The organism is Microbispora sp. H10830, from assembly GCF_014161375.1.
GTDB lineage: Bacteria > Actinomycetota > Actinomycetes > Streptosporangiales > Streptosporangiaceae > Microbispora > Microbispora catharanthi.
In genome coordinates this window covers 114,850-170,868 of record NZ_JABBWX010000019.1, presented here as the reverse complement: position 1 = coordinate 170,868, position 56,019 = coordinate 114,850, and the positions used below count along the sequence as shown (strand labels likewise).

The 56,019-nt window shown below is 71.6% G+C and carries 47 protein-coding genes and 1 pseudogene (1 of these 48 only partly in view); 32 read left to right on the top strand and 16 right to left on the bottom strand.

What is annotated here, in order from left to right:
- From HHX35_RS44080 to HHX35_RS36195, 4 genes and pseudogenes are all read right to left on the bottom strand, one after another.
- Nucleotides 1-379, bottom strand: a pseudogene (locus tag HHX35_RS44080) (hypothetical protein); the annotation flags it as partial.
- A gap of 320 nt (nucleotides 380-699) precedes the next feature.
- Nucleotides 700-1,158, bottom strand: a complete 459-nt coding sequence (locus HHX35_RS36205; protein WP_205826240.1) for a VOC family protein — start codon at nucleotides 1,156-1,158, stop codon at nucleotides 700-702.
- A gap of 190 nt (nucleotides 1,159-1,348) precedes the next feature.
- Nucleotides 1,349-2,206: a hypothetical protein gene (locus tag HHX35_RS36200; RefSeq protein ID WP_182903123.1), complete on the bottom strand. Its 858-nt coding sequence runs from the start codon at nucleotides 2,204-2,206 to the stop codon at nucleotides 1,349-1,351.
- A gap of 144 nt (nucleotides 2,207-2,350) precedes the next feature.
- A complete protein-coding gene (locus tag HHX35_RS36195; protein WP_259405700.1) occupies nucleotides 2,351-2,923 on the bottom strand; it encodes a TetR/AcrR family transcriptional regulator in 573 nt (190 codons plus the stop codon).
- 122 nt (nucleotides 2,924-3,045) lie between these two features.
- Between HHX35_RS36195 and HHX35_RS36190 the strand changes: the two genes are divergently transcribed.
- Entirely contained in the window at nucleotides 3,046-3,603 is a 558-nt protein-coding gene (locus HHX35_RS36190; protein WP_182903121.1) for a hypothetical protein, read from the top strand.
- Nucleotides 3,604-3,705: 102 nt separating this feature from the next.
- Here HHX35_RS36190 and HHX35_RS36185 read toward each other — a convergent pair whose 3' ends face one another.
- Entirely contained in the window at nucleotides 3,706-4,020 is a 315-nt protein-coding gene (locus tag HHX35_RS36185; RefSeq protein ID WP_182903120.1) for a hypothetical protein, read from the bottom strand.
- Nucleotides 4,021-4,359: 339 nt separating this feature from the next.
- Between HHX35_RS36185 and HHX35_RS36180 the strand changes: the two genes are divergently transcribed.
- Genes HHX35_RS36180 through narI form a run of 5 tightly spaced genes read left to right on the top strand, consistent with a single transcriptional unit; the run spans nucleotide 4,360 to nucleotide 11,603 of the window.
- Complete coding sequence (locus HHX35_RS36180) at nucleotides 4,360-4,848, top strand: MFS transporter (protein ID WP_182903119.1); 489 nt, start codon at nucleotides 4,360-4,362, stop codon at nucleotides 4,846-4,848.
- Nucleotides 4,848-8,513, top strand: a complete 3,666-nt coding sequence (locus HHX35_RS36175; protein ID WP_182903118.1) for a nitrate reductase subunit alpha — start codon at nucleotides 4,848-4,850, stop codon at nucleotides 8,511-8,513. Before HHX35_RS36180 ends, HHX35_RS36175 begins: the two co-directional genes overlap by 1 nt.
- A complete protein-coding gene (narH, locus tag HHX35_RS36170) occupies nucleotides 8,513-10,168 on the top strand; it encodes a nitrate reductase subunit beta (protein ID WP_182903117.1) in 1,656 nt (551 codons plus the stop codon). Before HHX35_RS36175 ends, narH begins: the two co-directional genes overlap by 1 nt.
- Nucleotides 10,165-10,872 carry a nitrate reductase molybdenum cofactor assembly chaperone gene (gene narJ / locus HHX35_RS36165; RefSeq protein ID WP_182903116.1) on the top strand — a complete coding sequence of 236 codons (708 nt, stop codon included), beginning with the start codon at nucleotides 10,165-10,167 and terminating at the stop codon, nucleotides 10,870-10,872. Before narH ends, narJ begins: the two co-directional genes overlap by 4 nt.
- Nucleotides 10,869-11,603 carry a respiratory nitrate reductase subunit gamma gene (gene narI, locus HHX35_RS36160; RefSeq protein ID WP_182903115.1) on the top strand — a complete coding sequence of 245 codons (735 nt, stop codon included), beginning with the start codon at nucleotides 10,869-10,871 and terminating at the stop codon, nucleotides 11,601-11,603. The genes narJ and narI overlap by 4 nt, the downstream gene beginning before the upstream one ends.
- A 4-nt stretch (nucleotides 11,604-11,607) precedes the next feature.
- On the opposite strand, the gene HHX35_RS36155 is transcribed toward narI, so the two are convergent.
- From HHX35_RS36155 to HHX35_RS36140, 4 genes are all read right to left on the bottom strand, one after another.
- Entirely contained in the window at nucleotides 11,608-12,354 is a 747-nt protein-coding gene (locus HHX35_RS36155; RefSeq protein WP_182903114.1) for a slipin family protein, read from the bottom strand.
- A complete protein-coding gene (locus tag HHX35_RS36150; RefSeq protein ID WP_182903113.1) occupies nucleotides 12,354-12,941 on the bottom strand; it encodes a hypothetical protein in 588 nt (195 codons plus the stop codon). The genes HHX35_RS36155 and HHX35_RS36150 overlap by 1 nt, the downstream gene beginning before the upstream one ends.
- On the bottom strand, nucleotides 12,938-15,241 hold the full coding sequence (locus HHX35_RS36145; protein ID WP_182903112.1) for a nitric-oxide reductase large subunit: 2,304 nt from the start codon (nucleotides 15,239-15,241) through the stop codon (nucleotides 12,938-12,940). Before HHX35_RS36145 ends, HHX35_RS36150 begins: the two co-directional genes overlap by 4 nt.
- 211 nt (nucleotides 15,242-15,452) lie before the next feature.
- Nucleotides 15,453-18,806 (bottom strand): BTAD domain-containing putative transcriptional regulator, encoded by a 3,354-nt coding sequence (locus HHX35_RS36140; RefSeq protein ID WP_182903111.1) that lies wholly within the window; start codon nucleotides 18,804-18,806, stop codon nucleotides 15,453-15,455.
- A 514-nt stretch (nucleotides 18,807-19,320) separates the two neighbouring features.
- Between HHX35_RS36140 and HHX35_RS36135 the strand changes: the two genes are divergently transcribed.
- The 4 genes from HHX35_RS36135 to HHX35_RS36120 all read left to right on the top strand — a co-directional run bounded on the left by HHX35_RS36135 (nucleotide 19,321) and on the right by HHX35_RS36120 (nucleotide 25,713).
- Complete coding sequence (locus HHX35_RS36135; RefSeq protein WP_182903110.1) at nucleotides 19,321-20,466, top strand: DUF3103 family protein; 1,146 nt, start codon at nucleotides 19,321-19,323, stop codon at nucleotides 20,464-20,466.
- Between the two features lie 161 nt (nucleotides 20,467-20,627).
- Nucleotides 20,628-24,185, top strand: a complete 3,558-nt coding sequence (locus tag HHX35_RS36130) for a WD40 repeat domain-containing serine/threonine protein kinase (protein WP_182903109.1) — start codon at nucleotides 20,628-20,630, stop codon at nucleotides 24,183-24,185.
- Between the two features lie 5 nt (nucleotides 24,186-24,190).
- The gene (locus HHX35_RS36125) at nucleotides 24,191-25,279 is read left to right on the top strand and encodes a hypothetical protein (RefSeq protein WP_182903108.1); all 1,089 of its coding nucleotides are present in this window, start codon (nucleotides 24,191-24,193) and stop codon (nucleotides 25,277-25,279) included.
- Between the two features lie 83 nt (nucleotides 25,280-25,362).
- Nucleotides 25,363-25,713 (top strand): hypothetical protein, encoded by a 351-nt coding sequence (locus HHX35_RS36120; RefSeq protein ID WP_182903107.1) that lies wholly within the window; start codon nucleotides 25,363-25,365, stop codon nucleotides 25,711-25,713.
- A gap of 25 nt (nucleotides 25,714-25,738) precedes the next feature.
- Here HHX35_RS36120 and HHX35_RS36115 read toward each other — a convergent pair whose 3' ends face one another.
- Together HHX35_RS36115 and HHX35_RS36110 are read right to left on the bottom strand one after the other, a co-directional pair.
- Complete coding sequence (locus HHX35_RS36115) at nucleotides 25,739-26,635, bottom strand: aminoglycoside phosphotransferase family protein (RefSeq protein WP_182903136.1); 897 nt, start codon at nucleotides 26,633-26,635, stop codon at nucleotides 25,739-25,741.
- 107 nt (nucleotides 26,636-26,742) lie between these two features.
- The gene (locus HHX35_RS36110; RefSeq protein ID WP_182903106.1) at nucleotides 26,743-27,378 is read right to left on the bottom strand and encodes a TetR/AcrR family transcriptional regulator; all 636 of its coding nucleotides are present in this window, start codon (nucleotides 27,376-27,378) and stop codon (nucleotides 26,743-26,745) included.
- Nucleotides 27,379-27,572: 194 nt separating this feature from the next.
- On the opposite strand from HHX35_RS36110, the gene HHX35_RS36105 reads away from it, so the two are divergent.
- From HHX35_RS36105 to HHX35_RS36055, 11 genes are all read left to right on the top strand, one after another.
- On the top strand, nucleotides 27,573-27,935 hold the full coding sequence (locus tag HHX35_RS36105) for a (2Fe-2S)-binding protein (RefSeq protein ID WP_182903105.1): 363 nt from the start codon (nucleotides 27,573-27,575) through the stop codon (nucleotides 27,933-27,935).
- Nucleotides 27,936-27,937: 2 nt separating this feature from the next.
- Complete coding sequence (locus HHX35_RS36100; RefSeq protein ID WP_182903104.1) at nucleotides 27,938-29,134, top strand: FAD-dependent oxidoreductase; 1,197 nt, start codon at nucleotides 27,938-27,940, stop codon at nucleotides 29,132-29,134.
- Nucleotides 29,131-30,648, top strand: a complete 1,518-nt coding sequence (locus tag HHX35_RS36095) for an FAD-dependent oxidoreductase (protein ID WP_182903103.1) — start codon at nucleotides 29,131-29,133, stop codon at nucleotides 30,646-30,648. Before HHX35_RS36100 ends, HHX35_RS36095 begins: the two co-directional genes overlap by 4 nt.
- Nucleotides 30,641-31,732, top strand: coding sequence for an ABC transporter substrate-binding protein (locus HHX35_RS36090; protein WP_182903102.1), 1,092 nt, complete (start codon nucleotides 30,641-30,643; stop codon nucleotides 31,730-31,732). Before HHX35_RS36095 ends, HHX35_RS36090 begins: the two co-directional genes overlap by 8 nt.
- A complete protein-coding gene (locus tag HHX35_RS44875; protein WP_220506276.1) occupies nucleotides 31,717-32,628 on the top strand; it encodes an ABC transporter permease in 912 nt (303 codons plus the stop codon). Before HHX35_RS36090 ends, HHX35_RS44875 begins: the two co-directional genes overlap by 16 nt.
- The gene (locus tag HHX35_RS36080) at nucleotides 32,625-33,419 is read left to right on the top strand and encodes an ABC transporter permease (protein ID WP_182903101.1); all 795 of its coding nucleotides are present in this window, start codon (nucleotides 32,625-32,627) and stop codon (nucleotides 33,417-33,419) included. The genes HHX35_RS44875 and HHX35_RS36080 overlap by 4 nt, the downstream gene beginning before the upstream one ends.
- Complete coding sequence (locus HHX35_RS36075; RefSeq protein WP_220506275.1) at nucleotides 33,409-34,545, top strand: ABC transporter ATP-binding protein; 1,137 nt, start codon at nucleotides 33,409-33,411, stop codon at nucleotides 34,543-34,545. The genes HHX35_RS36080 and HHX35_RS36075 overlap by 11 nt, the downstream gene beginning before the upstream one ends.
- Complete coding sequence (locus HHX35_RS36070) at nucleotides 34,542-35,918, top strand: FAD-binding oxidoreductase (protein ID WP_182903100.1); 1,377 nt, start codon at nucleotides 34,542-34,544, stop codon at nucleotides 35,916-35,918. Before HHX35_RS36075 ends, HHX35_RS36070 begins: the two co-directional genes overlap by 4 nt.
- A gap of 70 nt (nucleotides 35,919-35,988) precedes the next feature.
- Complete coding sequence (locus tag HHX35_RS36065; protein WP_182903099.1) at nucleotides 35,989-36,339, top strand: cupin domain-containing protein; 351 nt, start codon at nucleotides 35,989-35,991, stop codon at nucleotides 36,337-36,339.
- A gap of 75 nt (nucleotides 36,340-36,414) precedes the next feature.
- Nucleotides 36,415-37,848, top strand: coding sequence for a gamma-aminobutyraldehyde dehydrogenase (locus HHX35_RS36060; protein WP_182903098.1), 1,434 nt, complete (start codon nucleotides 36,415-36,417; stop codon nucleotides 37,846-37,848).
- A gap of 278 nt (nucleotides 37,849-38,126) precedes the next feature.
- Nucleotides 38,127-39,479, top strand: coding sequence for a family 43 glycosylhydrolase (locus tag HHX35_RS36055; protein ID WP_182903097.1), 1,353 nt, complete (start codon nucleotides 38,127-38,129; stop codon nucleotides 39,477-39,479).
- 92 nt (nucleotides 39,480-39,571) lie between these two features.
- On the opposite strand, the gene HHX35_RS36050 is transcribed toward HHX35_RS36055, so the two are convergent.
- Nucleotides 39,572-40,360, bottom strand: a complete 789-nt coding sequence (locus HHX35_RS36050; RefSeq protein WP_182903096.1) for an MBL fold metallo-hydrolase — start codon at nucleotides 40,358-40,360, stop codon at nucleotides 39,572-39,574.
- 62 nt (nucleotides 40,361-40,422) lie between these two features.
- On the bottom strand, nucleotides 40,423-41,007 hold the full coding sequence (locus HHX35_RS36045; RefSeq protein WP_182903095.1) for a dihydrofolate reductase family protein: 585 nt from the start codon (nucleotides 41,005-41,007) through the stop codon (nucleotides 40,423-40,425).
- An 815-nt stretch (nucleotides 41,008-41,822) separates the two neighbouring features.
- Between HHX35_RS36045 and HHX35_RS36040 the strand changes: the two genes are divergently transcribed.
- Nucleotides 41,823-42,110, top strand: a complete 288-nt coding sequence (locus HHX35_RS36040; protein ID WP_182903094.1) for a YciI family protein — start codon at nucleotides 41,823-41,825, stop codon at nucleotides 42,108-42,110.
- On the opposite strand, the gene HHX35_RS36035 is transcribed toward HHX35_RS36040, so the two are convergent.
- Nucleotides 42,072-42,449 carry a hypothetical protein gene (locus HHX35_RS36035; RefSeq protein ID WP_182903093.1) on the bottom strand — a complete coding sequence of 126 codons (378 nt, stop codon included), beginning with the start codon at nucleotides 42,447-42,449 and terminating at the stop codon, nucleotides 42,072-42,074. The genes HHX35_RS36040 and HHX35_RS36035 overlap by 39 nt on opposite strands.
- A 246-nt stretch (nucleotides 42,450-42,695) precedes the next feature.
- A complete protein-coding gene (locus HHX35_RS36030) occupies nucleotides 42,696-43,643 on the bottom strand; it encodes a GlxA family transcriptional regulator (protein ID WP_182903092.1) in 948 nt (315 codons plus the stop codon).
- 71 nt (nucleotides 43,644-43,714) lie between these two features.
- On the opposite strand from HHX35_RS36030, the gene HHX35_RS36025 reads away from it, so the two are divergent.
- The 3 genes from HHX35_RS36025 (at nucleotide 43,715) to HHX35_RS36015 (ending at nucleotide 46,934) form a co-directional block, all read left to right on the top strand.
- Nucleotides 43,715-44,347 carry an HD domain-containing protein gene (locus tag HHX35_RS36025; protein WP_182903091.1) on the top strand — a complete coding sequence of 211 codons (633 nt, stop codon included), beginning with the start codon at nucleotides 43,715-43,717 and terminating at the stop codon, nucleotides 44,345-44,347.
- Nucleotides 44,348-44,565: 218 nt separating this feature from the next.
- The gene (locus tag HHX35_RS36020; RefSeq protein WP_220506274.1) at nucleotides 44,566-45,006 is read left to right on the top strand and encodes a hypothetical protein; all 441 of its coding nucleotides are present in this window, start codon (nucleotides 44,566-44,568) and stop codon (nucleotides 45,004-45,006) included.
- Nucleotides 45,007-45,275: 269 nt separating this feature from the next.
- Nucleotides 45,276-46,934 carry a TIGR03767 family metallophosphoesterase gene (locus HHX35_RS36015; protein ID WP_182903089.1) on the top strand — a complete coding sequence of 553 codons (1,659 nt, stop codon included), beginning with the start codon at nucleotides 45,276-45,278 and terminating at the stop codon, nucleotides 46,932-46,934.
- Between the two features lie 115 nt (nucleotides 46,935-47,049).
- On the opposite strand, the gene HHX35_RS36010 is transcribed toward HHX35_RS36015, so the two are convergent.
- Nucleotides 47,050-49,248 carry a glycoside hydrolase family 3 C-terminal domain-containing protein gene (locus tag HHX35_RS36010; RefSeq protein ID WP_182903088.1) on the bottom strand — a complete coding sequence of 733 codons (2,199 nt, stop codon included), beginning with the start codon at nucleotides 49,246-49,248 and terminating at the stop codon, nucleotides 47,050-47,052.
- Nucleotides 49,249-49,358: 110 nt separating this feature from the next.
- Here HHX35_RS36010 and HHX35_RS36005 point away from each other — a divergent pair, with 110 nt between their 5' ends.
- From HHX35_RS36005 to HHX35_RS35975, 7 genes are all read left to right on the top strand, one after another.
- Nucleotides 49,359-49,934: a TetR/AcrR family transcriptional regulator gene (locus HHX35_RS36005; protein ID WP_182903087.1), complete on the top strand. Its 576-nt coding sequence runs from the start codon at nucleotides 49,359-49,361 to the stop codon at nucleotides 49,932-49,934.
- A gap of 129 nt (nucleotides 49,935-50,063) precedes the next feature.
- Nucleotides 50,064-50,813: a GntR family transcriptional regulator gene (locus HHX35_RS36000; RefSeq protein ID WP_182903086.1), complete on the top strand. Its 750-nt coding sequence runs from the start codon at nucleotides 50,064-50,066 to the stop codon at nucleotides 50,811-50,813.
- Nucleotides 50,797-51,024 carry a 4Fe-4S dicluster domain-containing protein gene (locus tag HHX35_RS35995; protein ID WP_079312946.1) on the top strand — a complete coding sequence of 76 codons (228 nt, stop codon included), beginning with the start codon at nucleotides 50,797-50,799 and terminating at the stop codon, nucleotides 51,022-51,024. The genes HHX35_RS36000 and HHX35_RS35995 overlap by 17 nt, the downstream gene beginning before the upstream one ends.
- Nucleotides 51,025-51,036: 12 nt before the next feature.
- Nucleotides 51,037-52,449 (top strand): ABC transporter substrate-binding protein, encoded by a 1,413-nt coding sequence (locus HHX35_RS35990; RefSeq protein WP_182903085.1) that lies wholly within the window; start codon nucleotides 51,037-51,039, stop codon nucleotides 52,447-52,449.
- Nucleotides 52,446-53,333 carry an ABC transporter permease gene (locus HHX35_RS35985; protein ID WP_182903084.1) on the top strand — a complete coding sequence of 296 codons (888 nt, stop codon included), beginning with the start codon at nucleotides 52,446-52,448 and terminating at the stop codon, nucleotides 53,331-53,333. Before HHX35_RS35990 ends, HHX35_RS35985 begins: the two co-directional genes overlap by 4 nt.
- Nucleotides 53,330-54,079 (top strand): ABC transporter ATP-binding protein, encoded by a 750-nt coding sequence (locus HHX35_RS35980; RefSeq protein ID WP_182903083.1) that lies wholly within the window; start codon nucleotides 53,330-53,332, stop codon nucleotides 54,077-54,079. The genes HHX35_RS35985 and HHX35_RS35980 overlap by 4 nt, the downstream gene beginning before the upstream one ends.
- A protein-coding gene (locus tag HHX35_RS35975) for a fumarate reductase/succinate dehydrogenase flavoprotein subunit (protein WP_182903082.1) crosses the window boundary here: on the top strand, nucleotides 54,080-56,019 show its 5' portion. The gene runs 898 nt beyond the window's last position; 1,940 of the gene's 2,838 nt are visible here — the first part of the coding sequence; the start codon lies at nucleotides 54,080-54,082; its stop codon lies beyond the right edge, outside the window.

Below are 56,019 nucleotides of genomic sequence, written 5' to 3'. Positions count from 1 at the left end.
GGATGAGGGCGGTGCCGATGCCGGCGAGGCCGGTCATGAACAGCCAGTCGACCCAGGGCTGGCCGGCGAGGGTGTTGAACAGGCCGCCGAAGGTGTGGTCGGCGGTGCCCTTGAGGAAGCCGGTGGTCGGGCTGCCGCCGTTGATCCAGGCCTTGGCGGTGGGGGTGGCGAAGCCCCAGCCGAACAGTTTGTCCAGGAAGGCCCACAGGAACACCCAGCCGATGGCGATGCGGGCGGCGGCCCATGCGTACCGGGCCGGGCCGGTGGTGGCGGCGGGGATGGTCTCGCCGTGTGTGCGGGGGGCGGGGACGGTGGCCGCGGCGGGAGCGGCGTCATGGAGGCGGTGGTTCCTCTGGTTGCGCCCTTGGGTGATGGCCATGACCGGCCCCTTTCAACGTCTTTGCTCTCTTGTGACACCTCAAGGAAACCGCGGGCAGCGGGTGCGCCGCAGGAGCCGTACGGCACGCTCCGGTCGTCTCGAAGTCCCGTGATCGTGGGACTTTCGGTCCAAGCCCGGCAGATGGGGCTTTCGCGGTCGAGCCCTACCGGGCTGCGGCCTCACCAACGCTGACCGGCATCGGCTGTGTGGTCACCCCCACCCCCGGAAACCGTCGCGGGCATCACCCCGGGCACTGGGCCCGGCCGCTGCGCGGGCGGGCGGAGACGCGGGATAGCCGTGATGACGTGCGGAAAACGGCGCTAGACCACGTCGAACTCGTTCCCCTCGGGATCCACCATCGCCACCGCATAGTGATCAACCCCAGGTTGCGACAGCACCCGCACAACGGACGCCCCCGCCTGGACAAGCCGCTCCACTTCGGCATCCACCCGCGCTTTCCGGGTCTCCAGCGGTACGTCCTCCCGCTTGCCGCCGACCTTCACATCCAGGTGGAACCGGTTCTTGACCGCCTTGCCCTCAGGCACCTGCTGAAACCAGATCCTCGGCCCGTGCCCCTCGGGATCGACGATGCTGTCGCTGCCGTCCCCCTCGCCCAGCTCGTCCTCGGGCACTCCGACACTGCGCCAGTAATTCCGCCACGTGTCGAATCCGCCCGGCGGCGGCTCCACCGTGTACCGCAGCGCGCCCGCCCAGAACCGGGCCATCCGTTCGGGTGCCGCACAGTCAATGACCAGCTGATAAGAAACCATGGCAGCCATACTGCCTCCCCCGACCGACAATTGTCGGCGCACGGTCCGGACGGGAGGGGCCGCCACCATCCATGTGCCCGAAGATCGTCGACGAGTGGGCGCCCCTTCCCCTGCGGGCTGTCCATCTACCTGCCACGTGAGCGACTTCGAGCCTCCAGCAGGCCCGCCGGCAGGCGTCGGGAGTCGATGGAGGAAAGTGTCACCCGCGGCCGGCGCGGCACGTGTTCCGCGCACGACGGCAGAGGACAGGCAGTGCGCTTGTCGCGTCCACGACCACGCGGTCACCCAGCGGCTTGTCGAGCCTTATGACGCCCTTGCCGAACCCGCCGACGCCCGCGCACGGGCCGGGGGCCTCGTAGGGGAGGTCGATCCCCAGGACCACCACGTCCGGCTCCTCCCGCACTCGTACGCTGACGGGAAGCGGTTCACTGGTGCACCGGCCATAGTCGTAACTCACCAGCAGCGTGCGTTCGTCGAGGACCTCGAAGTCTGTGATCTGCTCGTCGGCCAACGAGTAGTCGCCGACAGCGTCGTCGATCGTGCCGACCACCTTCTGATCGACCGCGACATGGTCTATCGGGCCGGGAAGGTTCGAGAAGTACAGCCGCCAGGCGGGCAGGGTCGCCATACCGCGTGAGGTCCTCAGCCGCATCGTCGTGAAGGTGGCGCCGGTCAGCTTGTACTCCTCGTCATCGGGGAAGGTGTACTCCTCCGGCCAGGCGGACAACGCCATCAGCGCCTCGCGCGGTCCGATCACGGGGACCCGCATCGTGGACCCGTCGTCCCACCGGATCCGCCCCTCAGCCGGCGGAGCGGGGAGCGGGCCGGCCACGACCCAGCCGTACTCATGGTTGATCCGCTCGCGCGTCTTGCGCGACATCGTGCTTAGGTCCTCGAACGGGACGAAACCCGTACGCCAGATCTTCGCGGCGCCGCTCGTCCGCCAGGTCGAGACGGCCCATGTGGCGTCCTCCCCGAACGTGGGCCGTCCCCTCAGACCAGCGCTACCGCTGAGAAGCAGCACCACCGCCAGAAGCGCTCCGGCCAACCGCACCATGCAGTGATCTTGCCAGAACCGTCGCCACACGATCGGCGACGGAACAGCCGTCAGCTGAGCCCAGCCCGATAGAGGGGCACCCCACCATCCGCGTACGGGACGCGGGTGCGCGTACGTCAAGGACTACCTGAGGAGCGGGCGGGCTCATCTCCCTGGCGAGTCGCCGGTGCCGATGACGGCCCGGCTACTGCGGAGGAACGAGGCGGCGACGGTCGCCGGCTGGTCGAGGTATCCGGCGACCATGGCGCCATCGCGGATCAGCATCAGGTCGTCGGCGACGTCTCCGGAATTCGTGAGACCGAGCGGGGCGACGAGCTGTTCGAACGTCGTCTTGTTCCAGCGGCGATGCGCGTCGACGGCCTTGCGGATCGGGCTGTCCGGGTCAGGGTATTCGGCGGCGGCGTTGATGAAGGGACAGCCGCGGAAGCCGGGCGCGCAGGCGATGATCCCGATCGCCTCGGAGATCACCCGCAGGGTGGCGTCGACATCGCCGTCGCCCTGCTTGATCGCCTCGCCGATGCCGTCCCGATCGAGTGCGGCGCGGCGTTCGAGGTAGGCGACGACGAGGTCGTCCTTGCTCTTGAAGTGTCGGTAGAACGTCACCTTCGTCGTGCCGGCGAGGTCGATGACCTTGTCGACGCTCACCGCGCGGAGCCCGTGCGCGTAGAACAGCTCGGTCGCCGCCTCGAGGAGGCGCTCACGCATGGGGCTGTTCATGCTCGAGATCATACGCGTCCCTCCTCTTCGCCCCTTGCGCCGGACCTCAGCGCCGAGCTACTGTCAGCGCGGTAGAGTTACTAGTCATTCTACCTAATCCTCCTATCGAAAAGAGATAGAGAATGACCACCGCCACTGATGTGAAAGCCGGCGGCACTGCCGCCGCGTTGCGCAACCTCTACCTGGTGCGATTCGGATTCGCCCTCATCTGGGCGGTCCTGCTGTTCCTGACCGGACCAGGTTCTGACCCAGTGAGTGTGGCACTGCTCGTGATCTACCCGCTGTTCGACGTCGCCGCGGCCGTCGTCGATCTGCGCTCCTCGAAAACCGCGCGCCCCGCCGCGGCCCTCTACGTCAACCTGGCCCTCAGCCTGCTCGCCGCCATCGGCCTTGCCGCCACGGCCGCCTCGGGCGTGCCCGCGGTGCTGCGCGTCTGGGGCGCTTGGGCGATCACCGCCGGAATCGTGCAGCTCATCGTGGCCGTCAGCCGCCGCAGGCTCGGCGGTCAATGGGCGATGATCCTCAGCGGGGCGATCTCCGCGATCGCCGGGACGGGGTTCATCCTCCAGGCCGGTACGCCGACCGCATCGCTGACGAGCCTCGCCGGGTACGCGACCGTCGGCGGCGTCTTCTTCCTCATCTCCGCCCTGCGTCTGCACCGCACCGCGAAGAGCACCTGAACCCCGTCCGCTGCCGGAACCGTCAGCCGCCGACCACGGTGCCCCCTGAGCAGGCGCTGCGCATCGGCGGGTGAGCCAGACCTGGGAGCGGCGTCGCGGCGGTCACCGGCGTCCGTGAGTGGAGCAGGACACGGCCACATGGGCGACCACCGGCTCACCGCGAACGGCCCGATACGCCTCACGGGCGGTGGCGCGGATGCGTTCCGGACATGTGGAGGCGGTGAGGCGGACGGACACGTAGACGTGCGCCATGCCGTCCACCTCCGCCAGGCGGACGTCGTCAACCACGTCGGTGAACGCCTCGTGCAGGGCCTCTCGCACCGCGAGCCGCGCGAGCGGACCCGTGGCCTGTTCGCGGTGCTCTTCGTCCTCCTGGGGCCGGGGGATCGGACGGGGTTGCCCGCTCAGGATCGTCATGACCCAACCGTCCCGCCGGCCGCCCCCGCGCGTGGAGGGCCGAAGGTCCCCGGATCTCCCGACGGTCGTCGGCTTCGGAGAGGCGGCACGAGTCAGACGCCGGTGACGCCGTGGGCGCGGCGGATTGGGCGTGCACGCGCTCCAGCAGAGCCCGGCCCGGCGGGGACCGAAGTCCATTCCCGGCGCATGCGACGGCACGTCCGATTCGGGGGATACCGGCGATTCGGGGGATACGGGATGGTCTTCTGGGTATCGGCTGAAGGACCAAAGTCCCTGACGTCCCCGCCGGTCTCAACGGAAGGGTGAGGCGGAAAGATCCTCTTCCCCCGGAGGAACGGAATGACAGTCGGCACGGCAGCCGTCCACGAGACGCGAAAGGGCGGCCGTACGACCGCGCTGATTCTGGCCACGGCGGGGTTCGCGGTGAACTTCTGGGCGTGGGCGCTGCTCAGCCCGCTCAGCTCGACCTATAAGGAGATGCTCCGGCTGACGCCGTTCGAGGCGTCGGTCCTGGTCGCGATCCCGGTCATCGTCGGGCCGCTCGGCCGGATCGTGCTCGGTGCGCTGACCGACCGGTACGGCGGGCGGCTGATGTTCGCGGTGGCGAGCATGCTCGGCGTGGTCCCGGTGGTCTTCCTCGCCTTCGCCGGGAGCTATCCGGCGCTGCTGGCCGGGGGGTTCGTCCTGGGCCTCATCTACCAGGCCACCGGTTCGTACGCGATCGGGCTCATGCTGCTGGCGGCCGTCGCGGCGGCTGCGTTCGTCTACTGCTGGTTCGTGCTGCGGTCTCCGAGGATCGCCCGACTGACCCAGGAAGAGGGAATCTGATGTCGAGGATCGACGGGCCGGTCAGCGACGCCCTGCTCGGGCTGGGACGTCACCTGCGCCGCGGCGAGGTGTCGCCGGACCTGCGCACGCTCCACCAGGTCGGCGGGCGGCAGGGCGACGTGTTCTACCGGGACCGGTGGAGCCACGACAAGGTGGTGCGCTCGACGCACGGGGTGAACTGCACCGGGTCGTGCTCGTGGAAGGTGTACGTCAAGGACGGCATCATCACCTGGGAGGCCCAGCAGACCGACTACCCCAGTGTCGGGGACGACCGGCCCGAATACGAGCCGCGCGGCTGCCCGCGCGGCGCGGCCTTCTCCTGGTACACCTACTCGCCGACGCGGGTGCGCTACCCGTACGCCAGGGGCGTGCTGGTGGAGATGTACCGCGAGGCGAAGGCACGGCTGGGCGACCCGGTGGCGGCCTGGGCGGAGATCACGACCGATCCCGTCAAGCGCCGCCGCTACCAGGAGGTCCGGGGCAGGGGCGGCCTCGTCCGCGTCTCCTGGGACGAGGCCGCCGAGATCGTCGCCGCCGCGCACGTGCACACGATCAAGGCGTACGGGCCCGACCGGATCGCGGGTTTCTCTCCGATCCCGGCCATGTCGATGGTCTCCCACGCCGTGGGCGCGCGGTTCGTCTCGCTGCTCGGCGGCACGATGCTGTCGTTCTACGACTGGTACGCCGACCTGCCGGTGGCCTCGCCGCAGGTGTTCGGCGACCAGACCGACGTGCCGGAGTCGGCGGACTGGTGGGACGCCTCCTACCTGATGCTGTGGGGCTCCAACGTCCCGGTCACCCGCACCCCCGACGCCCACTACATGGCCGAGGCCCGCTATCGGGGGCAGAAGGTCGTCGTCATGGCCCCCGACTACAACGACGCGGCCAAGTTCGCGGACGAGTGGCTGTCCCCGCACCCCGGCACGGACGGCGCCCTGGCCATGGCGATGGGCCACGTGATCCTCCGGGAGTTCTTCGTCGAGCGGCAGACCCCCCGCTTCCTCGACTACGTGAAGCGCTACACCGACCTGCCCTTCCTCGTACGGCTGCGCGAGCACGACGGGGCGTACGTGCCGGACAAGTTCCTCACCTCGGCCGACCTGGGCGAGGAGGGCGAGGAAGCCGCCTTCAAGACCGTCCTGCTCGACGCCCGCGACGGCGAACCGGTGGTGCCGGGCGGCTCGCTCGGCTTCCGGTTCTCCGCCGAGGGCGAGGGCCGCTGGAATCTCGACCTCGGCGAGGTGGACCCGGTGCTCACCCTGGCGGACCAGGGGGAGGCGGCCGAGGTGGCGCTGCCCCGGTTCGACGACAGGTTCGATGACAGGTTCGACGACCCGGGCACGGGAGTGATGCGCCGCGGGGTGCCCGCCCGCCGCGTCGGCGGCCACCTGGTGACCACGGTCTTCGACCTGATGCTCGCGCAGTACGGCGTGGCCCGCGACGGGCTGCCGGGGGAGTGGCCGTCCGGCTACGACGACCCGGCGCAGCCGTACACCCCCGCCTGGCAGGAGGCGATCACCTCGGTGCCGGCGGACGCGGCGGCGCGCATCGCGCGGGAGTTCGCCCGCAACGCGGAGGAGTCCGGCGGCCGCTCGATGATCATCCTCGGGGCGGGGACCAACCACTGGTTCCACTCCGACACGATGTACCGGGCGTTCCTCGCGCTGGTCACGCTGACCGGCTGCCAGGGCGTCAACGGCGGAGGCTGGGCGCACTACGTCGGGCAGGAGAAGTGCCGCCCGGTCACCGGCTGGGCGCAGATGGCCTCCGGCCTGGACTGGTCCCGCCCGCCCCGGCAGATGATCGGCACGGCCTATTGGTATCTGCACACCGATCAGTGGCGCTATGACGAGCACACCGCCGACGTGGTGGCCTCGCCGCTCGGCGGCGGCTTCACCGGTCGCACCAGTGCCGACCTGCTCGCCCAGTCCGCGCGCCTGGGCTGGATGCCGTCCTATCCCACCTTCGACCGAAACCCGCTCGACCTGGCCGACGAGGCCGAGCGCGCCGGCCGGGAGACCGGCCCGTACGTGGTGGAGCAGGTGCGCGCGGGCCGTCTCGGCTTCGCCTGCGAGGATCCCGACGCGCCGGAGAACTGGCCGCGGGTGCTCACCGTGTGGCGGGCCAACCTGCTCGGTTCTTCCGCGAAGGGCAACGAGTTCTTCCTGCGGCACCTGCTCGGCGCCTCCGACGCGGTGCGGGCGGAGGAGAACGGCCAGGACCGGCGGCCCGGCGACGTGACCTGGCGGGACGAGGCGCCCCGGGGCAAGCTCGACCTGCTGCTGTCGCTGGACTTCCGGATGACCTCGACCACGTTGTTCTCCGACATCGTGCTCCCCGCGGCCACCTGGTATGAGAAGCACGATCTGTCGTCCACCGACATGCACCCGTTCGTGCACGCGTTCACCCCGGCCATCGACCCGCCGTGGCAGACGCGCACCGACTTCGCCGCCTTCCACGCCATCGCCCGGGCGTTCAGCGCGCTGGCCCGCGACCATCTCGGCGTACGCCGGGACGTGGTCGCCGTGCCGCTGCTGCACGACACGCCCGACGAGATGGCCAGCCCGCACGGACGGGTGCGCGACTGGCGGCAGACCGGCGAGGAGCCGGTGCCCGGCCGTACGTTCCCCAAGATCGTGGTGGTGGAGCGGGACTACGGCGCGATCGCCGACAAGCTGGCCGCGCTCGGCCCGCTCGCCGAGCGCCTGGGCGCCACGACCAAGGGCGTCACGTTCGACGTCGCGGCGGAGGTCGAACGGCTGGGCAGGGTGAACGGGACCGTGCGCGGGGGAGCGGCCGACGGCCGGCCCTCCCTGGCGACCGACGTCGCGATGTGCGAGACGATCCTCGCGCTGTCCGGCACCACCAACGGCCGGTTGGCGGCCCAGGGGTTCGCGACCCTGGCCCGCCGCACCGGCACCGATCTCGGCGGCCTTGCCGACGAGCATCGGCGGATCACCTTCGCCGACACGCAGTCACGCCCGACACCGGTGATCACCTCGCCGGAGTGGTCGGGCAGCGAGACCGGGGGCCGCCGCTACTCCGCCTTCACCATCAACGTCGAGCACCGCAAGCCCTGGCACACCCTCACCGGCCGCCAGCACTTCTACCTCGACCACGACTGGATGCAGGAGGCCGGCGAGGCGTTGCCCGTGTACCGGCCGCCGCTCAACACCGCCGCCGTCGCCGCGGGGCCGGGCGGCGAGGAGGGTATCGTGGTGCGTTACCTCACCCCGCACTCCAAGTGGTCGATCCATTCGGAGTATCAGGACAACCTGCTGATGCTGACGCTGTCGCGGGGCGGACCGACCATCTGGATGAGCCCGGCCGACGCGGCGCGGGCGGGCATCCGCGACAACGACTGGGTCGAGGCGGTCAACCGCAACGGCGTGGTCGTCGCGCGGGCCGTGGTCTCCCACCGCATGCCCGCCGGGACCGTGTACATGTACCACGCCCAGGAGCGCGTGGTGGACGTGCCGAAGAGCGAGACCTCCGGCCGTCGCGGCGGCATCCACAACAGCCTCACCCGCCTGCTGATCAAACCCACCCACCTGATCGGCGGGTACGCGCAGCTCAGCTTCGCGTTCAACTATCTCGGGCCGACGGGTCACCAGCGCGACGAGGTCACGGTGATCCGCCGCCGCGCCCAGGAGGTGGACTACTGATGACACGCGTGATGGCTCAGCTGGCGATGGTGATGAACCTCGACAAGTGCATCGGCTGTCACACCTGCTCGGTCACCTGCAAGCAGGCGTGGACCAACCGGGCCGGCACCGAGTACGTCTGGTTCAACAACGTCGAGACCCGGCCCGGCCAGGGCTACCCCCGCACCTACGAGGACCAGGACAAGTGGAAGGGCGGCTGGGAGCTCAACCGGCGGGGCCGGCTCCAGCTCAAAGCCGGCGGGCGGCTGAAGAAGCTGCTGACCATCTTCGCCAACCCGCTCATGCCGTCGATCGGCGACTACTACGAGCCCTGGACCTACGACTACGACCGCCTGTTCTCCGCGCCGGTCACCGAGGACACCCCGGTCGCCCGGCCCCGCTCGCTCATCACCGGCGAACCGACGAAGATCAAGTGGAGCGCCAACTGGGACGACGACCTCGCCGGCGCGCCCGAGCTGGCCCCCGCCGACCCCGTGCTGCGCAAGGTGTCCGACCAGGTCAAGCTCGAGTTCGAGCGGGCCTTCATGTTCTATCTGCCGCGGATCTGCGAGCACTGCCTCAACCCGTCGTGCGTGGCCTCCTGCCCCTCCGGCGCCATGTACAAGCGCTCCGAGGACGGCATCGTGCTGGTCGACCAGGACCGCTGCCGGGGCTGGCGGATGTGCGTCACCGGCTGCCCGTACAAGAAGGTGTACTTCAACCACCGCACCGGCAAGGCCGAGAAGTGCACCTTCTGCTATCCGAGGGTCGAGGTCGGCATCCCGACGGTGTGCTCGGAGACCTGCGTCGGCCGGCTGCGCTACATCGGGCTGATCCTCTACGACGCCGACCGCGTCGCCGAGGCCGCGTCCACGCCGGACGAGAAGGCCCTGTACGAGGCGCAGAAGAGCGTCATGCTCGACCCTCGCGACCCTGAAGTGATCGCCGCCGCGCGGGCGTCCGGCATCCCGGAGGACTGGCTGGAGGCGGCCGGGAACTCCCCGATCCACAAGCTGATCTTCGACTACGGCGTGGCGCTGCCGCTGCATCCGGAGTATCGGACCATGCCGATGGTCTGGTACATCCCGCCTCTGTCGCCCGTGGTCGACGTGCTGCGCGAGACCGGTCACGACGGCGAGCGGGCCGGCAACCTGTTCGGCGCCATCGACGCGCTGCGCATCCCGATCGGCTACCTGGCCGAGCTGTTCTCCGCCGGCGACCCCGAGCCCGTACGCGCGGTGCTGCGCCGCCTGGCCGCCATGCGGTCCTACATGCGGGGGATCAACCTCGCGGGGGAGCGCGACGAGTCGATCCCCGCCGCGGTGGGTCTCAAGGGCGACCAGATGGAGGAGATGTACCGGCTGCTGGCCATCGCCCCCTACGGCGAGCGGTACGTCATCCCCAAGGCGCACGCCGAGCAGGGCGCCCGGCTGGAGGAGCTCGCCACCGGGTGCAGCCTCGACTACGAGGGCGGCCCCGGCATGGGCGGCCCGTTCGGTGAGGCGTCGGGCCCGCCCGCGCCGGTCGCCGTGGAGAACTTCCACGCGCTGAAGGAACGGCAGGCCACCGACGACCTGGGCCGGGCGGACGAGCTGCGCGGCCGGGTCAACCTACTCAACTGGGACGGCAAGGGCACCCCGGACGGGCTGTTCCCCAAGCGGAAGGACAAGTCGTGAGCGACCGCGCGGTGCACCTGGCTGCCTCGGTGCTGCTGTCGTATCCGGACGAGCGGCTGGCCGGGGCGCTGCCGCTGCTGCAGGCCACGGTGGCGGAGCTGGAGCCGGGCGAGCCGGCCAGGCGGCTGGCCGCCTTCCTCGACCACGTGGCCGCCACCCCATTGGCGGAGCTGGCCGAGCACTACGTGGCGACGTTCGACCTCAAGCGCCGCTGCTGCCCCTATCTGACCTACTACACCTACGGCGACACCCGGCGGCGCGGGATGGCCCTGCTGCGCTTCAAGCAGGCGTACCAGGCGGCGGGCTTCGAGGTCACCGGGGAGCTGCCCGACCACCTGGGCGTCGTGTGCGAGCTGTCCGGGCGTGGCGCCACCCATGTGGCGCTGCGGCTGCTGCGCGAGCACCGCGCCGGCCTCGAGACGCTGCTGCGTGCCCTGAGCGAGGAGAAGTCGCCGTACGCCGGCGTCGTCGCCGCGGTGCTGGCGACGCTGCCCCCGCCGACCGAGCGGGAGCGCCGTGCCGCCCTGCGGCTGGCCGAAGAGGGACCACCGGCCGAGGAGGTCGGCCTCGAACCCTACGGTCTCGAGCCCTACGGCTTCGAACCCCACAGCCCGGAACCCCACGGCCTCGGCCCGTACGGCGGCGGGGCGCCCGACGCGGTCCCCGCGCCCTTCGGCGGCGGACGGCGGGGAGGTCGACGGTGAACGCCCTCGACGTGACGCTGTGGGTGGTCGCCCCCTATGTGGCGCTGACGGTCTTCGTCCTGGGCCATATCTGGCGCTACCGCTACGACAAGTTCGGCTGGACGACCCGCTCCTCCCAGATGTACGAGTCCAGGCTGCTGCGGATCGGCAGCCCGCTGTTCCACTTCGGCGTCCTGGTCGTGCTCCTCGGCCACATCGGCGGCCTGGTGATCCCCAAGAACTGGACCGAGGCCGCGGGGGTGAGCGAGCACGCCTACCATCTCACCGCGGTCGTGCTCGGCACGGTCGCCGGCGTCTGCACCGTCGCGGGCCTGGCCATCCTGATCTACCGCCGCCGCACGGTCGGCCCGGTCTTCACCGCCACCACCCGCAACGACAAGCTGATGTACGCGCTGCTCGCCCTGACGATCGCGCTCGGGCTGGCGGCGACGGTCGTCGCCAACGTCCTCGGCGGCGGCTACGACTACCGCACCACCATCTCGCCGTGGTTCCGGTCGGTCTTCTACCTTCAGCCCGAGGGGGACCTGATGGCGGCCGCGCCGATCCTGTTCAAGCTGCACGCGCTCAGCGCGATGGTCCTGTTCGCCGTCTGGCCGTGTACCCGGCTGGTGCACATGCTGACCGCCCCGGTCGGATACCTGACCCGCCCGTACATCGTCTACCGCAGCCGGGACGATCACGCCGGGTCGCGCCCGCCCCGCCGCGGCTGGGAGCCCGCGGGCCGCCCCTGACAGCTCAGGAAGATCCCCTCAGGAAAGTCGAGGCGGGCAGGTCGATCGGCACCGGGTAGACGATGGTCGAACGGCCCTCGCCGCCCAGTTCGAGCAGGGTCTGCAGATAGCGCAGCTGGATGGCGGCCGGGTCGGCCGACAGGATCCGCGCGGCGTCGCGCAGGTTCTGCGCGGCCTGGACCTCGCCCTCCGCGTTGATCACTTTGGCGCGGCGTTCGCGTTCGGCCTCGGCCTGCCGGGCGATGGCGCGCTGCATCGCCTCCGGAATCTCGACGTCCTTGATCTCGACCAGGTCGACCTTCACGCCCCAGGGCTCGGTCTGCTCGTCGAGGACCTTCTGCAGGCTCTCACCAAGCCGGTCGCGTTCGGCGAGCAGTGCGTCGAGGTCGTGGCGGCCGAGCACGGAGCGCAGGCTCGTCTGGGCGAGCTGGGAGGTCGCGACCGCGTGGTTCTCCACCTCGTTGACCGATCGGACCGGGTCCACGACCTTGAAGTAGGCGACCGCGTTGACCCGGACGGGGACGTTGTCCCTGGTGATCGCCTCCTGCGGCGGGATGGTGAGGGCGATGGTCCGCAGGTCGACGCGGACCATCCGGTCGGCCAGTGGAACCAGGACCACGAGCCCGGGCCCTCGCAGGGGCAGCAGCCGGCCGAGCCGGAACACGACCGCCCGTTCGTACTCGCGCAGCACCCGCACTCCTGTCAGGGCGCCCGCCAGGAGAAGGGCCGCCACGGCGGTCGCCCAGATCATCACTCCGACCTCCAGACGGTGGTGTACCGGTCGCGATTCGTCGCCTTCTCCTCGGGCTCGGGGAAGGGGCCGGGAAAGCCGGCGGGGGTGGCGCGCAGGTGGCCGGTCAGCCACCATCCCGTCACGGCGGTGGCCGCGAGTGCGGCGGCGGCCAGAGCGAGATCGGGCCAGGCGGGGTGACGCACCGCCTCGATCAACGTCAGCGTGGCGGCCAGGACGACCAGCACGAGGGCGAGCCCGCGATGGAAGCGCCCCGCCTCGGAGTGCGGCCAGGGCCGCAGCGCCCGGACGATCTCGCGCCCGTGGCGTGAGGGAGTGCAGTCGGGCTTGCGGGGGCAGGCGTTGCAGACCGAGGGCCTGGCCCGGTAGAGCCGGTGGTGCCGGTCCTGGCCGACGGGCCAGAGCAACTGGTCTGCCGGGCACACCCAGGCGTCGTGCTCGGGCCGGTAGGTGAAGCCTCCGGTGCGGTGGCGTTCGGATCGCCGGGCGATGTGGCGGGCCAGGCGGTCCAGCCCGGCGGCGGCGACGAGCAGCCCGGCCGCGTAGCCGTACGCCAGGACCGCCTCCGTGGTGAAGGGACCGGTCATGCGGTGTCCACCGGCTCCCGGATGTCCGACAGCCGGGGCGCGGGAGTGAGCCCGGTGGCCGGGTCGGCCGCCGCACGGCGGCCCCGGTGGCGTACGCCGAGCCAGGCGATCCAGCAGAAGGGCAGCACGCCCCCGACGATGAACAGCACGTCGCCGGGCAGCCGCAGCCACTCCAGCAGGGTGTTGGTGCGGCCGGTGAGGTAGCCCAGCGAGCGCGCCTCGAAGTAGCCGGAGGCCACCGACTCGTGGAGTTGCAGGAGCCCGAGCGGCAGCAGGGTGGCGAAGCACATCCAGGCCAGGCCGATGTTGAGGGACCAGAAGGAGACCCTGGCCCACTTCTCCGGCCACCGGTCGGCGGGGATCAGGTAGCGCAGCGCGAACAGGCCCAGGGCGATGGCGAGCATGCCGTAGACGCCCATCATCGAGGCGTGCGCGTGGTTGGCGGTCAGGCCGGTGCCGATCTCGTAGTAGGAGACGATCGGGAGGTTGATCAGGAAGCCGAAGACGCCCGCGCCGAGGAAGTTCCAGAACCCGACGGCGACCAGGAACATCACGGCCCAGCGGTGCGGGAACGGGGTGCGCGACTCCATGTGCTGGCGTGCCCCCAGCTGCACGAACGCCCACGCCTCCACGGTCAGGAAGGTCAGCGGCACGACCTCCATCGCGGAGAAGAACGCGCCCAGCGCGAGATGCTCCACGGGCGTGCCGCTGAAGTACAGATGGTGCATGGTGCCGATCACGCCGCCGGCCGAGTACAGAATGATGTCCAGATAGATCACCACGAGGGCGACCCGTTCCCGCACGACGCCGAGCTGGACGAACATGTAGGCGACCATGGCGGTGGTGAACAGTTCGAGGAAGTCCTCCACCCACAGGTGCACCACCCAGAACCGCCAGAAGTCGGTGACGGTGAAGGTGTCGCCCGGGCGGGCCAGCAGTCCGATCGCGTAGACACCGGGGATCGCCAGGCCCGACAGGAAGAACATCCAGGGCAGGTTGCCTCGGCTGTCCCTCGCGAGGGTCGTCCGGAGCACGCGCCACATCATCACCGCCCACAGCGCCATGCCGGCGGCCAGCAGGATCTGCCAGACGCGGGGGAGGTCGAGCCATTCGAACTGCTGGCTGCCCCAGAAGTTGCCCGGCCGGACGAACCCGTGGATGCTCAGCCCCTCCGCGACGAGGGAGCCGAACGCCACGACGGCCAGGGCCGCCAGGAGCGTCCAGGCGAGCCTCCCCTGCCCACGCGGCTCGGTTCCGGCCATGAGCGGAGCCAGGAAGATGCCGGCCGCGAGGAAGGCGGCCACCACCCAGAACAGCGACAGTTGCAGGTGCCAGGTGCGGGCCAGGTTGAAGGGCAGCAACTCGGCCAGGTTGAGGCCGAAGAAGCTCGTGAGATCGGCCCGATAGTGCTCCGTCGCACCGCCCAGCAGCACCTGGGCGAGGAAGAGCAGCGCGACGACGAGGAAGAAGAACGCGGTGACCCGTTGCGCGGGCGTGAGCGCCACCTGATCGGGGGAGCGGAAGTCGATGGCCTCCGCCTGACGGCCTCGCCAGCCCAGATGGCCGCCCCAGCGGCCGACCGCTCCGAACAGCGCCCCGATGCCGACCAGCAGGGCGACCAGCGACACCACGCTCCACAGCACGGTGTCGGCGGTGGGCGCGTTGCCCACCAGCGGCTCGGCGGGCCAGTTGTTGGTGTAGGAGTAGACCGCGCCGGGGCGTTCGGCCGAGGCGATCCAGGCCGTCCAGGACAGGAACGCGGTCAGCTGACGGACCTGCCGCGGGTCGGTGATCGCGTGCGGGCGCAGCCCCTTGTCGGTGCGGGGGTCGGCGAAGTAGTCGCGATAGTGCCCGACGAGAGCGGTGAAGGCGTCCGCCTGTGCCCGCGTGTAGGTCAGCACCCCCGAACGGGGATCGTAGCGATTGGCGCGGAACTCCCGCCTGACCTGCTCACCTGCCCGGTCGCCGCCGCCGCGGGCCCGGAGGGCGGCGGTGGCGGCGCGGCGCAGGTAGTCGGCCGTGTAGTCCGGCCCGAGGTAGCCCCCGTGCCCGAGCACCGACCCGTACTGCATCAGCCCGTTGGCCAGGAAGACCTTCTGACCGTCGGCGACGTCGCGGCCGGTGTACAACTCCTGGCCTGACTCGCTCACCACGAGCCGCGGCACGGGCGCCCCCGCGGTGTACGTGCGGAAGGCGAGCACCCCCATGACGAAGAACCCGAACACCGCCACCAGCGCCGCCGCCTGGATCCAGTGCCTCGAGACCAGAACTTCTCTGCGCGTCCCCGCCCCTGGCACCATCGATCACCGATCTCGATCAGGAAGGGGAGAGTGCTCCTACTCCTATCGGGCGCCGGCCGTACCGGTCGAGAAGACACGCCCTCTGTGCCGGACTCCTGCGCTGCGAGCCGGGCGAGCAGCGCGGAGTCGACGATCATGGGAGACTTCCGGGACGCCCCCGTGTCCGCGGAGAACGTGGGGAGGCCACGACCCGCTCGCCGGCCACGGCGTCTCACTGTCCTAAGGCGTCGCCGTCCGGCGGTTCCAGCGGTGAGCGTCCCATCCGCGCCACCCCCAGCGCGCGGTCGCGCCACGCGAGCAGGCCCACACGTCCGGCACGCTCCGCCAGGTCCGCGGCGTGCCGCCGGGCGGCCGCGCGGTCGTTCCTGGTCCAGGCGAGCATCGCAAGGAACCAGTCGACGGGCCCGAGGAAGGCGAACGCGGCGCCCACCGATATCCGGCCGCAGTGGGGGAGGAGGGCGTCGTAGGTGACCCCGCAGGCCACGACGTCACCCATCGCCGCCTGTGCCGCCCCCTGAAGACACGTCGCGGTGAGCCATGACGAATCGGCGGGCGGAGACAGCCAGCCGTCGCCGGCGGTCTTCCTCGCCTCCTCGGCCCGGCCCCGCGCCGACAGGTGGGGGACTCTCAGGCTCTGCTCCACGGCCCGGTGCAGGCCGGTGACAGAGCCGATCAGCGGCCCCGCCTCGGCGATCGTCCCCCGATGGTAGGCGAGGACGACGCGGCCGAGTGTCACGGCGGCGCCCGCGTCGCACATGCCGATCCGGTCGGCCTGCCGTTCTGCCTCCCGATACAAGCGCTGGGCGCCGCCGAACCTGCCGGCCAGGACGAGCCGCCCCGCCTGCCACAGGGTGTGATGGAATCGCGGTCCCGGCAACGGCAGCCGTTCGAGGAGCGCGTCGCAGCGCGCCGCCGCCCGGTCCGCTCCCGCCACGTCGTATTCCCGCAGCCGGTGGTGCGTGAGCATCATCTGGGCCAGCAACTCGAAGTCAGGCGCCGACGTTCGCCGTGCCAGCCCGTTCAGCTCCTCGGCCGTCGCCTGCCGCTGCTTCCCGTCCTCGCCGGGAATCGAGGCGTAGCGCGTGTTGAGCGCCTGCATCAGCAGCAGCGGTTCGTCCATCCTGCGCGCCATCGCCACGGCCTCGGCCGCGTAGAGGCGGCTGCGGGTGTCCCGGTTCCTGTACAGCTCCTGGGCCAGCCCCGCGAGCAGCCTCGCCCGTACGGGGCCGTCGGCGTCGGGCACCGTCCGCAGGGCCATCTCGAAGCGATGCTCCAGCCGGACGTCCCATTCGTCCCACGTCCGGCATGCCGTCCACATCGAGGGCGCGTCGAGCGCCGTCAGGACCCGCACGGCCAGTTCGGCGCCGTCCCGGCCGCCGATGCGGTCGGCGACCCTCAGGGCCTGCGCCCACACCTGCCGGGCGCGCGCCGGATCTCCCGCCGCGAGCAGGGCCCGCCGCTGGCATAACAGGAGTTCCACATGGTCGGCGGGATCTCCGGCGGAGGAGCCGTGCGCCGCCACCGCATGCGACCACCAGATGGCGGCATTCTCATAGTCGAAGCGGAGGGCCGCCTGCTCAGCCGTCGCCCTGCACCAGCGGACCGCCTCCCCGTAGGCCGCCGGGCCGGCCTCGATCGCGTGGTGGGCGACGACCGGCAGATCGACACCCGGGCGGGCGGCGAGGGCCGTCATCACCTCTCGATGGACGGTGGCCTTGCGCAGGGGCGGAATCCGCTGAAGGAGGGTCTCCCTCACCAGGTCGTTGGCGAAGGCCAGGCGCTTGCCGGCCGGGACGACCAGCCCCGCCCTGACGGCCCGGTCCAGCACGTGGTAGGCCGGCGCGCGGAGGACCTCGGCGACGACCTCGGGGTCGAACTCGCGGCCGACGACCGCGGCGATCCGTAGCACGTCGTCCACCATCGGGCCGGCCGTGGCCAGCCGCTGGCCGATGAGATCGGCGACCGCGCCGGGCAGCGTGTCCAGAGGGCGCCCTCGCGAGAGCAGCCGGAGGATCTCGCGTACGAAGAACGGGTTGCCGCCGGTGCGCTCGGTCAGCCGGCGGGCGCTGGACGCGTCGAGTTCGGTCTTCATGGCCGCCGCGACCGCCTGTACGGCGTCGGCGCTGAGGCCGGTCAGGTGGAGGCGCAGCAGACCGTGGCGGGCGAGCCGGCGCAAGAGGTCCTCAACGGCGGGGCAGCCCACGTCGTCGCGGAACGCCATGACCAGCGTGAGCTGGAGCTGCTCCTTCCGGTCCTTGGTGAGGGAGATCACGTCGCCCAGCAACCGGAGCGTCGCAGCATCCGCCCAGTGCAGGTCGTCGAAGACGACAAGGGTCGGCCGGACCCGGGCGGCGGAGACGAGCCAGTCGGCGATGGCCCGGCGCCGCTGGAGATTCGCTCCGCCCGGCAGCCCGGCCGGGGGCTCGCCGCTCAGCAGGCCGGCCAACGCGGCCCGGTCGCCGGGCGGATGGACCCCCGCCAGCGTCCTCAGAGCCGGGATCCAGGGCCAGAGCGGCACGGCGCCGTCGACCTCTTGACAGTCGCCCCAGAGGACCACGAGGTCGTCCGTCCGGGTGCACCGTTGCAGAAAGGACCGCAGCAGCCACGTCTTGCCTATCCCCGGTTCGCCGCTGACCGCGATGGTGTTGACCCCGCCGCGATGGAGCACCGTCTCCATCTCCTCGAGTTGCTCGTCCCGGCCCTGCCTCGACGGCGCGTGGTCGCTCCCGGATGCGGCAGGCACAGGTGGGGCAGGCACAGGTGGGGCAGGTACGGGGACGGGCCGCGACGGGGGCAGGAGACACGGGTCCTGCCGGAGGATGCCGTCTTCCAGAGCCTGCAGTTCGGGGCCCGGATCCACGCCGAGCTGTTCCCTGACGATCTCGCGCGCCCGGCGTAGCGCCGCCAGGGCGTCCGCCTGCCGCCCGCTGCGGTAGAGGGCCAGCGCCAACAGGCACCACAGCCGCTCGCGCAGCGGGTGCTCGGCCGACTCATGCTCCAGGTCGTGGATCGCCGCCTGCGGGCGGCCGAGCTCCAGCAGAGCTGCGGCGTGGCGCTCCACCGCCACCTGGCGTAGCTCGGACAACCGGTTGACCTCGGGTAACGCCCACAGCTCCCCGGCGAACTCGCTGTACGGCGTCCCGCGCCACAGCGCCAGCGCCTCCTTCGTCATGGCCAGCACCCGCTCGGCGGGCAGGTGTTCCGAGCCGGTGACGAGCCTGGCGAACTTCAGCGCGTCGACGTCGGAGGCGACGAGGAGGTAGCCGGGCGGGCGGGCGACGAGCAGACGGGACGGAGTGCGCGGAACGCGTCCCGGTTCGAGGGCCCGGCGCAGGTTGGAGACGTGCACGTGGAGCGAGGGCAGCGCGCCGTCCTGTGCCGCGCCCTCGTACAGGTCCTCGATGAGGGTGCCGGTGGGGACGACCCTGCCGGGCGCGACGAGCAGCCGCCCCAGAACCGCTCTCTGCTTGCGGCCGCCGAGCCTGACGGGCGTTCCCCCTATGTAGACCTCGAGCGAGCCCAGAACGCGGAATGCGACCTTCGTGCCGTGTCGCTCGTGAAGCAACTTCTCGATCCCCCTGTCCGAGCGCCCTGCTTCGCCGTTCCGCACCGGTGCCTGCTGGCGAGGTGAGGTTGGCGGCTACTTCCGCATGATTACGGAGAACATCACCCCGGCTCGTCACTCGTGAGACGGATGCCCAATCCACCGGAAGCGGGACCCCGATTTTCGATATGACGACCACATGGTGCGGCGAATGAAAGAGTCCGCGCTGGTCGGGAGGGATAGGAGCGCCGTGCGGCCGACGGGGCGCTTCGGCTGCTTTCCGGCTGCTTAAGAGAAATCGAAAGTGCTGGTTTCCTTCGGCGAAAAGTACGTCGTAAGTGGCAAATGTGACGATTCTCCCGGCACGAACTCGCCGTACCGCCACGGTTCATCAGCGGTCGGCGGTGTCGTGTCGAAGCGCCGGCACGGCCGGTGCGTCCGCCTGACCGTCTCGTGAGACCCACGCCGACGGGCCCGCACGGACGGCCGCGTGCCGCTCCTGCCGGGACGTGTCAACCAGACGTGAGGAAAGTCGATGAAGAGAATCCCCACAATCGCCCTGGCCGCCGCCCTCCTCGGCGGCGTGGCCGCCGCACCCTCCGCGGCGGCCACGCCCCTTCCCTCCCTCCAGTCCGTCGCAGTGCCGTCCGCCGACCAGCGGGCGGCCGCCATGGACGGCTTCAAGCGCCATCTGGCCGAGCAGGTGGCCCGGCGGCTCGACGAGCCGCGGTTCCGGGACGCTCTCATCCACGAGTTGGCCGGTGACGGGGAGGCCGACCTCGCGGCGCTGCTCGCCTCGGCACCGGGCACCGGAGAACTGGCCGAATACGCCCGCAGGGCCAACACCGAGGTGCTGCGGCTCAAGGGCATCCAGGCGCAGGAGTCGCTGCTGCAGATCCGGATCGATCCGGCCATGGCCGGGCGGATCTCGGCAGGCAGTCTGGTGACGGCCACGCCCTCGGCCGACGAGAAGAAGGTGCGAACCCTCGTCGCGTACGACTCGAAGGGGCGCGCGTGGCAACTCGACGCGTTCAAGGCGCCCGAGCGCCCCGTGCTCGTCGTCGGGCTCGACGAGCGCAAGGACGCCGAGCTGGCGCAGCGCGCGATCCGGCAGGCCCTGACCGCGGCCGGCATCGGCGGCACCGACCGCTCGGCGGAGGAGGCCCAGCAGAGCGCGGCCGCCGGAACCCGTCCGGTGTCCACCATCTTCCGCATCACCAACGTGAACGACCACGAGCCGTGGTACAAGGGCGGCCCGGAGATCTACGCCTGGGTCGCGGGTGCGGGCACCGACGGCAAGGCCCGGGTCGACCAGCTGGAGATGCCCTACATCCAGGAGGAGGGCAAGTCCTACGCCCCGGGACAGGTCCTGATCGAATGGTCCAACTTCAGCTGGAGCTCCCTCGACGTGGTGTGGATGGAACACGACGACAACGCCGACCTGTCCGGTCTGGTCCGCGCGGTCGTGGACGGAGCGCTCGTCGTCAGCGGCAACGGCCAGTACGTGCAGGTGGCCGACAAGATCGTGAGTGCCCTGCCGACGGGCTGGGTCACGGACGACGACGACTGGGTCGACTCCTGCTACAACGTCAACGTGGCGGTCTCGATCACGGGCGCCCTGCTGAACTGCGCCGCGGACCCCGACGGGATGCACGTCCGCCTCGGTTACAAGACGCTGTAGTACGACATCCGGCTCAGACGGCCCCGGGCGCTTTCCGCGCCCGGGGCCGCCCCATCCCGGGGGACGGAACGGCGAGACACCGATCACCCGTCTGGTCTTGGCGGCACCGGATCCCCGTAGCACGATCGGGGCATGCGGTCTCCGGCTGGCGGGAGGTCTGGATGGCGACCGTCCTGCTCCCCGGCGATCCGCGCAGGCTGGGCGGCTACTGGCTGGCCGGGCGCCTGGGCGAGGGCGGGCAGGGCGTCGTATATGAGGCCTACGACGAGGCCGGCCGCCGGGTGGCCGTCAAGGTCCTCCGCCCGCCGGGCGGGCCGGGCGACGCGCGGGCGAGGGCGCGGTTCGCCAAGGAGGTCGCCGCCGCGCGGCAGGTCGCGCCCTTCTGCACGGCCAGGGTCATCGCCGCCGATCTGGAGGGTCCCCAGCCGTACATCGTGAGCGAGTTCGTCGCCGGGCCGAGCCTGCGCGCGGCGGTCGCGCGGGACGGGCCGTACGGACCGGGGGAGCTGCACCGTCTCGCCACGGGCATCGCCACGGCGCTGGCCGCCATACACGGGGCGTCGGTGGTCCACCGCGACCTCAAACCGGACAACGTGCTGATCGGCCCCGAAGGCCCGCGGGTCATCGACTTCGGCATCGCGCGGACCGCCGACATGTCGCTGACGACGACCGGGCACGTCGCCGGCACACCGGCCTTCATGGCTCCGGAAAGCGTGCTCGGGACGCGGGCGGGCCCTGCCGTCGACATCTGGGCCTGGGGAGCCGTGACGCTGTTCGCCGCCACCGGCCGGGAGCCGTTCGCCGAGGGGGCCGCCCGTCTGCCCGTACCCGGCGGCGGTCCGGGCGCGGCGGGGCAGGCGCTGACCGGGGTGGCGGCCCTGCTGCACCGCATCCTGGCGGCCGAACCGGACCTGACGGCGCTGGGGGAGCCGCTGCGCGGCCTGGTGGCCCGCGCGCTCGACAAGGACCCGGAGGCCAGACCGGACGCGGACACCCTCCTCGCGACGCTGCTCGGGCACCCGTCGCCGCGAGGCGAGGCGCTGCTCGCGGAGGGCACCCGTACGGCCGAGGGTCTCGGGTCGTCCAGGGCCGTCGCGCCGCCTTCCCTCGCGGCCGTGGCCGAGGAGGCGTACGGCGCGCTCGTCCCGGCCGACCAGGCGCTGGTGCCGCGGATCCTGCTGCGCATGGTCGTGCCCGGGGAGGGCGACGACGACCTTCCCCGTCCGGTGCCCGAGGACGAGCTCCTCGACGGCGTGGTCGACTGGGAGACGGCCGGCCGGGTGCTGTCGGGCCTCGCCCGCGCCGACCTCGTCGTCCGGGAGGGCGAGACGGTCGCGCTCGCCGCGACCGCCCTGCTGCGCGCCTGGCCACGGCTGCGCGGGTGGGTCGACGCGGATCGGGCGGGCCTGCGGGTGCAGCGGCCGCTGACCGAGGCCGCCCGCACGTGGGACCTGCACGGGCGGCGTCCCGGCGACCTCTACCAGGGGACGGCGCTGGAGACGGCGCTCGGCTGGGCGGCGACCGCGCGCCATCACGTCACGCTGAACACGCTCGAGAAGGCGTTCCTCGACGCGTCCCGGGCCCTCGTCCAGGTCCGCGCCCGGCGGCGCCGCCGCCTCACCGCCGCGCTCGCCGTGCTCGTGGCCGTCGCGGCGACCTCGGCCGGGCTGGCCCTCAACCTGAAGTCGTCCGCCGAGCGGCAGCGGGACGTGGCCGTGGCCCGGCGGCTCGCCGCCCTGGCCGAGACCTCGCGCTCGTCCGATCCCACCCGGGCGATGGCGCTGAGCGTGGCCGCCTGGCGGCTGGCCGGGGTGCCCGAGGCGCGGGCGGCCCTCTACAGCTCGCTCGCCCAGCCGCTCCGGCGGATCGACCCGCCCCCGCCCGTCACCGCCGGAGCCCGGTTCGACCTGAGCGGGGACGGCCGGCTGCTCGCCGTCGCCGACGCCGGCAGGGCGGTCCTGTGGGAGGTGGCCGCCCACCGCGCGGCCGGGGGCGCCCAGGGCATCGGACCGGACCCCGACGCCGTGGCGCTCAGCCCCGACGGGCGCCGCCTCGCGGTTTCCGACGGCGGCCGTCTGCGCGTGTGGGACCTGTCCACCGGCCGTCCGCTCGGGCCGGCGTTCGGGAACGGCGCACTGGAGATGACGTTCGGCCCGGACGGCCGGCGCCTCGCCGTGCTCGCGCCCGGTCATCGGGGCCAGGTCTGGGACGCCCTTCGCGGTGTCGCACTCCTCGACGTGCGCGACGAGCGGGCCGAGGGGGTCGTGGTCTCCACGCGGCACGCGGCCGTGCTGCTGGACGACGGCCGATATCGGTTGTACGAGCCGGTCGCGGGGCGTGCGCGCGGCCCGCGGCGCCTTCCCGCCCCCGCGGGCGGCAGGGGGGACGCCGTCGCCTTCAGCCCCGACGGCCGCACGATCGCGGTCGGCCACGGCGGGAACGTCGGCTTCTGGGACCTGTCCACCGGCCGCCGCCGCGCCACCGTCCTGGAGGGCGCCTCCGCCGTGTGGCTCGCGTACGGCGACGGCGGCAGGCTCGTCCTGACCTTCGACCGCACCGGCGCCGGCCTGTGGAGCGCGGACGGCGGTGGCCTGCTGGCCTACTCCACGCCGGGGGACACCACCGGCATGCCGGACATCAGGGTCGCCACCGGCGCGGCGGGCGGCCCGGTGCTGCGCTACCTGCTGAGCGGCGGCAGGGTCGCGACGGTGGACGCCGGGGCGGGGGCCCGATCCACGGCGGTGTCCCCGTCGGCGGTCGCCGCCGCCTTCGCCCCCGGCGCACGGACGCTCGCCGTCTCGCCGGCCGGGAAAGGGCCGCTGCTGTGGGATCCGGCCAGGGACATCCGCCTCGGGCCGCCGCTCGGCGGCGCACCGGCCGGGGCGCTCGCCTTCCCCGATGTCCGCACGCTCGCCTCCGTTTCCGCGGGCGAGGCGGGGGGCGGGGCCGCGACGGTGAGCCTCTGGAGCGTGCCGGACGGCCGCCCGCTCCGCCGCGTCCCGGTCGCGGGCGCCGGCTCGGTGGGCGGGCTGGCGGTCGGGGGCGGGGTCCTCGCCGTGGCACCCGTCGCCGAGGACTACGAGCCGGTCCGGGTGTGGGACCTCGCCCGCGGCGCGGAGATTCCCGTCCCGCGCCGCAGCGGATGGGACGTCATGGCGGTCAGCCCGGACGGCCGGGTCCTCGCGATCGGCGGGCGGGACGCCGCACTGGTCGACCTGGCCACAGGAACGGTCACCGGCCGTCCATTCGGGCCCGTCCTCGACGGGGTGCGGTCGATCGCGTTCAGCCCGGGCGGCTCGGTGATCGCCACCGGCTTCCACGAGGCCGGCGTGGGCCTGTGGGACGCCCGCACGCTGCGGCGTACGGGGACGCTCGCGCCCGAGGAGGGACGGTTCGACGACGTCGTGGCGCTCGCCTACTCGCCCGACGGGCGGCTGATCGCCACCGGCGGCACGAGCGGGGAGGTCCGCCTGTGGGACGCCGGCACGCGGTCGCCGCTGGGCCTGCCGTACGCCGTCCACACCGGCCGGGTGCTCGCGCTCGCCTTCGACGCGGACGGGCGGTACCTCTACAGCGCCGGGGAGGACGGGACGCTGCGGCGCTACACGATCGACCCGGAACGGGCCGCCGCCGAGGTGTGCGCGCGGGCGGGCGGCGCCCTGGGAGATGACGATTGGCGGCGCCTCGTGCCGGAGGCGCCCTACCGGAAGGTGTGCTGAGCGATATGACGATCATCCACCACCTGCTCGCGCGGCTCCTGCGACGGCCCAGCGGCGACGGCGCTCCCATGGAGACCGAGCCGGTGGAGATCGAGTCGGTCGAGGTCGATCCCGACCCCGTCCCGATCGGCGGCGAGGACCGGGTCGTGGCGACCTTCGAGGTGGTCACCAGCGGGTCGTCCGCCGAGGTGAAGGGCGACCTGGTGGCCCCGGACGGGTCCCGTACGGGCCTGGGCTTCGAGCGCGAGGAGCGCACGCCCTTCGAGGAGCGGTGGCGGGCCGGGCACGCGTTCGGCCGGGACTCGGCGGTGGGGACCTGGCGCGTCGTGGTCGGCGCCGGCGGCGTCTCCGAGGAGCGGGAGTTCGAGGTCCGCGCCGAGGAGGGGCTGCGGCTGTCGAGGATCGACGGCTTCGAGCTGTCCCCGGATCCGATCGACGAGGGGGGTCGGCTGACCGTCTCGGGCCGCCTGGAGACGATGACCGGGAAGGACGACTGGGGCGGTCTTCCCGGCCGGACGGTCGCCCTGCTGTTCCGGCCCGACGACATGCTCGCCCGCAGGGAGGTGGCGCGGGTGGTCACCGGCAGGTCGGGCCGGTTCGACGCGACGGTGACGGCGACCGAGTCCGGGTTCTGGTCGGCGGAGTTCCGCAGGGCCGCAGAGGACCGCGTGCGTTCGACCGCCGCGAGGAGCGCCGAGGTCCGTTCGACCGTGCGAGCCGCCGGGGCCCGGACCACGATCACCTATTCGGCGAGCCCCAAGAGCGGCAGGCGAGGCAGGAAGGCGACCCACACCGGAAAACTGCTCGTCCGGGTCGAGCCCGCCGGGGGCCCGCCCGGTGGGATCCGCTGCCCCAGCAGCGCGTCCGCCTCTGGTTCGACCCGTCGGGCTCGGGCGCCGACGCTGTGCAGGGGTCGGCGACGACGGGTTCCGACGGCAGGTTCACCCTGCGGAAGAAGGTGCCGTCGACGGGCGACTGGCAGGTTCGCTTCGACTCGCAGGCGCCGTCGCAGCGCCGGTCGTGCAAGTCACCGGTCCGCAGGCTCACCGCGACCTGAGCCGCCCATTCCGGCTCGTGTTACGCCGACCGGCTGAGCTGCGGATATGACGGGTGTCACGGGTCAGGACACGACGCGCGGCACTTATCGCCACATCGCGTGATCCGTACTGTGATGGTCATGACGAACACGCCATCATCGCAGCGTACGGACTGGCACATCTCCCTCATCGGCGGCCTGAAGCGTCGGGGGCCGGGGCGGATGCCCGCGGACACGGTGGTCCTCACCCCCGTCGGCGGAGCCGACCTCGACCTGAGCGACGCCGAGATCGCGCCGGTCACCTCGGTGACGAAGATCTCGATCGCGGGCGGCGTGCGGCTGCGGGTGCCCGCCGACGTCACGGTGGAGGTCGAGGGCTTCAGCCTGATCGGCGGACGCCATGTGGAGCCGGGAACGCCTGGTCCCTCCGGGCGTGTCATCCGGGTTCGCAACTACAGCGTCTTCGGCGGCGTCAGCGTCACCCGCGGCTGAGCCCCTGCGTCCGAGGGGCGCAGGCTCAGGCGGGCCCGCCGTCCGCCAGGATCCGTTCGATGGTGCGCCGGCCCATCCGGCTCATGGCCGGGTTGGTCTCGAGGTAGTACCAGACGGCCCCCATGGCCTGCGCGAAGGCCCACGCCTTGCCCCGCTCCCACTCGAGGTCGTCACACCCCAGGTCGAGACGGAGCACCTGGCGCGGCCCCGCCTCCAGCAGATGCCAGGCGCTCACGAGGTCGAGAGCGGGGTCGGCCGGCCCGAAGCCGCCGCCGTCGAGAATCCCGGCGAGGCGGCCGGCGGACACGAGCACGTTGCCGGGGATGAGATCGCCGTGGGTCATCACGTCGGCCGCTTCGCGCGGCAGGCTTCGGAACGTCGCCCACATCCGGCGCAGCCGGGGAACGTCCAGCAGCCCTTCACTGCGTTCGAAGCAGGTCTCCATCCACGCGTCGTGGGACCGGAGGTCGCCTCCCCGGCCCTTGCCGGAGAACGTACGGCCACGCGTGCCGACCGCGCGCAGGTCGTTGATGAGATCGGCGAGATCGTGGGCGAACGCGACCGACTCGCCCGGGTCCTCGTCGGTCGCCACGGCGCCGGGCAGCCACGTCTGCACCGACCACGGAAGCGGATATCCCGCACCGGGCTCGCCGAGCGCGACCGGCTCCGGCGTGGGAAAGCGGGTGCTGCCCGCCAGCTCGCGGGCCGCCTCCGCTTCGGACTCCAGCCAGCGTCGCGTCGCGTCGACCGGCCCTGGCTGCAGGGGAAACCGGGCCGTGAAGTGATCGCCGACGCGGAAGATGGCGTTGACCGTCCCATGGGCGGCGACGCCGGTGACGGGCAGGCTCCGCCACTGCGGGAACTGCTCGTCCACCAAGGCGCGCACCGTCTCCTGTGACACCGTCAGCTGGTCGGCGTGCATCTTCACGCCGGGAGCGTTCCGCGTTCCGGTCGCCTTCCGCAACCTGTTTTCGGCCCCCTGGGGCGGCTTCGCCGGCCGTCAGGTGTCCGCGGCCTCCTGGCCGGCCGTCAGGTGTCCGCGGCCCCCTGGCCGGGCGTCCACGGCGGCAGGCCGAGGTGCACCGAGATGCTGCGCAGCAGCGAGTCGTGCATCCGTGCCCTGGTCAAGCCGGATATCTGCGTCGCCACGGCGATCTCCAGGCCGTCGATCTGGGTGAGGATCAGGTCGACGGTCTCCTCGACGGTGGAGACCACCCGGAAGACCCCGGCCGCCAGGCCCTCCTCCACGGCCGCCCGCACCGGCGCTCGCCAGCCGTCGTACTGCAGCTCGAAGAGGTGCCTGAGCTCCTTGTCCCTGGCGGACGCGGCGGCGAACTCCATGAAGGCGAGGCAGCGGTTCCGGAAGCCTCGCGGGTGGGTGATGTACTCCACCAGGTCACGGATCCGGTCCCATGGGTCGCGATGGCGTGCCGCGATCTCCTCGAGCCCTTTGACGATCTTCCCCGTGTGGTGCGCGAAGGCGGCCAGCATCAGTCCGTCGCGGGTCTCGTAGTAGTGCTGCAGGGTGCCGATCGACACCCCGGCGTGCTTGGCGACGTCCCGCAGCCGGACCCGCTCGTAGCCCATCTCGGCGACCAGCTCGATGACCGAGGCGAGGATGCGCCCTCGCTGACCGTCGGTCCGTACCTCCAGTGCGGTGTCCACCCGTTGCCCTTTCTTGGACGGTCCTGTCCTGTCGCCTCCGGGTCGCACTATAGCCATCCCTGACGCGTAGAAGGAACCCGAAAAGCCCTATTGACAAGGGAATGAACCCGCTCTTCTAATAATGCGGTACTAACGGAGCCGGGACGCTTGACGCAGGTCGGAGCGTCCCGCCGAGCCATGGACTGGAGGGGGCGGTGGGCAAGACGATCATCTGTCCGTGCCATGACGTGACCGTCGAGGACATCCGGGCGATGTACGCCGCGGGCTACACCCACCCCGAGACGCTGAAGCGGGCGACGGCCGTCTTCATGGGCCCCTGCCAGGGCAAGCACTGCGCGGGTCCGGTCATGGAACTGCTGCGGGAGCTGTCGGGCGGCGACGAGGGACGGGTCTCCCGGCGCCCCACGGCCCGGCCCCCGCTGCGTCCCGTCCTCCTCGGCGTGCTCGCCGGCGCCGCCGGGCCGTCCGCCGGGCCGTCTGCCGGGCCGCCCGCCCAGACGGGCCCCGAGGCGGGACCCGAGGCAGGCGCTGCGAGCGGCGCGACGGGGGGTGCCTGACCATGGCGGTCCCCGGAGCCTGCCGCTCCCCGCTCCGCCGCGCGTACGACGTGGTGATCGTCGGCGCGGGCGTGCAGGGCCTCGCCCTGGCGTACGAGCTGGCCAAGCTCGGCGTCCGGGACGTGGCGGTGCTGGACCGGAGCTACCCCGGAGGCGGCGGCAGCGGGCGCAACGGCGAGATGATCCGCTCCGCGTTCGGCTCCCGCGAGTGGACGGGCCTGTTCGACGAGTCGCTGCGCCGCTGGCGCACGCTCTCCGCCGAACTGGACTTCAACGTGCTGTTCTCCGGCAGCGGCTACCTGGTGCTGGCCTCCACGCCGGAGCAGGTCGAGCGGTGCCGGGCCGACGCCGTACGGCAGGCCGCGCTGGGCGTGCGCTCGCAGTTCGTCACTGCAGAGGAGGCACGCCGAATCGTTCCCGAGGTCAATCCCGATCTCGCGCTGGGCGGCGTCTACCAGGAACACGCCGGATTCGCCCACCACGACGCCGTCGTGTGGGGGTACGCCCGGGCCGCCGCGCGCCTCGGCGTCGAGATCCACACCGGGGTCACGGTGACCGGTGTCGAGGTCGCCGGCGGAGCCGTACGCGGCGTGCGCACCGACCGCGGGGACGTCGCCGCGCCGGTCGTGGTGAACGCGGCGGGCGGCGGGGCCAGGACGATCGCCGAGATGGCCGGCGTGCGGCTGCCGACCCGCACCTGCCGCCTGGAGATGATCGTCACCGAGTCGGTGGCGCCGTTCCTGCGTCCCGCGCTCGCCAGCCTGGAACTGCTCGGTTACTGCCACCAGACGGCCAGGGGCGAGTTCGTGGGCGGGACCGAGTTGCCGTACTCCGACGTCAGCGACAGCCTCAACGGCACCTACACGCTGCTCGCCGACATGGCCGCGAAGTTCGTCCGGCTGCTGCCCCGGCTGGCCGGGGTCCGGCTGCTCCGCCACTGGGCGGGGCTGGTCGACCAGGCGGACGACCTGTCCCCGGTGATCGGTCCGGTGCCCGAGGTCAGCGGGTTCCACCTGACCTGCGGCTGGGTCTACGGCTTCATGGGCGCTCCCGCGACCGGCGCGCTGCTCGCCCGGGGGATCCACGAGGGCGTCATGCCGGAGCTGATCCGGCCCTTCTCGGTCACCCGTCTGCACGAGGGACGGCTCATCCAGGAAGGCACCCTCGTGGTCGCCGCGGAGGAGGGGAGCGCCGCATGAACCTGCGCATCACCGACCATCCGTCAGCTTCGCCGCGCAGGTCCAGGCGGGTCGCGTTCACGTTCGAGGGCCGGACCCTGCACGGCTACGAGGGCGAGCCGGTCGCCACGGCGCTGCACGCCGCCGGGGTGCGGGTGCTCTCGCGCAGCTTCAAGTACCACCGCCCCCGCGGCATCGGGCTGACCTGCGGCACCCCCTCGTGCCCCGGCTGCCAGCTCACCGTCGACGGTCAGTACGGCGTGCCGGGGTGCGCCACTCCGCTGCGCGGGGGCGAGTCGGTGCGCCGGGAGCGTGCCTGGCCCGGCGCCGACCGGGATCTGCTCGGGGTGGTCGACCGGTTCTCCGCGCTCGTTCCGGCGGGTTTCCAGTTCCGGCTGTTCCGCGGGTCACCCCGGCTGGCCCATCTGGCGGAGCGCCTCATGGGCGTGATCGCCGGCGGCGGGCGGACGGTGGCGGCCGGGGTCGCCGCAGGGGCGCTCCGGCCCGGTCTGGGAGAGCTGTGGACCCCGCTCGCCGTCGTCGGCGGCGGTGTGGCCGGGCTGGCCGCCGCCCTGGCCGCCGCCGAGGGCGGGCTGGAGGTGGTCCTGGTGGACCAGGGCGACGAGCCGGGCGGCGTGCTCCGGGCGGAGACGCGTCGCGTGCGCGGCCTCGACGGCGTGGAGGCCCCCGGATTCCGGCTGGCGGACGGCCTCGCGGCCCGGGCGCGGGCGCACGCCTCGATCACGGTGCTCACCGCGTCGACCGCGCTCGGCTGGTACGAGGGCGGAGTGCTGCCGGTGGACACTCCGGACGGCCTGCTGGTGCTGCGTCCCGAGCGGTTGCTGGTCGCGACCGGCGACTACGACGTCCCGATGCCGTTCCCCGGCAACGACGTTCCCGGCGTGATGCTGGCCGGTCCGGTCCAGCGTCTGATCAACGTCGATCACGTCCGCCCCGGCGCACGCGCCGTCGTGGTGGCCGCCGAGCCGTACGGTTACGGCCTCGCCGAGCAGCTCCACGCCGTCGGCGTCACGCTCGCGGCCGTCGTCGACCCCCGGCCGGAACGGGAGATCCCGGCCGGGGCGTTCCCGGCGGTGCTCGCCGCCGCGCGGGTACCCTACCTGCCGGGCCACGCCGTACGGGAGGCCGTGGGGCACCGGGGCGTGCGCCGGCTGGTGGTCGCCCCGCAGGGCATGCGCGGCCCCGGCGGTCCGGTCGTGCGGCTGGCCTGCGACACGGTGGTGGTGGCCGCGGGACGGCGACCCGCCGAGGAACTGCTTCTGCAGCGGCTCTACCACGGCGACGTCACGCTCGACGTCACCCGTGACGAGGCGGACGGACCTTACTCCCTGCCGGGCGGCGTGGCGGTCGCGGGCGGCGCGGCGGGGACGACCGACCCCGCCACCGCCCTGGCCCACGGCGCCGAAGCGGGCCGCCGCCTGTCCCGATGGAAGCCGGGAAGCGACCTTCCCCTCACCCCTGTCTCGCCCGGCGCGGCCGGGCGGCCGTCTCCTTCAGGAGGAACCAGTGACTGACACCGGCGCGCACGGGATGCTCTCCCGCCGAACGCTGCTCATCCGCGGCGGCCAAGGGCTCGGCCTCCTCGCGGCCTCCGGCGTGCTCAGCGCCTGCGGCGGTGGCTTCTCCGCCTCGTCGTCGAGCGGTGGCGGTGGCGGCGCGACCCTGACCGTCGTGAGCTTCGGCGGCGACTACCAGAAGGCCCAGGCCAAGACCATGTGGGCGCCGTACGCCGCCAAGAACGGGATCACCGTGAAGGAGGACGGCCCGACGGACAACGCCAAGATCAAGGCGCAGGCCGAGTCGGGCAACCCGTCCTGGGACATCGTGGTCGTCGGGAACGACTTCGGCAGCGAGTCGGATGCTCAGTGGCTGGAGCCGATCGACTACTCAATCGTCGACAAGTCGTCCATCGTCGACGGCTACGCGCAGACGTACCGCGTCGCCGCCGACATCGAGGGCACCGTCCTCGCGTACCGCTCCGACAAGACCGGTGGCGCCGCGCCCACCCCCTGGGCGGACTTCTTCGACCTGAAGAAGTACCCGGGCAAGCGCACCGCGTGGAAGTCGGTGGGCGGCGGCATCTTCGAGATCGCGCTGCTCGCCGACGGCGTCGCCCCGGCAGACCTCTATCCGATCGACGTGGACCGGGCGCTGAAGAAGCTGTCCACGATCAAGGACCAGCTCATCTGGTGGGAGACCGGAGCCCAGGCCCAGCAGTATCTCGAGAGCGGGGAGGCGGTCATGGGCATGGTGTGGATCGCCCGCGCCGTGCTGTCGGCGGCGAACGCCCCAATCACGATCGCCTGGGACTCCTGGCTGTCGCAGGAGGCGTACTGGGTCGTGGTGAAGGGCAGCAGGAACAAGGCCGAGGCGATGAAGCTCATCGCCTCCATGACCTCCGCCGGTCCCACCGCCGAGTTCACGAAGTATCAGCCGTACGGACCGGTGAGCAAGGCGGCGCAGGACAAGGTCGACCCCTCGGCGAGGGAGAACCTCCCGACCACCCACCTCGACACCCAGGTCAAGGTGAACGACGAGTGGTGGGGCAAGAACCGGGACTCCGTCAACGACAGGTTCCAGCAGTGGCTGCTCTCCTGAGCCCGCTGTCCCCGAGCGGCCCGGCGACGGCCGCCACACCCGCCGAGAAGGGCGGCGGCTCCCGGGGCAGGGCGCGGAACTGGCCGTTCCTGTTGATCGTCCCCGCCCTGCTGGTCCTGCTCGCGGTCTTCGCGTACCCGGTCGCGCAGACGTTCGCCAGCGCGTTCACCACACCATCGCCGGGAACCGGCAACTTCGCCTGGTTCTTCGGTTCCCCGGCCAACGTCGCCGTCCTGACCAGGACGTTCTCGACGGCACTGTGGGCGACCGTGATCTGCCTGTGCCTCGCCTATCCCTATGCGTACCTGATGACGGTGGCCTCGCCCCGGGCCAGGGCGACGCTGCTGCTGATCGTCATGCTTCCGTTCTGGACCAGCCTCATGGTCCGGACCTTCGCCTGGCTCGTGCTGCTGCAGGACACCGGCCTCGTCAACGGGTTCCTCGGGCTGCTCGGCCTGGGACCGGTGAGCCTGGTCCGCACGCAGACCGGAGTCCTCATCGGGATGGTCCAGATCCTCATGCCGTTCATGGTGCTGCCGCTGTACTCGGTGATGAGCGGCATCGACCGGCGGCTGCTGACCGCCGCCCAGAGCCTCGGCGCCCGCCCGCTGGTCGCGCTGCTGCGCGTCTTCGTGCCGCTGTCCCTGCCGGGAGTCGCCGCCGGGGCGACGATGGTCTTCATCACCTCGCTGGGCTTCTACGTCACGCCGGCCCTGCTCGGCTCGCCCAGTGAGGCGCTGATCTCGCAGTTCATGTACACCCAGGTCAGCGGCATGCTGATGTGGGGCAGGGGCGGCGCCATGGCGGTCGTGCTGTTCGCCGCCACCCTGCTGCTGATCGGACTGCTCGGCCTGGCCATGCGGGCCGGCCGCCGGGGCAAGGCGGGCGCCCGATGAGCGCCCGGCTCGGCCGCGCCGCCCTGTGGACCGCCGGCGTGCTGGTCGCCGCATGGCTGGTGGCGCCCACTCTGGTGGTGATCCCGCTCGGCTTCACCGACAAGGTGTCGCTGACGTTCCCGCCGACCGGCTGGTCGACCAGATGGTACGCCAACTTCTTCGGTGATCCTGCGTGGACCGCCACACTGGCCAACTCGCTGCTGGTCGGCGTTCTCGTCGCCGTCGTCGCGACCACTCTCGGCACCGCGGCGGCGTTCGGGCTCACTCGCTGGACGAACGGAAGGGGCGCGGCCGCCGCGAGCGTACTGCTGCTCGCCCCGATGATCGTCCCGGGCATCATCCTGGCCATCGGGATCTACGCCGTCTTCCTGAAGCTCGGCCTCGCCGGGACGCTCGTCGGCTTCGTCGCCGCGCACACCGTCCTGGCCATGCCCTTCGTCGTCGTCTCCGTGACGGCCTCCCTGCGCACGTTCGACGTCCGGCTGGAGACCGCGGCCGCGAGCCTGGGCGCCGGGCGGTGGGCGACGTTCCGGCAGGTCACCCTGCCGCTGATCATGCCGGGTGTGGTCTCGGGCGCCCTGTTCGCGTTCGTGACCTCGTTCGACGAGGTCGTGGTCTCCCTGTTCATCCAGAGCCCCACCCTCGTCACCCTGCCCGTCCAGATGTACTCGAGCGTCACCCGTGAGACCGATCCCACGCTCGCCGCCGCCGCGACCATGATCCTGGTCCTCACCACGGTCCTGGTCGGCGGTGGCCTCACCCTGGCCGCAAGGAGGAACCGTGCCCGTTGACCCGCCCGAGGGGGCCGCCCTGCCCGCAGGCAAGGGCGCCCGCATCGACCTGAGCGGCATGACCAAGCGCTACGGCGGCTCCGTCGCCGTCGACGACGTCACGCTCACTGTGGAGCCGGGGGAGTTCATGACGTTCCTGGGGCCTTCCGGCTCCGGCAAGACGACGACCCTCAACATGATCGCCGGCTTCACCGACATCACGTCCGGGACCCTCCGGATCGACGACCGGCCCGTGGGCGCCGTGCCCGCGCACAAACGGGACATCGGCGTGGTGTTCCAGCACTACGCGCTCTTCCCGCACATGACGGTCGCCCAGAACGTCGCCTTCCCGCTGCGACAGCGAAGGGTGCCCAGGGCCGAGCGCGACCGCCTCGTCGCCGCCGCCCTGGAGACCGTGCAACTGCCGGGTCACGCCTCCCGCCACCCCCGGGAGTTGTCCGGCGGGCAGCAGCAGCGGGTCGCGCTCGCCCGGGCCATCGTGTTCAGCCCGCGCGTCCTGCTCATGGACGAACCGCTCGGCGCGCTCGACCGCAAGCTCCGCGAGTTCCTCCAACTGGAGATCAAACGCATCCACCGGGAGGTCGGGTCCACCTTCGTGTTCGTGACCCACGACCAGGAGGAGGCGCTGGTCCTCTCGGACCGCATCGCGGTGTTCAACAACGCCGGGATCGAGCAGGTCGGCACCGCCCGTGACCTGTACGAGCGGCCGGCCACGCTGTTCGTGGCCCGGTTCCTCGGCGAGTCCACGGTCCTGCGGGGCACCGCGACGCCGGACGGGAGCCGGTCCCGCCTCGACCTGGACGGCTTCGCCGTACGAGCTTCCGGCGGGATACGCAGCGGACCGGCCGCGCTGGTCGTGCGGCCGGAACGGCTCCGCCTGGAGGCCGACGAGACCGACGCCGGCGGCGGCGGGAACGCGATCCCGGTCACCGTGGTGGAGGAGATCTACCTCGGGGCGGCCCGCAAGCTGGAGGTGCTGCTGCCCGGCGGCGCGCGGGGTCTCGTACGCGAGCAGGCGGGCACGTCGAGCGACCTGAGGGTGGGCGACCGCGCCCGCCTCTGCTGGCATCCCGACGACTGCGTCCTGCTGCCCGACGACCCCACCACCGAAAGGATCCTCACATGACCGCCAACGGCGGAGTGTCGTTCTGGTACCGCGAGACGGGGTTGCCCGCGCGACGCCCGCCTCTGGAGCGGCCCGTCGACGCGGACGTCTGCATCGTCGGGGCCGGCTACACCGGCCTGTGGACCGCCTACTACCTGAAGAAGGCGCAGCCGAGCCTGGACATCGTCGTCCTTGAGCGCAAGTTCGCGGGCTACGGCGCTTCCGGCCGCAACGGCGGCTGGCTGACCGGCGCGCTGGCGGGGTCGCCCCGCAGGTTCGCCCGCACCCACGGCGGTGAAGGCGTGCAGGCCCTCCAGCGGGCGATGAACGAGACCGTCGACGAGGTCATCGCGGTGGCACGCGCCGAGGGCATCGACGCCGACATCGTCAAGGGCGGCATTCTCAGAGTGGCGCACGCCCCGTCCCACCTGCCGCGCCTGACCGTCCAGGTGCGGGCGGCCCGGGCCTGGGGCGACACCGAAGTGGAGCAACTCGACGCCGAGCAGACCACGGCCAGGATCCGGGTGGACGGCGCGCTCGGCGCCTCGTTCAGCCCCCACTGCGCCAGGGTGCAGCCGGCCAAGCTCGTGCAGGGGCTCGCGAGGGTCGTCGAGGGACTCGGGGTGCGGATCTACGAGTCCACCCCGGTGACGGAGATCGTGCCGCACGAGGCGCGTACTCCGTACGGCGCCGTGCGGGCGGACTTCGTGCTGCGCGCCACGGAGGGGTTCACCGCCGGGCTGGCGGGCGAGCGGCGGACCTGGCTGCCGATGAACTCCTCGCTCATCGTCACCGAGCGGCTGCCCGGCCGGGTGTGGGAGCGGATCGGCTGGGAGGGCCGCGAACTGCTCGGCGACATGTCCCACGCCTACATCTACGCCCAGCGGACGGCCGACGATCGCATCGCCATCGGCGGGCGCGGTGTGCCCTACCTGTTCGGTTCCCGTACGGACGACGACGGGCGCACGCACGCCACGACGGTGCGCGCCCTGCGTGACGCCCTGGTGCGGCTCTTCCCCGCCGTCCGCGACGCCGCGGTCGAACACGCCTGGTGCGGCGTCCTCGGCGTGCCGAGGGACTGGTGCTCGACCGCCGCGCTGGACCGGCGGACCGGGCTCGGCTGGGCCGGCGGCTACGTCGGTCACGGCGTGGCCACGACCAACCTCGCAGGGAGGACGCTGCGCGACCTCGTGCTCGGCGCCGACACCGACCTGACCCGGCTGCCCTGGGTCGGCAGAAAGGTACGCAGGTGGGAGCCCGAACCGCTGCGCTGGATCGGCGTGCGCGGGATGTACGCCGCCTACCGCGCGGCCGATCGGGCCGAGATCGTGGGCGGCCGGACGACGACGTCGCCCATCGCCAGGATCGCCGACGCCGTGGCCCGCCGGAACTGAACCCGCCGGACGGTGCCACGTACAGCACAGGTGAGCCGCCGGGTGATCCGGCGGACGAACAGGAGAGAAGTTGACCAGCATCGTCGTACCCGACGCGAGCACGGCCGTCCTCGGCCCCGCCGCGCCCAAGCCGACCTCCGTCGAGGGTGACCAGCGCGAGGCGGCCCTCGCGGTGTGGACCTCCGAGGACGGCAGGACCAGCGCCGGCGTGTGGGAGTGCACTCCCGGCAGGTTCACCGCCGTGCGGGACGGTTACCACGAGATCTGCCAGATCCTTTCCGGGCGGGTGACCGTGGTCTCGGCCGACGGCACGGAGCAGGAGGCCGGCCCCGGCAGCACCCTGGTCATGCCGGCCGGCTGGCGGGGGGAGTGGTACGTCCACGAGACCGTGCGGAAGACGTACGTGACCACGCGCCTGTGACTCTTCCGCAGGCGTTCCCCCGGTCTCCCCGGCCGTGTCGGCCGAACAAAGCGCAACTTCAGGAGATTTCCCCCAGTGTCTGACTTGCCGGTATTGAAGAACTTCGTCAATGGTCGTTACACCGACACGACCGACGGCGTCACCTCCGAGCTGATCGATCCCTGTGACGGCGAGCCCTACGCCCTCGCACCCGTGTCCTCGAAGGAGGAGGTGGACGTCGCGATGCGCGCGGCGGCCTCCGCGTTCGAGACCTGGCGCGACACGACTCCGGGGGAGCGCGCCCGCGCGCTGCTGCGGCTGGCCGACGCCATCGAGGAGAACGCCGACCGGCTCGTGGACGTGGAGTGCCGCAACACCGGCAAGCCGCGTGGAGCGACCGCGTCGGGCGAGGTGCCGCCGATGGCCGACCAGGTCCGCTTCTTCGCCGGCGCCGCCAGGCAGCTGTCCGGACTGTCCGCCGGAAAGTACGCACCGGGGCACACGTCGATGGTCCGGCGGGAGCCGATCGGGGTGTGCGCCCAGGTCACGCCGTGGAACTACCCGATGATGATGGCGGTGTGGAAGTTCGCTCCGGCGATCGCGGCAGGAAACACCGTCGTGCTCAAGCCGTCGGACACCACTCCCGCCTCGACTCTCCTGCTGGCCGAGATCGCCGCTGAGTTCCTGCCGCCGGGCGTCTTCAACGTCGTGTGCGGTGACCGCGGCACCGGCCGCGCCCTGGTGGAGCACGAGATCCCGCAGTTCGTCTCCATCACCGGTTCGGTCCGGGCCGGCATGCAGGTGGCCGGCAGCGCCGCGGCCGACCTCAAGCGCGTCCATCTGGAACTCGGCGGCAAAGCGCCCGTCGTCGTCTTCGACGACGCGGACATCGAGGCCGCCGCCCGGAAGATCGCCGGAGCCGCCTACTACAACGCGGGGCAGGACTGCACGGCCGCCACCAGGGTCCTGGTCGCGGAAGGCGTGCACGACGCGCTCACGGGCGCCCTGGCGGAGCAGGCGCGCGCCCACCGCACCGGCCCCGGTGTCGCCGATCCCGACTTCGGGCCGTTGAACAACGCCGCTCAGCTCGCTCACGTCTCCGGGTTCGTCGAGCGGCTCCCGGCACACGCCGAGGTCGTGGCGGGTGGCGGCCGGATCGGCGACCGTGGCTTCTACTACGCCCCGACGGTGGTGTCAGGCCTGCGGGAGGAGGACGAGATCGTCCGCAAGGAGATCTTCGGTCCCGTGATCACCGTGCAGCCTTTCGCCGACGAGGCCGACGCCCTGAGAATCGCCAACTCCACGGAGTACGGACTGGCGTCCTCCGTCTGGACGAAGGACCACGGCCGGGCGATGCGCATGGCACGCAAGCTCGACTTCGGGTGCGTGTGGGTGAACACGCACATCCCCCTGGTCGCCGAGATGCCGCACGGCGGGTTCAAGCACTCCGGATACGGCAAGGACCTGTCGATGTACGGATTCGAGGACTACACCCGGATCAAGCACGTCATGAGCAACATCGACATGTAGGCCTTTCGAATTCGCGATTGAAAATGGAAAGCGATTCGGCATTGCGCGCGCCGGATATTCCTGTCCGGCTGACGCTTCACACGGATTCGTCACCGGTCGCTTTCCGCACCCGGCCCGGAAACGACGGAGACTTCCACGACCGGCTGCAAGTGACGTCCGGGCCCGGCGTGAGCGCGTGGAGAACCTTTTTGTCGTCTGTTCACTGTCGAAATGAGTCTCACTACCGTGTCCTCCCGGCAGGGCGCCCGCGTCCTGCGTGAGAAAGGAGGACGCTACTGATGACTGGTTCCGATAACGGGTTGTACGTGGGCCGGCGGTCCGTGCTGGCCGGTGTGGCGGGCTTGCTGGGAGCGGCGGCGCTGCCCGCGGCCGCCGCGCACGCGGACCCGAAGGAGTTGCCGAACGGGGGCGCGCCGAAGGGGCGGTACCCGTCGAACTGGCCCGAGCTCGCGCCCTACGGCCTGGCGGACACGCGGCCCGACCTGTGGCCGCGCGACGACAACTCCTTCATCCTCCCCCTGGAGCTGCGCCCCCGCGACGAGGAGCTCGGCCGGGTCTGGATGCGGGACACCTACGTCAACTGCTTCGACGTCGACGGTCGTCCGATCTACGTCGCCACCGGCACCACCCGGGTGCCCGGGCTCGGGGCGGCCGGCCCGTGGAACGACGGCATCTTCGTGTGGACGGCCACGTCCCTGCACGGGCCGTGGAAGCTGGCCGACACCACCGGCATCCGGCCGGACGCCGAGAAGGGCAAGGTGTGGTCGCCCGAGTTCGTCGGCGAGAACCGGCCCGGGCGCACGGTCGTCGCTCCGTGGCAGGAGTACTGGTACGACGACCAGTTCGGCAAGCGCGGCAACGCCTGGGCGCCCGAGGTGCACTACTTCCGCGGCAAGTGGTACATCGTCGCGTGCATGGGCGACCATTCCCAGAAGGTCGGCTCGTTCATGCTCGTGAGCGAGGGCGGGGTGGAGGGCCCGTACCGGCTCATCCAGGGCAACCACGACAAGCCTTTCGGTGACTCCTTCATCGGCGGGCCCGCTTTCATCAAGCCCGGCGCCTACCACCACATCGACGGCGGCCTGTACAGCGAGGGCGACGAGGCGTTTCTCGTGCTGCACAACAACCTGTACGCGAAGTTCCGGGATGACATGGAGGACATCATCCCGACGACGAACCTGCCGAAGTTCCAGCAGACGCCTTACGCACCCGAGCCGTATCTCGAAGGCGCGTACGTGTTCAAGTACGGCGGCAAGTACTACCTCATCCACGCCGCGTGGGACCGCTCGTCGGCCAACTCCGACGGCGGCACGCGGTACGCCTACGACGCGGCCGCCCCCGGCCGCGTGCAGTACCAGTACGACGCGATCATCGCCGTCGCGGACAAGTTCGAGGGGCCGTATTCCAAGCGGTGGACCCTCGGCGTCGGCGCCGGCCACAACAACATCTTCGTGGATCGCAGCGGCCGGCTGTGGGCGACGTTCTTCCGCAACCCCAACGTCGGCTACTGGGCCGACCCGTCGCGCATCGGCGACGCCGCCGTGCCCGGCGTCGTACGGCTGGAGTGGACCGGCCCCGAGGGCAACCGCCTGTACGTCGCGCGCCGGAACCCGGGACACAGCAAGGATTGACCACCCCGGCGCGGACTGGCGCCACTGGGAGTCTCGGCCGTACGCCGGCGGCCTGAGCGGGCTCGACCAGCTCGGCAGGCGCCGGCGGCGCGTCACCCGGGGCCCACGCCACCGCTCGGGACGTCCTTCGCGATCACACCTTCACCGATCCCGACGGTGAGGCCCTCCTCGGCGGCCAGCACTTCACCGCCGAACGCCGGCCGAGCGGCGGCCACGGAGGCGTCCCGATCGTTGCCCGGCCAGAAGTGGGTGAGCATCAGACGGCGGGCACCCGCCCGCCGGGCCCAATGACCGGCCTCGGCGGAAGTCATGAGATTGCGGGTGGAGCGGCCGGTCTCGCCGCCGCGGTCGGTGGCCTCGACGATGAACAGGTCGGCGTCGCGGCCGAGTTCGGCCAGCACCGGGGTCGGGCCGGTGTCGCCGGAGTAGGCCAGGGCGATTCCGCCGGCCTCCAGGCGGACGCCCGCGTTGGGCACGTGATGCGGAAGCGACAGCCCCGTCAGTTCGAAGGGCCCCACCCGGTGGCGGCCAGGCAGCGGATGCACCTCGAAGACCGTACGCAGGTCGACGTCGGGTTCCAGTCCGCCGATGCGGTCGAGCACGCCCGGCGGGCAGTACAACGGCAGCCGAGGTGCACCCGGGTGGCCGTAGAACCGCATTCGGAACAGCGCGTGCAGGTCGATGCAGTGATCCGGGTGCTCGTGCGTGATGACGACGGCGTCCACCGCGCCGTCTGGCCGGCGCGCGAGCAGCCGGGGCAGCGTGGCGTATCCGAGGTCGAGCACCATGCGGAAGCCGTCCCAGTCCACCAGGAAGCCACTGCAGGCACGGCCCGGTTCGGGAAATGCGCCACAACTGCCGAGCACGGTGACCTGTCGCATCGGTACAGAGTGTCAGATCGCGTCTGCGGCCGTGCGTGACGATCGGTGCCGCCGCCGCTCGGTCACTCGACGGTGCCGGCCGGGATCCGCGCCGTCGTGGCCGGCCGGTAGCGTACGTTCACGACCGACGTGGGGTCGGCTTCGCCGAGCCGGTGGAGGCGGATCGGCCCGCCGCCGGGGTTGTCGTACAGCCGGATACCCTCTCCGAGCAGGACCGGCGCGATGTGAAGGTCGATCTCGTCGATCAGCCCCAGGTCGAGAAGCTGCCGCCCGATGGTGGGCGAGAACACTTCGAGGTTCTTGCCGCCGGCCGCCTCCAGGCCGATCCGCACCGCCTCGGCCGGGTCGCAGTTCAGGAACGTGACGCCGTCGGCGGGCGCCGCGTCCTCGGGGTGGTGGGTGAGCACGAAGACCGGACCGTCCCAGAGGCCGCCGTACGGACGGTGGCCACCGGCGGCGTCCCAGCCGTCCCGGCCGCCCAGCACGGCGCCCGTGCTCCGGACGTACTCGTCGACCAGGCCCGGGCGGGCCGAGATCCCGCTCATCCAGTCCATCCCGTGGTCCGGCCCCGCCACGAAACCGTCCAGGGACATGGTGAAGTGCCAGAGGACCTTCCCGGTCGCGGTCTGCCGCTCGGTGTCGCTCATTCCTCGCCTCATCCCAACTGGTTGCGTTTTGCTATCAGTAGGCCAACGCTAGGTCATCCGGTTGTGTTTCGCAATCGGTTCGGCGATGCGCTGCGCGGGGACCGACGACGCGGCTCGCACGCGGATGGCGTCACTCTGTCTGGGAAGACGACCACAGGAGCACGGCATCGGCACGTCGGAGACCGCACGCGCGTTCTTCGGCGCGAAATCCAGGAGCGCGTTCCGGATCAGCGGCACCGTGCGGTTCGAGCCCGTCTACGACTCGTCCGTCCTGAGGGCCGTGCCGAAGGGGCCGAGGAGCGCGGCGGTCTCCGGCGGTCGCCTCTATCGGACGGCCTGGCGGGGTACGTTCCCAAGCCGAGCCGGCCCTCCCGCCGGCCGACAGGGCGTGTTTTAGAAGTGGGTTGGTGTGTTGGCCGGCTGTCCCGGTCAGGTGCGGGTGGCCATCCAGATGGTTAGGTCCCGGGCGATTTCGCCGCGGTCAAGGCTGGTTGTGACCTCGTGTTCCCGACGCTGAGTGTCACGGCGGACGACCTCGTAGCCGCCGTCGTCGGTGACCGCGACCGAGGCGAACCACGAGGGGTCATCCTCGTAGTCATCGCGGTGGAAGAGCGGGGGAGGCCCACCCCGGCGACCACGTCGCTTGCGGCGACCCCGCTGGCCGGCCGGTTCGGGAATCGTCGCGCGGATTACCGCGTCTGCGTGGTAGGCGCGGTTCGCGCGAGATCCGGCTCCGCGACCCCGTCCCGTCATATCCCTCTTCACGATCGAAAATCAGGAGGCGCCCTTCCCGCCTCACCTGTCACAATCCACGGATGTTCGTTGTCACAGTGACCTACACGGCACCTCTGAAGGACGTAGATCAGTGGCGCCCGGCCCACGGCGAATGGCTGAAAGATCTCATCACCCGGCGGCTGCTCCTGGTGGCCGGACGTCAAGTGCCCCTGGTCGGTGGCGTCTACCTCACGACCGACATGCCCACCGAAGAACTTGCCCAGATCCTGGCCACCGATCCGTACGTCCTCAACAACGTCGCCACTCACACCGTCGTGGAATTCACACCGCTACTCCTGGCAGACGGCCTGGAGAGCCTCAAGAACTGAACCATCAAAGCCACGTGGGGACGCAGACGCGCTGGCGCCCGAGCACGACTGGACGATCCTGGAACTTTCCCACTCGCGCCGCCGAAAATGACGTGCGTGGCGCAAGCGGTCTTGCGGGCCAGCTCCGGATCGCGATGGCGGCGGCTGCCTGCTGAGTGCGTTGTTGGCGATGAGCGCGGTGGCGGTGTCGACGATGGTCTGCTCGGTGGGGCGGGGATGCCAGCCGAGCTGGGTGCGGGCCTTGCTGCTGTCGATGAGCCTTGTGCGGCCCAGTTCGGGGCGCAGCATCGCCATCTGCGGGTTCAGGTGGGAGAGGAGCTTGACGATGATGTTGGGCATGGTGCGCGTGGGCACCTTGGCGGCTTCGTCCGGGAGCTTTTGCCCGTACTCAGGATGAACTCGTGGCGTTCTCGTGGTGGGTGACGGATCGTTGCGGGCGCGCTATCTCTGGGTTAGGAGGTACGCGGCAGCCGGCGGGTACACCCCGGCCGAGCAGGAGCGGCGCGAGTGGCTGCGCTTGGAGGCGGCGGAGCGGTTCTCGCGTGGCGAGTCGCAGCCTCGCTTGAAGCCGACTCTGAAACACGCCTAGAGCGACCGCCGGAAGGTGGCTCGGTAGTTCGCGGGGGAGGTGCCGACGTGGCGGTGGAAGGCCGCCCGGAAGGCCGCGGGGCTGCCCAGACCGCTGAGGTGGGCGACCTGTTCGACGGGGGCCGTGGTGGTCTCCAGCAGTTCGCGAGCCCAGTCGATGCGGGCGGCGGTCAGCCAGGCCATCGGTGAGGTGTCCGTCTCCTGCTGGAAGCGCCGGATGAACGTCCGGCGGGACATGTGCGCGCGGTGGGCGAGCTCGTCCACGGTCTGACGGCGAGCGAGGTTGTCGAGCATCCAGCCGCGGATCGGCGCGAGGCCGTCACCACGGGCATCTGGCCGGAAGCGCTCGATGAACTGCGCCTGGCCGCCGGAGCGCTGGGGCGGGGCGACGAGTGCCCGCGCGCGGGCATTGGCGGCCGCGGCACCGTGATCCCTTCGGATGATGTGCAGGCACAAGTCGACGCCCGCGGTCACCCCCGCCGAGGTGAGGATGTCGCCGTCGTCGACGTAGAGCCGGTTCGGCCGTACGTCGACCCGGGGGTACAGGCGCTGGAGCAGAGCGGTCTGCCGCCAGTGGGTCGTCGCGGGGCGCCCGTCCAGCAGCCCTGTGGCCGCCAGCGCGAACGCTCCCGTGCAGATCGACACCAGCCGCGCTCCACGGAGGTACGCCGAGCGGATCGCCCGCAGTGCCGCGGCGGGAAGCGGGGCCTCCGGATCCTGGTAGCCGGGGACGACGACGGTGTCGGCGTCCCGCAGCGCCTCCAGCCCGGCAGGCGTGGCCACGGTGAACCCGCCGCTGCGGACCGGCCCGGCCGAGGGATCGGCACAGACGGTGACCTGGTAGTGCGGGCCCGTCCCGAAGGCCTGCGCCGGTATGCCGAGGTCGAGCGGGAGGACTCCCGGAAGCGCCAGCACCGCGACGCGGTGCCCCTCTCCTTTCGACATGGCACGATCGTAGCGATAGTAGGCCCGCGTGCCACTGCCGAGAACGGCGGTCTGATTCGTAGCCTGCGCACATGGATTTCTCGCTTGACCTGCCCACCGGCCCCTTGGCCGAGGCCATCCTCTCCACCGCATGTACCTCCGAGACCCCGTCGGTGGCCAACCACAGCGTGCGCAGCTTCTTGTTCGCCCAGCTCCTCGCCGCCCACGAGGGGTGCCTGGAGGACTCCGCCTACGACCGTGACCTGCTGTTCGCCGCGACCGTCCTGCACGATCTGGGCACCGGCGACCTCGCCAAGGGCGAAGCCCGCTTCGAGGTGGAAGGCGCGGACCTGGCGGCGGACCTGCTGCGGGAGCACCGCGTCGCCGAGGCGGACATCGACCGCGTGTGGGAGGCGATCGCCCTGCACGCCTCTCCCGGCATCGCTGAGCGCCGCGGCCTGCTCGCCTACCTCACCCGTGAGGGCGTAGGCATCGACTTCGGGCGTAACGCGGAGATCGTCTCCGGGTGGGAGAAGCGGATTCACGCCGCCTATCCCCGCCTCGCCATGGCCCGTTCGCTCGTCGACGCGATAGTGGAGCGAGCCGCCCGGTCGGCCGCCGCGGCTCCCCGCTACTCGATCGGCGGCGAACTGCTGCGCGAGCGCCGAGCCGACGGCGTGACCAGCCTGGAACTCGCCGCCGCCTCCTCCCGCTGGGGAGAGTGACCGCCCTGTCGAGCCGGAGCGCAAGCAGACATCTCTGCCTGCCCCAGCCCTCCCGGACCCGGATCCGGACCGTGGATACTCGATGGCGGCTGTAGTCGCCGCGCCCGGGCCTGGTCGCCGAGGCACAGAGGCATCGTCGCGCGGCGCATCATGTCCTGACCACAGGTGAGGGGTACGCCGGGCCGATGACGAGCCAAGCGAATCAGCCGGAATGCGTTGTGAAACGCCGGCGCCTGCATCGGGCCGTCTTCGTCGCCGCCGGGGTCTACAACATCGCCTGGGGCGCGTACGCGGCCATGGACCCACAGTGGCTTTTCCGGTTCGCTGGGATGTCGCCCCAGAACCATCCGCAGATCTTCACGACTCTGGGCATGGTCCTGGCGCTGTACGGCGTGCTGTATTTGGATGTGGCGCTGCGGCCCGAGCGAGGCTTCCTGATCGCGGCTGTGGGGCTGGCGGGCAAGATTTTCGGCCCGCTCGGCTGGCTGTGGCTCTTCTCCACGGGCCAGTGGCCGGTGTCCTCCGGGATCCTCGTGGTCACCAACGACCTGGTGTGGTGGATCCCGTTCGTCGTCTATCTGGTGGACGCCTGGCCGAACTGGTGGCGCGACGTTCGCACCGGGTCCAGAGCTGATCACCGTGCCTCTGGTCTCCCGTAGCGACTGTGAGGTGGAGGTCCACGACGGGACCTTCACGTCGCGGGCCGACCGGCCGGCCGCGGCGGCCTCGCGGACCCGAGACCGAGCTCTTCTGAACGGTGGGAAAGCGGCAGGCTTCCGGCCCGCTGCCCCCAGGTGTCCGTATCACCTACGGCTATTTCTAGGCCATATATGGCTGGACAGCGTTTCAGCCGTGTTAGGCCGGGAGTCATTCCCGCTGTCAAACATTCCCAGTGGACGTTCGCCTCGACGCCACCACTGGGAGCATCATGGATCCCGCCCTCAGCCGCCGCGCCTTCCTGCTCGCCTCCGGGATGACCGCCTCGGGCGTCGCGCTGGAGATCGCACTTCCCTCCACCCCGGCCGCCTCCTCGGCCGTGACGCCCTCGACCACGACGCCCATGACGACGGTTCACTCCGTCGCCGGACCGCACGGCACCGGCGGATACCGCAGGCTGTCCGACGGCCCTGGCTGGCGACGGGTGACACGCACCGAGCTGGCCGAGGCCAAGAAGGGCAGGGCCGAACGCCGCACGGCGCTGGCCTGCTTCGTCCAGTTCACCGACCTGCACATCACCGACGTGCAGAACCCGCAGCGCTATGAGTTCCTGCGCGCCGGCGACATGGGCTCCTGGCGCCCGCAGGAGGCGTTGACCGCCGTCGGCGCCGTCTCATTGATCGAACAGGTCAACACCCTGCGGTACGGCCCGGCCACCCGGGCGCCGATCGGCTTCGTCATGACCACCGGTGACAACACCGACAACAACTCCCGGGTCGAGCTGGAGTGGTTCCTCACCGCCATGACCGGCGGCCGCTTCACCCCCAACACCGGCGACCCCGGCGCGTACGAGGGCGTGCAGAGCTCCGGCCTGGGCCTCTACTGGCAGCCCGATTCCGGCATGCGCGACGTCGACAAGCGGGTGGGGTTCCCCCGCCTGGACGGCTTCCTGGAGGCGGCCATCCGCGAAGTGAGCAGCCCCGGCCTGGCCGTGCCGTGGTATTCCACCATCGGCAATCACGACCAGCTCTTCGGCGGCGCCTATTCCGCGGCCGGCGGTTTCTTCACCGACCTGGCCACCGGCTCGCGCAAGCTGTTCGCCCTGCCCGCCTCGGAGGCCGGCGCCGTCTACCGGGCACTGCGCCGGGGCGACCCCACGGGCGCCGGCTTCCGTGCCGCGTGGAAGCGCTTCAAGGGCAAGGCCCGCACGGTCACCGCCGACGAGCGCCGCGCCCCTTTGAGCCCGCACGCCTACATCGCCGCTCACCTCGACCCGGCGTACACCGGCTCGGGACCCGTCGGCCACGGCTACACCCGGGACAATCTCGACAGCGGCCGGCTGGACTACTCCTTCCGGATCGCCGACGGGGTCGTCGGCATCAGCCTGGACACCACCGACCGCGGCGGCGACTATCGCGGATCGGTCGGCACCCGGCAGCTGGCCTGGCTGGAGAGGACCCTGAAGACCCACGCCGACGACACCGCGCTGATCTTCAGTCATCACCCGAGCTGGGCCATGACCAACCTCGCCCCCAATCCGGCCCGCCCGCACGAGAAGCGCCACGGCGGGCAGGAGTTGCTGGCAGTGCTGAGGAAGCACGGCAACGTGGCCGCGTGGATCAACGGTCACTCGCACCTCAACAAAATCGTGGCTCAGGGCGGCTTCTGGGAGATCTCCACCGCCTCCCACGTCGACTACCCGCAGCTGGCGAGGGTCGTCGAGCTGGCCGACAATCACGATGGGACGCTGTCCTTGTTCACCACGCTGGTGGAGTCGGCCGCGCCGCACCGCACCGACTTCACCGATCTGTCCCAAAGCGGCCTGGCCGCGCTCTACCGGGAGCTCTCGTTCAACTCCCCGGGCATGCGGAGCGGGCTGGCGGGCCTGCCCGGTGACCGCAACACCGAGCTTCTGTTGAAGAGGCGCTGACGGCGCGCCTGCGGGCACCTGCTGGCACGGAGGTGACAGAGCGGTCGCCCCCGGCCGTACCGGAAATCGCCGTATCTCCTTGTGCCGTCGGTTGCGACGCTGCTGACCACCGTCGTCACAGCGTGACGGTCGACACGACGGCGTCGGGGTCGCCGGCGTAGGACGCCGCTTCGATCAGGGCCGTCGGGGAGGCGGGGACGAACCCGGTGGGCGTCCACCTCTGCAGGGGCCGGGTCGAGGCGGGCACGGTGACCCGGGCCGACGCTCCGGCCGGGAGGTCGACGGTGGCGAAGCCGAGCAGGACCCGGGTGGGGAAGTCGTCCGCGGCCGCGTCGATGCCTGTGGGCCGTCCGTAGAGCTGCACCACGTGGCGGCCGGCACGCGAGCCGGTGTTGGTCACGGTCACGACGCCCGTGAAGGAGTCGCCGTCGGGAACGCTGACGGTGAGGTCGGCGAGGGCGAAGCCGGTGTAGGACAGCCCGAACCCGAGCGGGAAGGCCGGCGCGTGGCCGTCCCGGTCCAGCAGCCGCTGGCCGAACCACTTGTCGTAGGTGATGGCGGTGGCGTCGCGGTCGAAGTGCGGCAGGTGCTCCTCGGCGGCCGGGATCGAGTACGGCAGCCGTCCGGCGGCGTCGACGTCGCCGAGCAGCACGTCGGCCAGGGCGCGGCCCCCCTCAGAGCCGGAGTACCAGGAGACCAGCACGGCGGGTACGGCGTCGCGCCACTCCTCGGTGATGACGGCCCCGGCGGTGACGATCACCACGACGGTGCGGGGGTTGGCCGCCGCCACGGCCCGGATGATGTCGGCGTCGACGGGCCGCAGCCGCAGACTCGCGCGGTCGCCGCCGGCGCTTCCCCCGCTGATGGAGTCCACCGCGCCGGGCTCGGCCAGGAAGGCCGCGAACGACTGCCCGGCGGGGTCGTCGCCGGGGGGTGGGAACAGCGCCAGCAGGCCGGGATCGGTCAGCACGTCCCCCCCGACCCACTCGCCCTCGTCCGCGGCGGTGTAGCCGGCGACGACGACGGCGACGTCGGCCTGTCCGGCCGCGGCGGCGGCAGCGGCCGGATCGTCGTCGGCGACATGGGTGATCCGGGTCCGCGGGAGCGCCTCGGTCAGACCCCGCAGCGCGGTGATCACCTCCGGCGCGCGCACGTCGGAGGAGCCGTTGTCCCCGGTGTTGGCCACGTCCGCCAGGCGCCCGATGACCGCCAGGGAGGTGACGGCGTCCCGATGCAGGGGGAGCAGGGGCGCGTCACCGACCGGCTCGTTCTTGAGCAGCACCATGCCGCGGGCGGCGACCTCGCGCGCCAGTGCGCGGTGCTCGGGGCCGAACACCACGTCGAGCGGGGGCTCGGGCTCTGTGAGGGCGGCGTAGTGGCGCAGCTGGGTGCGCAGGACGCGGCGGGCCGCCCGGTCGACGTCGTCCCAGCTCGCCCGGCCCGCCTCCAGGTCGGCGGGCAGGTGCTCGGCGCGCTGCTGGCGGAAGGGCTCCTCCACGTCCAGCCCGGCGCGCAGCGAGGCGGCGGCGTCGCGCAGGCCCCAGATGAAGTCGGAGACGGTGACGCCTTCGAAGCCCCACATCCCGCGGAGCACGCCTTCCATCAGGTGCTCGTTCTGCCCGGCCCACTCGCCGTTGACGGAGTTGTAGGCGGTCATGACGCCCGACACGCCCTCTTCCACGATCCGGCGGAAGTGCGCCAGGTAGACCTCGTGCAGGGCCGCGTCGCCGGCGGTGACGTCGACTTTGAAGCGGGCGTTCTCCATGCTGTTGAGCGCGAAGTGCTTGACGACGGCCATGGCGTTGCGCTGCACCCCCCGGGTCAGCGCCGCGCCGAACTCGCCGAGCAGGATCGGGTCCTCGCCGTACGTCTCCTGGGCACGCCCCCAGGCGGGGTGGCGGGGCAGGTTGACGCACACGCCGCCGAAGAAGTTGGCGCCCTGGGCGCGCAGCTCGAGCCCGATAGCCGTGCCGACCCGCTCCTCGAGTGCCACGTCCCAGGTGGCGCCGCGGGCCATGGAGACCGGAAACGCGGTCGACCGCCCCATCACCACGCCGCGCGGGCCGTCCGAGAACAACAGGCCGGGGATGCCCAGCCGTTCGACGCGGCCCATCGGGATGGGGGTGAGGTTGTACCCCTCGGTCATCATCTCGGCCATGCCCCGCCAGAACGGCAGGTCTCCGTCCAGCAGCCACAGGCGTTCTTCCCGGGTCAGCTCCGACAGCAACTCGTCGACCGCCTCGTCCAGGGGCCGTCCGGCACGCACCGCGGTGACGGCGGCGGAGAAGGGAGTGGGAGAAGAGGGCGTCGACATGCGCACACAACTCTCTGAACAGGCGCGACAGCGCTATCTACCAAACGGTAGATAACCTAGGCTGGTATCGTGATCGAAATCAACCCCCGCCTCCGAGGAGCCAGGACGGCATGACCCCCTCGCCGGGACGGCGCCGGCTGCCGCTCGCCGAACGCCGAGAGGAGATCCTCAAGGCGGCCACCGAGCTGATCGCCGCCTCCGGATTCAAGGGCGTCACTCTCGAGGCGTTCGCGGCGGCGTGCGGCATGACCAAGGCGGGCTTGCTGCATCACTTCCGCTCCCGGGAGGAGTTGCTCATCGCGGTCCTCGAACGCCGGGACACGCTCGACCTCACAAGCGTGGTCCACGCGCTGGAACCGGCGCCCGACGCGGCCACTGCCCGTGCCATCATGTCGGGATTCGTCCGCCGCAACCTCGCGCAGCGCTCACTCGTGCAGCTCTACACAGTGCTGTCGGCCGAGGCGCTGGATCCCGCGCACCCCGCTCACGCCTACTTCCGGACACGGCTCCGCGAGGGCCGCGCCATGCTGCAGCGCTACCTGCTGGCCTGGCATCCCCGGCCAGGTCAGGCCGCCGTGGATCTGCTCGCCTTCCTCGACGGGCTGCAGCTCAACTGGCTGCGCGACGCCGGCATCGATTTCCTCGCCCAGTGGGAGGCCTTCGCCGACCGGTTCTTCGCCGCCTGACCATCCCGGGGTGGCGGTTGTCGGCCGTATTGGCATGAAGCCGCAGGTAGAAGGCGTGTCACGACCTTCCGAAGTGGCGTAATCGCGCCGTTATCCAAGTATTCCTACCTGAAGAGTAGTCTTTGGCCCATGGAGTTGGCGGACGCGAGACGGCGCCGGGCGGACAGGGCCCGCCAGGTCGCCGACCTGCTGCGGCGGGAGGTCGTGCACGGCGGGTTCGGCGGTGGTCACCTGCCGCTGGAGTCCGCCCTCGCCCGGGAGTTCGGGACCTCCCGCAACACGATCAGGGAGGCCCTGGACCTGCTGCGTGACGAGGGCCTCATCGAGCGGTGCCCGGGAGTGGGCACCACGGTGGCCGCGGAGAAGTATCCGCACGGCCTGCACCGGCTGCTCGGCCTCGCCGAGACCCTCCGGGAGCACGGCGAGGTCACCAACGAGGTCCGCGCGATGGGGCTGATCCCGCCTCCGGCCGCCGTCCGGGGACGGCTCGGCCTGCCGCCCGGCGAGTCCGTCGTCTACGTGGAGCGGCTGCGCAGGCTCAACGGGCTGCCGCTCTCGCTCGACCTGACCTACCTCGTCCGCGAGGTGGGGGAGCCGCTCTTCGCCGCCGATCTCGTGCACAACGACGTGTTCGTGCTGCTGGAACGGGTCGCCGGCCAGCCGCTCGGCGTGGCGGAGCTGACGATCGAGGCCGTGAACGCCGACGCCCACACCGCGGCCGTCCTCGACGCGCCGCGCGGCGCGGCGCTGCTGATGGTCGAGCGCCTCACTCACCTGTCCGACGGCCGCCCGGTCGACCTGGAGTTCGTCAGGTTCCGCGGCGACCGCCTCACCATGCGTGGCCATCTCTGGAGGAACACCGATGACCCTGGTCAATAGCCGTGTCGACGTGCCCGTCACGATCGACGAGTCGCTGTGCATCGAGGGCTGCACGCTGTGCGTGGACGTGTGCCCGCTCGACTCGCTGGCGATCCACGAGGTCAGCGGCAAGGCCTACATGCACGTGGACGAGTGCTGGTACTGCGGCCCCTGTGCCGACCGGTGCCCCGCGGACGCGGTCACGGTCAACATCCCCTACCTGCTCCGATAGAAGGACACCCCCATGCGTAAGCTCATCGCCGCCGTGGCGCTGCTGGCCGCGGCCGGGTGCTCCGTGTCCGCCGGCGCCGACGACGGCAGGCAGACGGTCGTCGTCGGATACCAGTCGAAGACCATCAACACGGTGACGGCCGGGACGCTGCTGCGCGGCCTCGGCTACCTCGAAAAGCGCCTCGGCGGTAGATACCGGGTCGAGTGGCAGGACTACGACACCGGCGCCCCGATCACCGCCAAGATGGTGGCCGGGAAGATCGACATCGGGTCGATGGGCGACTACCCGCTCCTCATCAACGCCTCCCGCACCCAGGGCGTACCCTCCGCGCGGACCGAGCTCGTCTCGGTGACCGGCTACAACCTGCGTGGCGGGCTGAACGCGGTCGTCGTGCCCCCGTCGTCGGACGTGGAGACGCTGGCCGGCCTGAAGGGGAAGAAGGTCTCGGCCAGCTCGGGGTCTGCCGGGCACGGCACGCTCGTCCAGGCCCTGGAGCGGGCCGGGCTCGACCCCGCGACGGACGTGGAGGTCGTGAATCAGCAGCCGCCGGTGGGCGCGTCCGCGCTGCAGTCGGGGAACGTGCAGGGATACGCCCAGTTCGTGGCCTGGCCGGGACTGCTCGTCTTCAAGAACCAGGCGAGGCTCGTCTACGACGGCTCGGCGCTCGGCGTGCCGACGTTCCACGGCGTCGTCGTACGGCAGGCGTACGCGAAGGAGCACCCCGACGTGCTCCAGGCGTTCCTCCAGGCGCAGATCGACGCGACGAACTACCTCCACGAACATCCCCTGGAGGCGGCCGAGGCGGTCGCCGAGGCCACCGGCCTGCCGCCCGAGGTGGTCTACCTCTACAACGGCCGCGACGGCATCGCCTCGTTCGACGTGACCGTGAAGCCGCAACTGCTGGCCGCCCTGCGGCACGACGAGAAGTACCTGAAGATCATCGGCACCGACTTCACCGACGTCGACGTGACGAAGTTCGCGAACGACTCCTCCATCAGGAAGGCGTACGGCGCCTCCTACGACGCCGGCACCGCGAGCACCGTCAACGCGGCGAGGATCACCGGGACCGACGAGGCCTGCGGGACCGCCGTGAGCGACCCCGCGAAGGCGGGCGAGCTCTGGCTCGCCGGGGAGGACCGGCTCCGCCCCGCGGCCACCCCCACCTGCCTGCTGCGCCAGATCGCCGCCGCCACCTCGGCCGGCCGGACCGTACGGGCCGCCTACGTGCCCGACGCGGCCACGGGCACGCACTGGTTCGCGGACAAGTCGGTCTGGGTGCGCGACCCCTCGGCGGACGAGAACGAGCGGTTCGCGCCCTTCACCACGCGAGACGGCGCGCAGGCGTACGTGAAGGAGCACCCCCGGGCGCGGCTCGTCGGATACGACGAGGCGCTGAAGGCAGCGGCGGGAGGTGCGTCGCGATGAGCACTCCGGCGCTTGACGCGACGCTCGGCGCCGCCGCCCCCGCCGCCGCAGGCGCGGAGGCCGCCACGGCGGCGGGCCGCACGAGAACGGCGGCCGGCCTGCGCAGGTGGGCGGTCAGATCGGCCTCCCTGGCGGCCGTCGTCGCGGTGTGGCAGTGGCTGACCACCGCGGACGCCCGGGTCGGACTGCGCTTCGATCGGCTGCCCTCGCCCGCCGAGGTCGCGGCGGAGCTCGGCCGGCAGCTCGGCACCCGGATCTACTACCTCGACCTGGCCCAGAGCCTGATCCGCATCCTCACCGGTTTCGCGCTGGCGGCCGTGGCCGGCATCGCCCTGGGCGTCCTGGTCGCGCGGTCCCGATGGGCCGGCGACGTGCTGCTGCCGCCCGTCGAGGTCGTCCGGCCGATCCCGGCGATCGCCCTGGTCCCGATCGCGATCCTGGTGTTCCCCACCGACGAGCAGGGCATCGTGTTCATCACCTTCGCCGCGGCCTTTTTCCCGATCATGGTGAGCACGCGGCACGCCGTACGGGCGCTGCCGACGCTGTGGGAGGACGCGGTCCGCACGATGGGCGGCGGACGCGCGCACGTGCTGTGGAACGTCGTCCTCCCGGGCACGCTGCCGGGCGTCTTCGGCGGGCTGTCCGTCGGCATGGGCGTCGCCTGGATCTGCGTGATCTCCGCCGAGATGATCTCTGGGGAGTTCGGCGTCGGCTACCGCACCTGGCACGCCTACACGGTCGTCGACTATTCGGCGGTGCTCGTCGGCATGGCGTCGATCGGCGTGCTGGGCTGGGTCGCCTCGGCCTCGATCGAACTGCTCGGGCGGCGCCTGACCCGGTGGCTGCCCCGTGTCGACGAGGGTGTGGAAGGCGGCGCCCGATGACCGCGCCCGCGGTGGACGCCGCACGGGCGGACGCCGGGCTCGCCATCCGGCTGGAGGGCGTGTCCCTCGGTTACGGGCGGCACGCCGTGCTGGAGGACCTGCGCCTCGACATCGCCCCCGGCGAGGTCCTGGTGATCGTCGGTCCGTCCGGGTCGGGCAAGTCCACCGTCCTGCGGGCGATCGCGGGACTGCTTGCGCCGCGCGCCGGCCGGGTCCTGGCCGAGGGCGTGCCGGTCACCGGGCCCTCGACCGACCGCGCGATGGTCTTCCAGGACGACGCGCTGCTGCCCTGGCGCACGGTCCTGCGCAACGTCGAGCTGCCGCTGCGCATCCGCGGCGTGCCGAGGCGGGAGCGCGGGACGGCCGCCGAGAGCTGGATCGCCCGCGTCGGCCTCGCCGGTTGCGAGGACCGGCTGCCCCGGGAGCTGTCCGGCGGCATGCGGCAGCGGGTGCAGCTCGCCAGGTCCCTGGCGGGCGCGCCGCGCGCCGTGCTCATGGACGAGCCCTTCGGCGCGCTGGACGCGCAGACCCGGGCCGGGATGCAGCGCCTGCTGCTGGACGTGCTCAGCGACACCCTCGCCACGGTCGTCTTCGTCACCCACGACGTGGACGAGGCGCTGCTGCTCGCCGACCGGGTCGTCGTGCTCGGCCGCGGCGGCATCGGACGCGTCCTGCGCGTGCCGGACCCGCGCACCCCCGACATCGACCGCGCCGGGCTGCGCGCCCGCATCATCGAGGAGCTCTGAATGGACATCCCTGCCCCGGCGGACCGCACGCATCTGGAATGCCAGGTCCTGGTGGTCGGCGGCGGCACCGCCGGGACCATGGCCGCGATCACCGCCGCCGAGCGCGGCGCCGACGTGATCCTGCTGGAAAAGGCGCACGTACGGCACAGCGGCGCGCTGGCGATGGGCATGGACGGCGTGAACAACGCGGTCATCCCCGGCAAGGCCACCCCCGAGGACTACGTCGCCGAGATCACCAGGGCCAATGACGGGGTGGTCAACCAGCGCACCGTCTACCAGACGGCCACGCGCGGCTACGACATGGTCCGTCGGCTGGAGCGCTACGGCGTGAAGTTCGAGAAGAACGAGCACGGTGAGTACGCGGTGCGCCGGGTCCACCGCTCGGGCAGCTACGTCCTGCCCATGCCGGAGGGCAAGGACGTCAAGAAGGTCCTCTACCGGGTGCTGCGCCGCCGCGACATCCGCGAGAAGGTGCGCATCGAGAACCGGGTGATGCCGGTCCGCGTGCTCACGAGCGAGGGCCGGGCCGTCGGGGTCGCCGGGTTCGACACCCGTTCCGGCCGGTTCGTCACGGTCTCCGCCGGAGCCGTGATCCTCGCGACCGGTGCGTGCGGGCGTCTGGGCCTGCCCGCGAGCGGCTACCTGTACGGCACGTACGAGAACCCGACGAACGCCGGGGACGGGTACGCGATGGCCTACCACGCGGGCGCGGAGCTCAGCGGCATCGAGTGCTTCCAGATCAACCCGCTGATCAAGGACTACAACGGCCCGGCCTGTGCGTACGTCGCCAACCCGTTCGGCGGCTACCAGGTCAACGCCGAGGGGGAGCGGTTCGTCGACTGCGACTACTGGTCGGGCCAGATGATGGCCGAGGTGGCCGGGGAGATCGCCTCGGCCCGCGGTCCGATCTACCTCAAGGTCAGCCACCTGCCGGACGAGACGCTCACCGCGCTCGAGAACATCCTGCACACCACCGAACGCCCCACCCGGGGCACCTTCCACGCGGGACGCGGGCACGACTACCGCACCCACGACGTCGAGATGCACATCTCGGAGATCGGCCTGTGCGGCGGCCACTCGGCGTCGGGCGTCTGGGTGGACGAGAACGGCGCCACCACGGTCCCCGGCCTGTACGCCGCGGGCGACCTGGCCTGCGTGCCGCACAACTACATGATCGGGGCGTTCGTGTTCGGCGACCTCGCGGGCGCCCACGCCGCCGAGCACCATCGCACGCCGGACGGCCTGCCGGAGGACCAGATCACCGCGGCGCACGAACTGATCTACCGCCCGCTGCGCAACCCCGACGGCCCCCCGCAGCAGCAGGTCGAATACAAGCTGCGGCGGTTCGTCAACGACTACGTCGCCCCGCCGAAGACCGCCAGGAAGCTGGACATCGCGCTGGAGACGTTCGAGCGGATGCGCGAGGAGATCGCGACCATGGGCGCGAGGACCCCGCACGAGCTGATGCGCTGCGCCGAGGTGACGTTCATCAGGGACTGCGCCGAGATGGCCGCCAGGTCCTCGCTGCTCCGCACCGAGAGCAGGTGGGGCCTCTACCACGACCGCGCCGACCTGCCTCTTCGGGACGACGACGAGTGGCTCTACCACCTCAACCTGCGCAAGAACGCCGCCGGGGCGATGGAGTTCGTCAAGCGCCCGGTCGAGCCCTACCTCGTGCCCGTCGAGGGCTTCGCCCCCCGCCCGGCCGAGCCCGTCCTGCTCGGCGCGTACGGCACGGCGGGCCCCGCGCGGCGCAGGGCGGGCGGGCGGCTCGCGGTGGAGGCGATCGGGCGCTCGCCCCGCATCCTCGAACTCCTGCGGCTCGCCGACGCCGAGCCGGCGCTGGACCAGATCACCCCCTACCTGGCGGAGGCCGACCCCAAGGTCCGCAGGGCGGCCGTCGCGACGCTGACGGAGACCGCGCCCCGGGGCGTGGAGAC

Excerpts from the sequence above, each read along its gene's own strand:
- HHX35_RS36205 (WP_205826240.1), bottom strand. The coding sequence starts at position 1,158 with ATGGCTGCCATGGTTTCTTATCAGCTGGTCATTGACTGTGCGGCACCC.
- HHX35_RS36200 (WP_182903123.1), bottom strand. The coding sequence starts at position 2,206 with ATGGTGCGGTTGGCCGGAGCGCTTCTGGCGGTGGTGCTGCTTCTCAGC.
- HHX35_RS36195 (WP_259405700.1), bottom strand. The coding sequence starts at position 2,923 with ATGAACAGCCCCATGCGTGAGCGCCTCCTCGAGGCGGCGACCGAGCTG.
- HHX35_RS36190 (WP_182903121.1), top strand. The coding sequence starts at position 3,046 with ATGACCACCGCCACTGATGTGAAAGCCGGCGGCACTGCCGCCGCGTTG.
- HHX35_RS36185 (WP_182903120.1), bottom strand. The coding sequence starts at position 4,020 with ATGACGATCCTGAGCGGGCAACCCCGTCCGATCCCCCGGCCCCAGGAG.
- HHX35_RS36180 (WP_182903119.1), top strand. The coding sequence starts at position 4,360 with ATGACAGTCGGCACGGCAGCCGTCCACGAGACGCGAAAGGGCGGCCGT.
- HHX35_RS36175 (WP_182903118.1), top strand. The coding sequence starts at position 4,848 with ATGTCGAGGATCGACGGGCCGGTCAGCGACGCCCTGCTCGGGCTGGGA.
- narH (WP_182903117.1), top strand. The coding sequence starts at position 8,513 with ATGACACGCGTGATGGCTCAGCTGGCGATGGTGATGAACCTCGACAAG.
- HHX35_RS36155 (WP_182903114.1), bottom strand. The coding sequence starts at position 12,354 with ATGATCTGGGCGACCGCCGTGGCGGCCCTTCTCCTGGCGGGCGCCCTG.
- HHX35_RS36150 (WP_182903113.1), bottom strand. The coding sequence starts at position 12,941 with ATGACCGGTCCCTTCACCACGGAGGCGGTCCTGGCGTACGGCTACGCG.
- HHX35_RS36145 (WP_182903112.1), bottom strand. The coding sequence starts at position 15,241 with ATGGTGCCAGGGGCGGGGACGCGCAGAGAAGTTCTGGTCTCGAGGCAC.
- HHX35_RS36135 (WP_182903110.1), top strand. The coding sequence starts at position 19,321 with ATGAAGAGAATCCCCACAATCGCCCTGGCCGCCGCCCTCCTCGGCGGC.
- HHX35_RS36130 (WP_182903109.1), top strand. The coding sequence starts at position 20,628 with ATGGCGACCGTCCTGCTCCCCGGCGATCCGCGCAGGCTGGGCGGCTAC.
- HHX35_RS36125 (WP_182903108.1), top strand. The coding sequence starts at position 24,191 with ATGACGATCATCCACCACCTGCTCGCGCGGCTCCTGCGACGGCCCAGC.
- HHX35_RS36120 (WP_182903107.1), top strand. The coding sequence starts at position 25,363 with ATGACGAACACGCCATCATCGCAGCGTACGGACTGGCACATCTCCCTC.
- HHX35_RS36115 (WP_182903136.1), bottom strand. The coding sequence starts at position 26,635 with ATGCACGCCGACCAGCTGACGGTGTCACAGGAGACGGTGCGCGCCTTG.
- HHX35_RS36100 (WP_182903104.1), top strand. The coding sequence starts at position 27,938 with ATGGCGGTCCCCGGAGCCTGCCGCTCCCCGCTCCGCCGCGCGTACGAC.
- HHX35_RS36095 (WP_182903103.1), top strand. The coding sequence starts at position 29,131 with ATGAACCTGCGCATCACCGACCATCCGTCAGCTTCGCCGCGCAGGTCC.
- HHX35_RS36080 (WP_182903101.1), top strand. The coding sequence starts at position 32,625 with ATGAGCGCCCGGCTCGGCCGCGCCGCCCTGTGGACCGCCGGCGTGCTG.
- HHX35_RS36070 (WP_182903100.1), top strand. The coding sequence starts at position 34,542 with ATGACCGCCAACGGCGGAGTGTCGTTCTGGTACCGCGAGACGGGGTTG.
- HHX35_RS36055 (WP_182903097.1), top strand. The coding sequence starts at position 38,127 with ATGACTGGTTCCGATAACGGGTTGTACGTGGGCCGGCGGTCCGTGCTG.
- HHX35_RS36050 (WP_182903096.1), bottom strand. The coding sequence starts at position 40,360 with ATGCGACAGGTCACCGTGCTCGGCAGTTGTGGCGCATTTCCCGAACCG.
- HHX35_RS36045 (WP_182903095.1), bottom strand. The coding sequence starts at position 41,007 with ATGAGCGACACCGAGCGGCAGACCGCGACCGGGAAGGTCCTCTGGCAC.
- HHX35_RS36040 (WP_182903094.1), top strand. The coding sequence starts at position 41,823 with ATGTTCGTTGTCACAGTGACCTACACGGCACCTCTGAAGGACGTAGAT.
- HHX35_RS36035 (WP_182903093.1), bottom strand. The coding sequence starts at position 42,449 with ATGCCCAACATCATCGTCAAGCTCCTCTCCCACCTGAACCCGCAGATG.
- HHX35_RS36030 (WP_182903092.1), bottom strand. The coding sequence starts at position 43,643 with ATGTCGAAAGGAGAGGGGCACCGCGTCGCGGTGCTGGCGCTTCCGGGA.
- HHX35_RS36025 (WP_182903091.1), top strand. The coding sequence starts at position 43,715 with ATGGATTTCTCGCTTGACCTGCCCACCGGCCCCTTGGCCGAGGCCATC.
- HHX35_RS36015 (WP_182903089.1), top strand. The coding sequence starts at position 45,276 with ATGGATCCCGCCCTCAGCCGCCGCGCCTTCCTGCTCGCCTCCGGGATG.
- HHX35_RS36010 (WP_182903088.1), bottom strand. The coding sequence starts at position 49,248 with ATGTCGACGCCCTCTTCTCCCACTCCCTTCTCCGCCGCCGTCACCGCG.
- HHX35_RS36005 (WP_182903087.1), top strand. The coding sequence starts at position 49,359 with ATGACCCCCTCGCCGGGACGGCGCCGGCTGCCGCTCGCCGAACGCCGA.
- HHX35_RS36000 (WP_182903086.1), top strand. The coding sequence starts at position 50,064 with ATGGAGTTGGCGGACGCGAGACGGCGCCGGGCGGACAGGGCCCGCCAG.
- HHX35_RS35995 (WP_079312946.1), top strand. The coding sequence starts at position 50,797 with ATGACCCTGGTCAATAGCCGTGTCGACGTGCCCGTCACGATCGACGAG.
- HHX35_RS35990 (WP_182903085.1), top strand. The coding sequence starts at position 51,037 with ATGCGTAAGCTCATCGCCGCCGTGGCGCTGCTGGCCGCGGCCGGGTGC.
- HHX35_RS35985 (WP_182903084.1), top strand. The coding sequence starts at position 52,446 with ATGAGCACTCCGGCGCTTGACGCGACGCTCGGCGCCGCCGCCCCCGCC.
- HHX35_RS35980 (WP_182903083.1), top strand. The coding sequence starts at position 53,330 with ATGACCGCGCCCGCGGTGGACGCCGCACGGGCGGACGCCGGGCTCGCC.